The organism is Kytococcus schroeteri, assembly GCF_002847825.1.
Lineage (GTDB): Bacteria > Actinomycetota > Actinomycetes > Actinomycetales > Dermatophilaceae > Kytococcus > Kytococcus schroeteri.
The window spans coordinates 1-57,503 of record NZ_PKIZ01000012.1 but is presented as its reverse complement, the minus strand read 5'-3'; the positions used below and the strand labels follow the sequence as shown (position 1 = coordinate 57,503).

At 73.9% G+C, this 57,503-nt stretch carries 44 protein-coding genes and 1 riboswitch; of the genes, 16 read left to right on the top strand and 28 right to left on the bottom strand.

Annotation, left to right across the window (positions count from 1 at the left end; translation table 11 throughout):
• Positions 1-31: 31 nt before the first annotated feature.
• The 3 genes from CYJ76_RS07330 to CYJ76_RS07320 all read right to left on the bottom strand — a co-directional run bounded on the left by CYJ76_RS07330 (position 32) and on the right by CYJ76_RS07320 (position 2,611).
• Positions 32-883 carry a MetQ/NlpA family ABC transporter substrate-binding protein gene (locus CYJ76_RS07330; RefSeq protein WP_101849689.1) on the bottom strand — a complete coding sequence of 284 codons (852 nt, stop codon included), beginning with the start codon at positions 881-883 and terminating at the stop codon, positions 32-34.
• Positions 884-1,001: 118 nt separating this feature from the next.
• On the bottom strand, positions 1,002-1,655 hold the full coding sequence (locus CYJ76_RS07325; protein WP_070705358.1) for a methionine ABC transporter permease: 654 nt from the start codon (positions 1,653-1,655) through the stop codon (positions 1,002-1,004).
• Complete coding sequence (locus CYJ76_RS07320) at positions 1,652-2,611, bottom strand: methionine ABC transporter ATP-binding protein (protein WP_238138183.1); 960 nt, start codon at positions 2,609-2,611, stop codon at positions 1,652-1,654. Before CYJ76_RS07320 ends, CYJ76_RS07325 begins: the two co-directional genes overlap by 4 nt.
• Positions 2,612-2,829: 218 nt before the next feature.
• Positions 2,830-2,921: riboswitch (SAM riboswitch) on the bottom strand.
• Positions 2,922-3,092: 171 nt separating this feature from the next.
• Here CYJ76_RS07320 and CYJ76_RS07315 point away from each other — a divergent pair.
• Both CYJ76_RS07315 and CYJ76_RS07310 read left to right on the top strand, forming a co-directional pair.
• Positions 3,093-3,983, top strand: a complete 891-nt coding sequence (locus CYJ76_RS07315; protein ID WP_101849688.1) for a hypothetical protein — start codon at positions 3,093-3,095, stop codon at positions 3,981-3,983.
• Positions 3,984-4,123: 140 nt separating this feature from the next.
• Positions 4,124-4,705, top strand: a complete 582-nt coding sequence (locus CYJ76_RS07310; RefSeq protein WP_101849687.1) for a TetR/AcrR family transcriptional regulator — start codon at positions 4,124-4,126, stop codon at positions 4,703-4,705.
• 6 nt (positions 4,706-4,711) lie between these two features.
• Here CYJ76_RS07310 and betT read toward each other — a convergent pair whose 3' ends face one another.
• The 3 genes from betT to CYJ76_RS07295 form a co-directional block, all read right to left on the bottom strand.
• Positions 4,712-6,781 (bottom strand): choline BCCT transporter BetT, encoded by a 2,070-nt coding sequence (gene betT / locus CYJ76_RS07305; RefSeq protein WP_202820465.1) that lies wholly within the window; start codon positions 6,779-6,781, stop codon positions 4,712-4,714.
• Positions 6,778-8,526, bottom strand: a complete 1,749-nt coding sequence (gene betA / locus CYJ76_RS07300) for a choline dehydrogenase (protein WP_101849686.1) — start codon at positions 8,524-8,526, stop codon at positions 6,778-6,780. The genes betT and betA overlap by 4 nt, the downstream gene beginning before the upstream one ends.
• Positions 8,527-8,591: 65 nt before the next feature.
• On the bottom strand, positions 8,592-10,082 hold the full coding sequence (locus CYJ76_RS07295; protein ID WP_101849685.1) for an aldehyde dehydrogenase family protein: 1,491 nt from the start codon (positions 10,080-10,082) through the stop codon (positions 8,592-8,594).
• 103 nt (positions 10,083-10,185) lie between these two features.
• On the opposite strand from CYJ76_RS07295, the gene CYJ76_RS12475 reads away from it, so the two are divergent.
• From CYJ76_RS12475 to CYJ76_RS07275, 4 genes are all read left to right on the top strand, one after another.
• Positions 10,186-10,767 carry a TetR/AcrR family transcriptional regulator gene (locus CYJ76_RS12475; protein ID WP_101849684.1) on the top strand — a complete coding sequence of 194 codons (582 nt, stop codon included), beginning with the start codon at positions 10,186-10,188 and terminating at the stop codon, positions 10,765-10,767.
• Positions 10,768-10,872: 105 nt separating this feature from the next.
• The gene (locus tag CYJ76_RS07285) at positions 10,873-12,165 is read left to right on the top strand and encodes an Nramp family divalent metal transporter (RefSeq protein ID WP_101849683.1); all 1,293 of its coding nucleotides are present in this window, start codon (positions 10,873-10,875) and stop codon (positions 12,163-12,165) included.
• Between the two features lie 145 nt (positions 12,166-12,310).
• On the top strand, positions 12,311-12,922 hold the full coding sequence (locus CYJ76_RS07280) for a hypothetical protein (protein WP_101849682.1): 612 nt from the start codon (positions 12,311-12,313) through the stop codon (positions 12,920-12,922).
• A gap of 394 nt (positions 12,923-13,316) precedes the next feature.
• Entirely contained in the window at positions 13,317-13,943 is a 627-nt protein-coding gene (locus tag CYJ76_RS07275; RefSeq protein ID WP_144043054.1) for a hypothetical protein, read from the top strand.
• Between the two features lie 42 nt (positions 13,944-13,985).
• Here the strand turns inward: CYJ76_RS07275 and CYJ76_RS07270 are convergent, their stop codons facing one another.
• Positions 13,986-14,606: a hypothetical protein gene (locus tag CYJ76_RS07270; RefSeq protein WP_101849680.1), complete on the bottom strand. Its 621-nt coding sequence runs from the start codon at positions 14,604-14,606 to the stop codon at positions 13,986-13,988.
• 99 nt (positions 14,607-14,705) lie between these two features.
• Here CYJ76_RS07270 and CYJ76_RS07265 point away from each other — a divergent pair, with 99 nt between their 5' ends.
• The gene (locus CYJ76_RS07265; protein WP_101849679.1) at positions 14,706-17,801 is read left to right on the top strand and encodes a DUF3427 domain-containing protein; all 3,096 of its coding nucleotides are present in this window, start codon (positions 14,706-14,708) and stop codon (positions 17,799-17,801) included.
• 77 nt (positions 17,802-17,878) lie between these two features.
• Positions 17,879-18,886: an NADP-dependent oxidoreductase gene (locus tag CYJ76_RS07260; RefSeq protein WP_101849678.1), complete on the top strand. Its 1,008-nt coding sequence runs from the start codon at positions 17,879-17,881 to the stop codon at positions 18,884-18,886.
• 49 nt (positions 18,887-18,935) lie between these two features.
• Here the strand turns inward: CYJ76_RS07260 and CYJ76_RS07255 are convergent, their stop codons facing one another.
• Together CYJ76_RS07255 and CYJ76_RS07250 are read right to left on the bottom strand one after the other, a co-directional pair.
• The gene (locus CYJ76_RS07255; RefSeq protein WP_101849677.1) at positions 18,936-20,210 is read right to left on the bottom strand and encodes a sensor histidine kinase; all 1,275 of its coding nucleotides are present in this window, start codon (positions 20,208-20,210) and stop codon (positions 18,936-18,938) included.
• A gap of 53 nt (positions 20,211-20,263) precedes the next feature.
• Positions 20,264-20,644, bottom strand: coding sequence for a hypothetical protein (locus CYJ76_RS07250; protein WP_101849676.1), 381 nt, complete (start codon positions 20,642-20,644; stop codon positions 20,264-20,266).
• Between the two features lie 144 nt (positions 20,645-20,788).
• Here CYJ76_RS07250 and CYJ76_RS07245 point away from each other — a divergent pair, with 144 nt between their 5' ends.
• Positions 20,789-22,201: an HNH endonuclease signature motif containing protein gene (locus tag CYJ76_RS07245; protein ID WP_101849675.1), complete on the top strand. Its 1,413-nt coding sequence runs from the start codon at positions 20,789-20,791 to the stop codon at positions 22,199-22,201.
• Between the two features lie 77 nt (positions 22,202-22,278).
• Here the strand turns inward: CYJ76_RS07245 and CYJ76_RS07240 are convergent, their stop codons facing one another.
• The 4 genes from CYJ76_RS07240 to CYJ76_RS12470 form a co-directional block, all read right to left on the bottom strand.
• Entirely contained in the window at positions 22,279-25,251 is a 2,973-nt protein-coding gene (locus CYJ76_RS07240) for a vitamin B12-dependent ribonucleotide reductase (protein ID WP_070705963.1), read from the bottom strand.
• Positions 25,252-25,470: 219 nt separating this feature from the next.
• Positions 25,471-25,959, bottom strand: a complete 489-nt coding sequence (gene nrdR / locus CYJ76_RS07235; RefSeq protein WP_070705965.1) for a transcriptional regulator NrdR — start codon at positions 25,957-25,959, stop codon at positions 25,471-25,473.
• Between the two features lie 166 nt (positions 25,960-26,125).
• Positions 26,126-26,935, bottom strand: coding sequence for an LmeA family phospholipid-binding protein (locus CYJ76_RS07230; protein WP_144043053.1), 810 nt, complete (start codon positions 26,933-26,935; stop codon positions 26,126-26,128).
• On the bottom strand, positions 26,932-28,254 hold the full coding sequence (locus CYJ76_RS12470; protein ID WP_180802243.1) for a cutinase family protein: 1,323 nt from the start codon (positions 28,252-28,254) through the stop codon (positions 26,932-26,934). Before CYJ76_RS12470 ends, CYJ76_RS07230 begins: the two co-directional genes overlap by 4 nt.
• A 301-nt stretch (positions 28,255-28,555) precedes the next feature.
• On the opposite strand from CYJ76_RS12470, the gene CYJ76_RS12465 reads away from it, so the two are divergent.
• The gene (locus CYJ76_RS12465) at positions 28,556-28,987 is read left to right on the top strand and encodes a hypothetical protein (protein WP_070705971.1); all 432 of its coding nucleotides are present in this window, start codon (positions 28,556-28,558) and stop codon (positions 28,985-28,987) included.
• 219 nt (positions 28,988-29,206) lie between these two features.
• Here CYJ76_RS12465 and CYJ76_RS12215 read toward each other — a convergent pair whose 3' ends face one another.
• The gene (locus tag CYJ76_RS12215; protein WP_144043051.1) at positions 29,207-29,587 is read right to left on the bottom strand and encodes a LysM peptidoglycan-binding domain-containing protein; all 381 of its coding nucleotides are present in this window, start codon (positions 29,585-29,587) and stop codon (positions 29,207-29,209) included.
• A gap of 282 nt (positions 29,588-29,869) precedes the next feature.
• Between CYJ76_RS12215 and lexA the strand changes: the two genes are divergently transcribed.
• On the top strand, positions 29,870-30,568 hold the full coding sequence (gene lexA / locus CYJ76_RS07215) for a transcriptional repressor LexA (protein WP_070705975.1): 699 nt from the start codon (positions 29,870-29,872) through the stop codon (positions 30,566-30,568).
• A 58-nt stretch (positions 30,569-30,626) separates the two neighbouring features.
• Here the strand turns inward: lexA and CYJ76_RS07210 are convergent, their stop codons facing one another.
• The 3 genes from CYJ76_RS07210 to CYJ76_RS07200 all read right to left on the bottom strand — a co-directional run bounded on the left by CYJ76_RS07210 (position 30,627) and on the right by CYJ76_RS07200 (position 34,255).
• Positions 30,627-31,562 carry an NAD-dependent protein deacetylase gene (locus CYJ76_RS07210; protein WP_083323721.1) on the bottom strand — a complete coding sequence of 312 codons (936 nt, stop codon included), beginning with the start codon at positions 31,560-31,562 and terminating at the stop codon, positions 30,627-30,629.
• Positions 31,559-32,944, bottom strand: coding sequence for a patatin-like phospholipase family protein (locus tag CYJ76_RS07205; RefSeq protein WP_101849707.1), 1,386 nt, complete (start codon positions 32,942-32,944; stop codon positions 31,559-31,561). The genes CYJ76_RS07210 and CYJ76_RS07205 overlap by 4 nt, the downstream gene beginning before the upstream one ends.
• A 78-nt stretch (positions 32,945-33,022) precedes the next feature.
• Positions 33,023-34,255, bottom strand: a complete 1,233-nt coding sequence (locus CYJ76_RS07200; protein WP_238138182.1) for an aminotransferase class V-fold PLP-dependent enzyme — start codon at positions 34,253-34,255, stop codon at positions 33,023-33,025.
• 82 nt (positions 34,256-34,337) lie between these two features.
• On the opposite strand from CYJ76_RS07200, the gene CYJ76_RS07195 reads away from it, so the two are divergent.
• Positions 34,338-35,288: a LysR family transcriptional regulator gene (locus CYJ76_RS07195; RefSeq protein ID WP_101849672.1), complete on the top strand. Its 951-nt coding sequence runs from the start codon at positions 34,338-34,340 to the stop codon at positions 35,286-35,288.
• Between the two features lie 74 nt (positions 35,289-35,362).
• Here CYJ76_RS07195 and CYJ76_RS07190 read toward each other — a convergent pair whose 3' ends face one another.
• From CYJ76_RS07190 to CYJ76_RS07155, 8 genes are all read right to left on the bottom strand, one after another.
• A complete protein-coding gene (locus tag CYJ76_RS07190) occupies positions 35,363-37,867 on the bottom strand; it encodes a ComEC/Rec2 family competence protein (RefSeq protein WP_101849671.1) in 2,505 nt (834 codons plus the stop codon).
• A complete protein-coding gene (locus CYJ76_RS12865) occupies positions 37,864-38,880 on the bottom strand; it encodes a helix-hairpin-helix domain-containing protein (RefSeq protein WP_238138181.1) in 1,017 nt (338 codons plus the stop codon). The genes CYJ76_RS07190 and CYJ76_RS12865 overlap by 4 nt, the downstream gene beginning before the upstream one ends.
• 138 nt (positions 38,881-39,018) lie before the next feature.
• The gene (locus CYJ76_RS07180; RefSeq protein ID WP_101849670.1) at positions 39,019-39,966 is read right to left on the bottom strand and encodes a DegV family protein; all 948 of its coding nucleotides are present in this window, start codon (positions 39,964-39,966) and stop codon (positions 39,019-39,021) included.
• Entirely contained in the window at positions 39,966-42,920 is a 2,955-nt protein-coding gene (gene leuS / locus CYJ76_RS07175; protein ID WP_101849669.1) for a leucine--tRNA ligase, read from the bottom strand. Before leuS ends, CYJ76_RS07180 begins: the two co-directional genes overlap by 1 nt.
• Before the next feature lie 300 nt (positions 42,921-43,220).
• Entirely contained in the window at positions 43,221-44,234 is a 1,014-nt protein-coding gene (locus CYJ76_RS07170) for a PDDEXK family nuclease (RefSeq protein WP_101849668.1), read from the bottom strand.
• Between the two features lie 253 nt (positions 44,235-44,487).
• Positions 44,488-44,748: a 30S ribosomal protein S20 gene (rpsT, locus tag CYJ76_RS07165; RefSeq protein WP_070703212.1), complete on the bottom strand. Its 261-nt coding sequence runs from the start codon at positions 44,746-44,748 to the stop codon at positions 44,488-44,490.
• Positions 44,749-45,073: 325 nt separating this feature from the next.
• Positions 45,074-46,027 carry a DNA polymerase III subunit delta gene (gene holA, locus CYJ76_RS07160; RefSeq protein WP_070703213.1) on the bottom strand — a complete coding sequence of 318 codons (954 nt, stop codon included), beginning with the start codon at positions 46,025-46,027 and terminating at the stop codon, positions 45,074-45,076.
• The gene (locus CYJ76_RS07155) at positions 46,020-48,275 is read right to left on the bottom strand and encodes an ATP-dependent DNA helicase (protein WP_101849667.1); all 2,256 of its coding nucleotides are present in this window, start codon (positions 48,273-48,275) and stop codon (positions 46,020-46,022) included. The genes holA and CYJ76_RS07155 overlap by 8 nt, the downstream gene beginning before the upstream one ends.
• A 304-nt stretch (positions 48,276-48,579) precedes the next feature.
• On the opposite strand from CYJ76_RS07155, the gene CYJ76_RS07150 reads away from it, so the two are divergent.
• The 4 genes from CYJ76_RS07150 to CYJ76_RS07135 are packed head-to-tail and all read left to right on the top strand — an operon-like array spanning position 48,580 to position 53,148.
• A complete protein-coding gene (locus CYJ76_RS07150; protein WP_101849666.1) occupies positions 48,580-49,344 on the top strand; it encodes a hypothetical protein in 765 nt (254 codons plus the stop codon).
• Positions 49,275-50,600, top strand: a complete 1,326-nt coding sequence (locus tag CYJ76_RS07145; protein ID WP_331250398.1) for a CbiQ family ECF transporter T component — start codon at positions 49,275-49,277, stop codon at positions 50,598-50,600. Before CYJ76_RS07150 ends, CYJ76_RS07145 begins: the two co-directional genes overlap by 70 nt.
• On the top strand, positions 50,597-52,321 hold the full coding sequence (locus CYJ76_RS07140) for an ABC transporter ATP-binding protein (protein ID WP_101849664.1): 1,725 nt from the start codon (positions 50,597-50,599) through the stop codon (positions 52,319-52,321). The genes CYJ76_RS07145 and CYJ76_RS07140 overlap by 4 nt, the downstream gene beginning before the upstream one ends.
• On the top strand, positions 52,318-53,148 hold the full coding sequence (locus CYJ76_RS07135; RefSeq protein ID WP_238138179.1) for an ECF transporter S component: 831 nt from the start codon (positions 52,318-52,320) through the stop codon (positions 53,146-53,148). The genes CYJ76_RS07140 and CYJ76_RS07135 overlap by 4 nt, the downstream gene beginning before the upstream one ends.
• Positions 53,149-53,166: 18 nt before the next feature.
• Here the strand turns inward: CYJ76_RS07135 and hflX are convergent, their stop codons facing one another.
• The 3 genes from hflX to CYJ76_RS07120 all read right to left on the bottom strand — a co-directional run bounded on the left by hflX (position 53,167) and on the right by CYJ76_RS07120 (position 57,390).
• Positions 53,167-54,642 (bottom strand): GTPase HflX, encoded by a 1,476-nt coding sequence (hflX, locus tag CYJ76_RS07130; protein ID WP_101849663.1) that lies wholly within the window; start codon positions 54,640-54,642, stop codon positions 53,167-53,169.
• Positions 54,643-54,743: 101 nt separating this feature from the next.
• Positions 54,744-55,652, bottom strand: a complete 909-nt coding sequence (locus CYJ76_RS07125; protein WP_101849662.1) for a M15 family metallopeptidase — start codon at positions 55,650-55,652, stop codon at positions 54,744-54,746.
• Between the two features lie 88 nt (positions 55,653-55,740).
• Positions 55,741-57,390, bottom strand: coding sequence for an alkaline phosphatase D family protein (locus CYJ76_RS07120; RefSeq protein WP_070703356.1), 1,650 nt, complete (start codon positions 57,388-57,390; stop codon positions 55,741-55,743).
• Positions 57,391-57,503 lie beyond the last annotated feature (113 nt).

Here is a 57,503-nt window from a genome sequence, read left to right as displayed (position 1 = left end):
GTGGGGGGGGGGGGGGGGCGGCGGGGTGGGGTCAGTCGACCTGCACGACGGTGCCGTGCCAGGTGGACTCGATGTACTCCCCCACCGCGTCGCCGTGCAGCACGTCGGCCAGGGCGGCCAGCTGCGGGTCGTCGGCACGGTCGGCGGTGGTCACGAGGTTGATGACGAAGCGCTCGTCGCGCGGGTCCTCCAGGGCGAGGGCGTCGTCGGTGTCCAGACCGTCCTGCACGGCGTAGTTGCCCGGCACGGCGCTCAGGGTGGCGTCGCCGACGGAGCGGGAGGTCTGGGCGGCCTCGACGGGCAGGAACTCCAGGTCCCTGGGGTTGGAGGTCACGTCCTCGGGCGTCGGCGGGAGGTCACCGGTGTCCGCCAGCTCGATGAGTCCGGCCTCCTGCAGCAGCCACAGGCCGCGGGCCCCGTTGGTGGGGTCGTTGGGGATGGCCACGCGGGAACCCGGCGCCAGGTCCTCCAGGGAGTCGACCTCCTCGGAGTAGAGGCCGAGCGGCTGGTTGGAGATGGGCGCCACGACCGCGAGGTCGTACCCGGCGGCCTGCTCCTGGCTCTGCAGGAAGAGGCGGTGCTGGTAGTAGTTGGCGTCCACCGACCCCTCGTCGAGCGCCGCGTTGGGCTGCAGGTAGTCGGTGAACTCCACGACCTCCAGCTCGAAGCCGGCCTCGGCGTCCAGCTGCTCCTCGTCGACGTGGCGCAGGATGTCCGCGTGGGGCGTGGGGGTGGCCGCCACGCGCAGCACGGGGCGTCCGTCCTCCTCGGCCCGGGTCTCCTCGGCGCCGCAGCCGGTGAGCGCGGGGGCGGCGAGAGCGAGGGCGGCCAGGCCCAGCGCGGTGCGTCGCCGGGCGGGGGTGGTGTGCGAGGTGGTGTGCACGGGGTCCTCCGGTCAGGTGGGTAGGGGGTGCCCTCACCACGACGCGCTGCGGCGTGGCGGGCTGTGAGGGGGTGCCGCGCGGCGCGCGGCGGCAGGGCCCGGTGACCCGGGCGGGCGCTCAGTGGCGGGTGATGCGGGCGGCGGTGTCGCCGAGGAACTGCACCAGCACCACCAGGGCCATGAGCACGGCCACGCAGGCCAGGGTCACGGTCATGTCGAACCGCTGGTAGCCGTAGCGGATGGCCAGGTCGCCCAGGCCCCCGCCGCCCACGGCGCCGGCCATGGCCGAGTAGCCGATGAGGGCCACGACGGTCACGGTGAGTCCGGCGATGAGGCCGGGCAGGGCCTCGGGCAGCAGCACCGACCGGATCACCTGGCCGCGAGTGGCCCCCATCGCGGTGGCGGCCTCCACCTTGCCGGGGTCGACCTCGCGCAGGGAGGTCTCCACGAGGCGCGCCAGGAAGGGGATGGCCCCGAGGGTCAGCGGCACGGCGGCGGCCGTGGGGCCGATGGTGGTGCCGGCCAGGCTCTTGGTGAGCGGGGCGATGAGCACCAGCAGGATGATGAACGGGATGGACCGGCCGGCGTTGACGACCGCGCCCACCACGGAGTTGAGCGCCCGGTGCGGGAAGAGCCCGCCGGGCGCGGTGGCCACGAGCAGCACGCCCAGCGGGATGCCGAGCAGCAGGGCGATGGCCGAGGACAGGCCCACCATGTAGAGGGTGTCCCAGGTGCCGTCGATGAGTTCCTCGATGAGGCGGTCGCGGGTCATGCCGGGATCTCCTGTCGGTGGGTGGAGGGCTGGGTGACGAGCAGGTCGAGGATGCCGACGCGGGCGCCGTGCACGTTCTCCACGCGGGCGGCGGCCACCTGCACCTCGGCGCCGGTGGCGCGCAGCTCGGCGATGACGGCGTTCTCGTCCTGGGTGGCCAGGTCGACGGTCACGATGCGGGAGCCGGCCGGGAGGTCGGCGGCGTCCAGGGCGCGCACGGGGCGCGGCACGAGCTGGGAGGCCAGGGCGCTGCCGCGGGTGGCGGCCACCTCGGCCAGCGAGCCGGACTCCACCACGTGGCCGTCGGCCAGCAGGGTGACGCCGTCGGCCACGCGGGTGACCACGTCCATCTCGTGGGTGATGAGAACGGTGGTCAGCCCGAGGTCCGCGGTGAGCTCGCGCAGCAGGTCCAGGACGCTGCTGGTGGTCTCGGGGTCCAGGGCGCTGGTGGCCTCGTCGCAGAGCAGGACGCTGGGGTGGGTGACCAGGGCCCGCGCGATGGCCACGCGCTGCTTCTGGCCACCCGAGAGCTGGCGGGGGTGGGCCTTGGCCCGGCCGCCCAGGCCCACCCGCTCGAGCAGCTCGGCGGCACGGCGGGTGCGCTCGGCGCGGCCCACCCCGGCCAGTTCCAGCGGCAGCGCCACGTTCTGGGCGGCGGTGCGCGAGTCCAGCAGGTTGAAGTGCTGGAAGATCATGCCGATGTCGCGGCGTGCGGCGCGCACCTGTCCGCTGCTGAGGGCGGTGAGCTCCCGGCCGTCCACGGTGACGCGCCCGGAGGTGGGGCGCTCGAGCAGGTTGATGCATCGCACGAGGGTGGACTTGCCGGAGCCCGACGGCCCGACGATGCCGTGGACCTGGCCACGGCCGATGTGCAGGGAGACGTCCTCCAGGGCACGGACGGGCTCGCCCGCACCTCGCGGGAAATAGGTCTTGGACACATTGTCCAGGGTGATCATGAATGGTCCTTCCGGGCAGGACGAAATGGGCCCACGAATCACCGGGGAATGCAGTGGCAGACCCCTGGGTCCGTGGCGCGACGGCGTACAGGTGGTGGATGCGTGGGTTCTGAGGGCCCGACCGGTCCGACTCGCTCACCTCACTCCGCGCGAAGCGGGTACGGGAGCGCCGGCCGCAGGGTCAGGACCTCGACGTCATACAGGTGCAGCTCATGGTTCCTCCATCGCATCTGGCGTTAGCACCCTCGCCCGCGACGGGGGGTTGCTGCGGTTTCAAAGAGCCAGATCTCTCCACCGCTCTGGATACAGTGCGCACAACCTACGACCCCGGTCTGAGATTTTCCAAATCGCCGGGCCGAACGTGGTGCGCCTCACGCCGGACGCCCCGTCCCTCGGTAGCGTGGGGCCCGGCACGGGGCGTCGGCCCCGCACACACCCGCCCGGCACGCCCGGGCGCCGACACACGAGAGGGGTGACGCCGATGAAGACCTTCGGCAAGATCCTGTTCTTCCTGGGTGTCCTGTCCCTGGTCCTCGGCATCATCGGTGCCGTGCTAGCAGGCACGACCTTCAAGGAGGTCTCCGACTTCGTGGACCAGCAGCAGTCCATCGAGGGCTCCACCACCGTGAGCATGGACGAGGACGAGACCCGCATGCTCCTGGGCCCCGGCGCGGACAGCTCCGCGTGCACGGTCCAGGGCGCCACCTTGGGCGACCTTGCCCCGGGCACGAGCGCCGAGGTGAACAACGAGAACATCTTGGGCACCATCACCGCCGACACGGCCGGCGACGTCACCGTCACCTGCTCCGAGCCCGGCTACGCCCTGAGCGGCCCGGCCGACATGGGTGCATTCATGAAGCTCGGGCTGGGGTTGGCCGCCGCGATCTTCCTCATCCCGCTGGGCCTCCTGCTCATGCTGGTCGGCGGCCTGCTGTGGTTCTTCGGTCGCCGCAAGAACAAGCAGCAGCAGTACTCCAGCTACACCAACGGTGAGTACTCCGACCAGTACGCCCGGTCCACGCCGTACTCCCAGCGCAACGGCCAGGTTCCGCCCGCCCCGGCCTACGGCCAGGTGGGCACCAACGGCGCCCCGGGCTACCAGCCGGACGCCTACGGCCAGAACACCACCGGCCAGTCCGCTCCCCCGGCACCCGGATACGGCCTGAACCCGAGCTCCCAGCCCGAGTACGGCCAGTCTGCTCCCCCGGCGCCGGAGTACGGCCACCAGGCGCCCTCCACCGACGCCCCGGCGTCCGGTGGCGCCACGCCGGCCGGCCAGCAGGACTGGAACGGTTCCACCGGTTCCACGGGCCAGGACGACCAGTCCTGGAACCGCGGCGGCAGCACGCCGCCCCCGCCCCCCGGCGTCTGACCCGCGCCACGCCGCGAAGGCCCCCGGACCCCCTCGGTCCGGGGGCCTTCCTCGCGCCCGGGACATCCCTCCCGCACAGGCCGGCCCGCGCCGCCCCGGGCCCGGCTCGCACTCCCAACCCCACCCATTACGCTCTCGACATGACCGCCAAGACGCCTGTGCGTGAACGCCTGCTCGACGCGGCGACGCGCAAGCTGTTCGTCGACGGGGGCGCCACCACCCCCGTGACGGTGCTGCTCAAGGACGCCCACGCCTCGGCGGCCAGCCTCTACGTGCACTTCGGCAACAGGGACGGCCTGCTGGCCGCCGCCCTCGACCGCCGCCTGGAGATGTGGACCCAGGCGTGGGACGAGCACTGGGACGCCACCTCGGACCCGGCGGCGCGGCTGCTCTCGCCGTTCACCGCCGCACAGGAGCTCCGGGACCGGCTGCCGGAGGAACGGTGGTGCGCCTTCCGCGCCACCACCGTGTGCTTCCCCGAGGCGGCCCCGGAGGTCGCTGCCGTGCTCACCCGGGAGCGCGAGTTGCTGCGCTCGCGCCTCCAGCAGGCCGCGGGTTCCCTCCTGCCGGCCGACCCGGGGGCGGCCGCCTCCCTCGCCCGCTCGATCGAGGTGATCTACGAGGGGTCGCTGGCCCTGATGCTCGACGGCACCGCCGACGACGCCCTCCGGGCAGGGCTGGTGGCCGCCCGCTCCCTGGTGCGGGCAGCCTCCGCGACCTGACCTGCGTCAGAGGACCGCGACCTGGACCTCCGTCCGGGCCGCCGCCCAGCGCTCGTAGTGGTCGAGCACGTCGTGGCACAGCGCGTCGGGCTCCGAGGTGAGGACGTCGTAGACCTCCCCGGTGGGCAGGGCCACCTCGAGCCGGGTGGTGGTGTCGTCGGCCTCGATGACGCCCGCGCCGTAGCTCGGCCGCGGCACCACCCGCACCTGCACCGGGTAGCGGAAGGGGTCCGCCGGCGCCGAGGGGGCCCCGGCGTCGGCCGGGGGCACGATGAGCACCGCCCGCCGCTTCACCCGGCCGCGCTCCAGCGGCTCGCTGGCCTCCACGTGGGCGTCCACGCCGCGGCGGCGCAGCTCGGTGGCCACCGACTCCAGGGCCGGGAGCACCACCTCCTCGAGCCGTTCGGTGGCCCGGGCCACGCTCACCGCCCCGAGGGTGGTGCCCAGGCGGGTGCGCCAGGAGCGTCCGTGCCCCTCGCCGCGGGCCAGCTGGCCGGTGAGCGAGGCACGGTGGGCGTCCACCCGCGCCCGCTCGGCCTCCAGCGCACGGTGCAGCCCCACCATCACCAGCACCATGACCGCCGCGAACGGCAGGCCCATGACGATGGTGGCGCTCTGCAGCGCCGGGATGCCGCCCACCACGAGCATCGCGATGGTGAGCACGCCGGTGGCCACGGCCCACCCGATGCGCAGGGCGGGGTGGGCGTCGGTCTCCGGGTCGGGCAGGTCGGAGCTGAGGTTGGCCATGACCAGCGCGCCGGAGTCGGCCGAGGTCACGTAGAACAGCAGGCCCACGAAGGTGGCCACGCCCACCAGCAGCATCGGCAGCGGGTGGTCCTGCAGCAGGGTGAAGAAGCCCTGCTCCGGGGAGTCCACGGCGAGCTCGCCGAACGCGGTGTCGCCACCCCGGATGCGCTGCACCGCGGAGTTCCCGAAGATCGACACCCACATGACGATGTAGGTGAACGGGATGGTGAGCGTGCCGAGCACGAACTGCCCGATGGTGCGGCCGCGCGAGATGCGGGCCAGGAACATGCCCACGAAGCTCGCCCAGGCCACCCACCACGCCCAGAAGAAGAGCGTCCAGGCGCTCATCCACTCCTCGGGGTGGTCGAAGGCCATCGTGTCCAGGGTGGTGCCCGGGAAGAGCGCCACGTAGTCGCCCACGTTCATGGCGACGGCGTTGAGCACGAAGGCGGTGTCGCCGGTGACCAGCACCCACAACGCCAGGGCCACGGCCAGCACCACGTTGAGCTGCGAGAGCAGCCGGATGCCGCGGTCCACGCCGGTGGTGGCCGAGACCGTCGCCACGGCCACGGCCAGCACCACCAGGCCCACCTGCTGGGCGATGCCCTGCCCGGTGCCGAACAGGATGTCGATGCCCACGTTGAGCATCACCACGCCGATGCCGAGCGAGGTGGCCACGCCGAAGATCGTGCCGAGCACGGTGGCGGTGTCCACCGCGTGCCCCACCGGCCCGCGGACGCGCTGCCCGATGAGGGGGTACAACGCCGAGCGGACGGCCAGCGGCAGCCCGCGGCGGTGCGCGAAGTACCCGAGCGCGATACCCATGAGCGTGTACATGCCCCACCCGGTGACGCCGTAGTGGAAGAGCGTCCACACGGTGGCCTCGCGGGCGGCGTCGAGGGTCTCCCCCTTGCCCTGCGGCGGCGCGAGGTACTGGCTGGCCGGTTCGGCGACGGCGAAGAACATGACGTCGGTGCCGATGCCGGCGGCGAACAGCATCGCGGCCCAGGCGAAGGTGGAGAACTCGGGGCGGTCGGTGTCGGCGCCCAGCCGGGTGCGCGAGTGGCGCACGCCGAGCACCACCACGAAGACCAGCACGGCGGTGGCCAGGGCGATGTAGAACCACCCGAACCACGTGGCGATCCACGTGGTGAGGGCACCCAGCTGGGTGGCCGCCTGCTCGGGGGCCGCCAGGGCCCACCCGGCCACGAGCGCGGTGACCACGCCCGAGGCGACGAGCACGGGCCACACGACCCCGGCCCGGGCAGGGGCCTCGACCCCTGCCCGGTGGCCCTCCTGCCGCGGCCCGGCCGCGGTGGCCCCGCTCACCGGGTCTCCCCGGCCATGGCCTGCTCCGCGGTGGGCACCTCGTCCCGGGCGTCCCACGCGTCGTTGCGCGGGTCGCCCTGCGGGAAGAGCGGCATGCCGGCGTTGGCGCGGTAGACCGGCGGGTGCTCGGGGGCCAGCGGGGTGTTGCCGGCGATGAGGTCGGCGGCCTTCTCGGCCACCATCATCACCGGGGCGTAGATGTTGCCGTTGGTGATGGAGGGGAAGACCGAGGCGTCCACCACGCGCAGGCCCTCGGTGCCGTGCACCCGCATCGTGTCGGGGTCCACCACGCTCATGGCGTCGCGGCCCATCTTGGCCGTGCAGCTGGGGTGCAGGGCCGTCTCGGCGTCCTTGGCCACCCAGTCGAGGATCTCCTCGTCGGTCTCCACGGCCGGGCCGGGCGAGATCTCGCCACCGTCGAAGGGGGCGAAGGCCGGCTGCGCCAGGATGTGGCGGGCGGCACGAATGACCTCCACCCACTCGCGGCGGTCGTTCTCGGTGGAGAGGTAGTTGAACCGGATCGCGGGGTGCTCGAAGGGGTCGTTGCTGCGGATGCGCAGGTCGCCGCGCACGTCGGAGTTCATCGGGCCGATGTGCACCTGGTAGCCGTGGTCGCCGCCGGCAGCGGTGCCGTCGTAGCGCACCGCGATGGGCAGGAAGTGGAACATCAGGTTGGGGTAGTCCACGCGGTCGCTGGTCCGGATGAAGCCACCGGCCTCGAAGTGGTTGGTGGCGCCGGGGCCGCGGTTGCGGAAGAGCCACTCGGCACCGATGTAGGGCGCCTTCTTGAGGTCGAGCCAGGGCGCCATGGACACCGGCTGGGTGGCGGTGTGCTGCAGGTACACCTCGAGGTGGTCCTGCAGGTTCTCGCCCACGCCGGGCAGCTCCACGCGCGGGGTGACGCCGGCGGCCTGCAGGGTGGCGGGGTCACCCACGCCGGAGAGCTGCAGGGTCTGCGGGGAGTTGAACGCACCGCCGCAGAGGATGACCTCGCCGGCCTCCACCGAGTGCGGGGTGCGGCGCGGACCGCGGACGAGGTCCACACCGGTCACGCGGGTGCCCTCCCAGCGCAGCTGGGTGACGTGGCTCAGGGTGCGCACGTGCAGGTTCTTGCGCTTGCGGACGGGCCACAGGTAGGCACGGGAGGCCGAGAGGCGCGAGCCCTGGAAGACGTTGCGGTCGAACGGCGCGAAGCCCTCCTGGCGGTAGCCGTTCACGTCGTCGGTGGCCGGGTAGCCGGCCTGCTGGGTCGCCTCGAAGAAGGCCTGGAAGAGCGGGGAGCTGGCCGGGCCGCGCTCCAGCTTGAGCGGGCCGGCCCCACCGCGCCAGGCGTCGGCGCCGGCCAGGCAGGTCTCCATGCGCTTGAAGTACGGCAGGTTGTGCGCGTGGTCCCAGTGCTCCAGGCCCTCGTTCTGCGCCCACTTCTCGTAGTCGCCGGCGTTGCCGCGCTGGAAGATCATGCCGTTGATGGAGGACGAGCCGCCCAGCACCTTGCCGCGGGCGTGCTTGATGCGGCGGCCACCCATGTAGGGCTCGGGCTCGGACTCGTACGCCCAGTCGTAGAGCGGGTTGCCACTGGGGAAGACCAGGGCGGCAGGCATCTGGATCAGCGGGTCCCAGACGAAGTCGGCCCGTCCGGCCTCGAGCACCAGCACGGTGGTGGACGGGTCGGTGGACAGGCGGTTGGCCAGCACGGAGCCGGCCGAGCCGCCCCCGACGATGACGTAGTCGTAGCGCTTCCTCATGGTTCTCCTCACGGGTCGGTGTGGTCTGTGGTGTCGATGGGGGCCGGTGGGCCGGCCGGGGTGGCTCAGCCGCGGTCGGCGAACCAGTCGGCGCGGGCGGGGCGGGTGTTGTGCCACACGTGCTTGGTCTCCACGTACTCCCCCAGCCCCTCGACGCCGAGCTCGCGCCCGATGCCGGACTGCTTCATGCCGCCCCACTCGGCCTGCGGCACGTAGGGGTGGAAGTCGTTGACCCAGACGGTGCCGTGGCGCAGGCGGCGGGCCACACGGGCGGCGCGGCCGGCGTTCTCGGTCCACACGGCGCCGGCCAGGCCGTAGATGGTGTCGTTGGCCAGGGCCACGGCGGCGTCCTCGGCCTCCTGGGGGGTGTCGCCGCGGAAGGTCTCCACGGTGAGCACGGGGCCGAAGCTCTCGTCCTGCACGCAGTCCATGGAGGTGTGGCAGCCGTCCAGCACGGTGGGGCGGTAGAACCACCCGGAGGACAGCTCGCCGCCGGGTGCCTCGCCGCCGCAGCGGAGCTGCGCCCCCTCGGCCACGGCGGCCTGCACGTAGGCGTGCACCGTGTCGCGGTGCGCCTCGCTGATGAGGGGGCCGCTCTCTGCCTCCTCGTCGAAGGGCCCGCCGAGGCGGATCTGCTCGGCGCGGCGCACCACCTCGTCCACCACGCGGTCGTGCACGGACTCCTCCACCACGAGGCGGCTGCCGGCGGAGCAGACCTGCCCGGCGTCGAGGAAGATCGCGGTGACCACGTTGTCGATGGCGGCGTCCAGGTCCGCGTCGGCGAACAGCACGAAGGGGTTCTTGCCGCCCAGCTCCAGGGCGATGTTCTTCACCGTGGGCGCGGCGGCGGCCATGATGCGCCGCCCGGTCCGCAGGCCGCCGGTGAACGAGACGAGGTCCACGTCCGGGTGCTCCGTGATCACGGTGCCCACGGGGTCGCCGGGGCCGAGCACGAGGTTGCCCACGCCGGCGGGCAGGCCGAGGCGCTCCAGGGTGCGCAGCAGCCAGACGGCGGTGTGGGGCGTGTTCTCGCTGGGCTTGAGCACGAAGGTGTTGCCAGCCACCAGGGCGGGGGCCACCTTCCAGGAGGTCTGCAGCAGCGGGAAGTTCCACGGGGTGATGAGCGCGCAGACGCCCACCGGCTCGTGCACCACGCGCGACTCCACGTCGGGCATGCCGGTGTCCACCACGCGGCCGGCGTGCTGCTGGCCGAGCGCGGCGAAGTGGCGGAACACACCGATCACGTCGTCCATGTCGATGCGGGCCTCGACCATCCGCTTGCCCGTGTCGAGCGCCTCGAGGCGGGCCACCTCCTCCTTCTCGGCCTCCAGGGCGTCGGCCAGCCGGGAGACGAGGTCGGCCCGCTCGGGGGTGGGCAGGGTGGACCACTCGCCGGCGTCGAAGGCGCGGCGGGCGGCGGCCACGGCCTGCTCGGCATCGGTGGCGCCGGCCTCGGCCACGGTGCCCACGGCCTGGCCGTCGGCGGGGCAGGTGATGGTGCGGGTGGCGCCGTCGGCGGCGGGGGCCCAGCGGCCGTCGATGAAGAGTTCGGACACGTCGTGCCTCCTGGTGAGCGGGGAAGGTCTGCACCAAACGTAACGCACGTTCCTTCAGAACGCACGTTATGCAATTGCCCCTCCCAGGGCTACCCTCTGCGCCATGGCTGCCAAGACCCCCGTCCGCGAGCGCCTCCTCGAGGTCGCGACCCGCATGATGTTCGTCGACGGGTCGGTGAGCACCCCGGTGGACGCCCTCCTGCGCGAGGCCGGCGCCTCCCCCTCGAGCATGTACGCACACTTCGGGAGCAAGGACGGCCTACTGGCGGCAGCCCTGGAGCGCCGCCTGGAGGTGTGGACGGAGGTGTGGGACGCCCACTGGGAGGCGGCGCACACCCCCACCGAGCGGATGCTCTCGGTCTTCATGGCCATGCGCGAGTACCACCACGGCCGGCTCCGCGAGCGCTGGTGCTCCTTCCACGCCACGGCCTCGGCGCAGCCCGCCCCCGCCGCCCCCGTGGCCGCGGTGCTGGAGGAGGACCGCACCCGGCTGCGCGCCCGCCTCACCGCGGCCGCCGCCGAGCTGCTGCCCCACGACGACGCCGCAGCCGAGCGCCTGGCCGACCGGGTGGAGGTGGCCTACGAGGGCATGCTCGCCCTGATGCTGCGCGGCCCGGCCGACGACGCCATCGAGGCCGCCGAGGACACCGCCACCACCCTGGTCGAGGCCGCGACCACCGCCTGACCCTCCCGCCCGGCCGGTCCTCGTCCTCGCACCAGACCCATGTGACCCGGGACACGCTCCGTCGTAGGGTGCTGCCCTCCCCTCTCCCGTCGCGATGGAGTCCCCATGAGCCACGCCGCCCCTGACACCCCGCCCACCGCCGGCACCCCCGCCACCGACGCCTCCGGCCGCGTCGAGCAGCGCCGCGGGTTCTCCCTCATCGGCCCCGGCCTGGTGGTCGCGGCCACGGGAGTGGGCGCCGCCGACCTGGTGGCCACCGTCATCGCCGGCCAGAAGTACGGCTACGCCCTGCTGTGGGCGGTGGTCGTGGGCTGCGTGCTCAAGATCGCGCTCGTGGAGGGCGCCGGCCGCTACAGCCTGGCCACCGGGCACACCATCTACGAGGGGTGGCGCAGCCTGGGCCGGTGGACCAGCTGGTACTTCGCGCCGTACATCGTCATCTGGGGCTTCGTCTACGGCGCGGCGGCCATGGCCGGCACCGGCATCCCGCTGCACGCCCTCTTCCCGGGCCTGTCGGTGGCGTGGTGGGGCATCGTCTCGGGCCTGCTGGGCGCAGCCCTGGTGCTGCTGAGCCGCTACGACGTCTTCGAGAAGGTCTGCGCGGCCCTGGTGGGCGTCATGTTCGTGGTGATGGTGGCCGCGGCCGCGTTCACCCTGCCCAACCTGCCGGAGCTGCTGCGGGGGCTGGTGCCGCAGGTGCCCGCCGGTGGCCTGGTGAACCTGCTCTCGGTGGCCGGCGGCGTCGGCGGCACCATCACGCTGGCGGCCTACGGCTACTGGATCCGCGAGAAGGGCTGGACCACCCCGGCGCACATGCGGCTCATGCGCACGGACAACACGGTGGCCTACGTGGTCACCGGCATCTTCGTCATCTCCACGCTCATCGTGGGTGCCGAGCTGCTGTACTCCAGCACCCAGTCGGTGGGCTCGGGCGACAAGGGCCTGCTGCAGCTCTCGGACGTGCTCGCCGACCGCTACGGCCGCGCGGTGGGCACGCTCTTCCTGGTGGGCTTCTGGGCGGCGGCCATGAGCTCCCTCATCGGCGTGTGGAACGGCGTGTCGATGATGTTCGCGGACTTCGCCGGTGACGCCCTGGGCAAGCCCGAGGACCACCCGGACCGCCAAGCCGGCGGACGCTGGTACACGGCCTTCGTGCTGTGGCTGACCTTTCCGCCGATGGTCATGATGTTCCTCGGCAAGCCGGTCTGGCTGATCCTCGCCTACGGCGTGCTGGGCGCCTTCTTCATGCCCTTCCTGGCCATCACGCTGCTGTGGATCCTCAACACCGACCGCACGCCGGCGGCGTGGCGCAACCGGTGGCTGAGCAACGCGATGCTGGTGGTGTGCGCGGCGCTGTTCGCCTACCTGGCGGCCCAACAGCTGCTCGAGCTGCTCTGATCCTCCGACCGTGGGCGGTGCCCGCCGGGGCGGTGGCAGGGCCGGTTCCACCCACGGCACCGGCCGGCACGCCGGCGCCGGGTGCGACGCTCGCCCCGACGACTCGACGAGGGCCGGTGACGGCCGGTGACGAAGGAGGACGGCGATGAAGCGGGTGGGGCAGGTCTTCGTGGTGCTGGGGGTGCTCGGCGGCCTGGTGGCCGTGGCGCTGGGGGTCGTTTCGGTGGTCGGTGCGAGCCGCGCGGTCGGGACCATCGAGGCGGGCCAGGAGGTGGGCTCGGGCATCACCCGGGAGCTGCACGCCGGCGACGAGCACCTGCTCACCACCCGCCTCGGGCAGGGCAGCCCGGTCTCGTGCACCGTGGAGGGGCCCGACGGTCGGGAGGTGTCCACGCAGCCCACGGAGGACCAGGTGGCCATCGCCGAGGACCTGGTGGGCCTGGCCGGGGGCATCACCGTGACTGCCGACGGCCCCCACACGGTGCGCTGCACCGACCCGGACGTCCACTTCACCGACGCCGTCTCGCTGACCACCCTGGGGGTGTCCGGTATGGGCCTCCTGGCCGCAGTGCCGGTGGGCCTCGGCGCGGGGCTGGCCCTGGTGCTGGGGATCGTCCTGTGGGTGGTGGGGGCCGGGCGGGAGAACCGACCGCGCCACCCGGGCGGGTACGGCGGCGGGTACGGCCAGCCTGTCCAGCCCTCCCCCTACGGCCAGTCGGCCCCGCCTCCCCCGGCGCACCGCGCCCCCTGGGAGTGATGCGCGGGAACGCATGCAGATCGTGCAATGAGTTGGTCACGTCGCTCGGTGAGCGCGCTGGGACCCGCCTGCCTTCGACGGCACATACCCGCTCGTCCGCGCACACGACCGGCTTCACCCCGGGCATGTGAGCCGCATGCACGCCCAGTGGGCGGCCTACCGCGCCTGAGCGTGCACCGCGCCCTCTGGGCGGCGAGGCCCCGCACACCCTCGGGTGGGCGGGGCCTCCGCCGTGGGTGCGGGGCGCGGCGGGGAGCTGGTCCGCCCGGCGGTGCACCGGCGCGCGGGGCTGGAGGTGGGGCTTCCCCCATCGGGGTGAGGGGGTCTGTGCGACGCCGGTGACACCGTGGGAGGCACACGGAGCAGCGCACGGATCGACGCACGGGAGGGTCTGATGAGGGCTTGGGGAAGGGTTCTGACCACGTTGGGCGCCCTGGGGGTGCTGGGCGCGGTGGCGCTCATGGTGCTGGGGGCGGTGGGCATGTCGGGTGCCACGGCCGCGGCCGACGTGCACCGCCCGGTGGTGACCGGTGAGACCGTTCAGCTGCGGGCCGGCGACCGCCACCTGCTCGTGGCACCGCGGGAGGCGTCGCCGGACGCGCAGTGCCGCGTGGTGGGGCCCGACGACCGCTCGCTGCCGGTGGCTGCCGAGTCCTACGACCGCCGCGTGGTGGGTTCCGACGTGGCTCTGCGGGGAGCGTTCACCGTGGAGAGCTCGGGCGCGCACGAGGTGGACTGCGTCGGCGGCACGGTGTGGATGACCGATGCGGTGCCGCTCGGCGCGGTGCTGCTGGGCCTGGGTGGGACGGCCGTCGGCATCTTGGTGGGCATGGGCTCCGGGGTGATGCTGGTGGTGGGTGCCGTGCTGTGGCTGGCGGGGCACGACCGGGCAGTGGCGGGCTTCACGCGTACCCCGGGTGGGGCGCGGCCGGGGCGGCACCCTGCGCCGATGCCGCCCACGCAGACACCCTGGGGGCCGGTGGACACCTTCGCCGGACCCTCGCACCGGTCACGTCGTTGAGGTCCGGCCGGCGGGGCGTGCTCCCCGCCGGCCGGTGGTCGGTCACTCCCCCGCCGCGTCGTCCTCCTGGGACGGCGTGGCGGGGTTCTTGGGGGCGAAGGTGGAGCGCAGTGCGGCGAGGGCGGCGTGGGCCGCCACCACCCACGGCAGCCAGCTGCGGAGGGTGTCGGGCGTCTGCCCGGTGGCGTCGGCCAGCCAGGTGGAGGAGCCCACCCAGTCGGCCAGGTCGTCGTAGGCGAAGAACAGCAGGAACGCGGTGAACCACCGGCCGGTGAGGAGCTGGCCCACACCCGGCAGGGACCACGAGGCGGTGCCGGCCAGGGCGGCCCAGACCGCGCCCCAGAACCAGTGCCCCGGGGAGCCCAGGCGCTCGGCCACGGTCTGGGGCTGCTCGCCCTCGGTGGTGGTGGGGTTGAGCGTGGGCGTGGTGGCGGCCGGGCTCTCGATGCCGTGGCGGGCCTGGGGCATGGACGGCACCGTGGTGGCGCTGCCGGCGCCGTCGACGACCACGCCGGTGGTGGCCTCGGAGCTGGCGGGCTGCGCCGTGGCGGTGGCGCGGTCACCGAGCATGCGGGCGGCCTGCTCCTGCCGGCGGCGGGCGGACTCGGCGTTGAGGTACTCCAGGTACGCCTGCGGGGTCATCTGGTTGGGGTCCACGGCCATGGGGTGGATTGTCGCCCACGGCCTTACGGGGCAAGGTCCGACCGTGGGGTGGGGTCAGGGGCGGTGAAGTTGTCGCGGGGAGCTGGCAAGCTGCCCCGCATGACCGACGCCCTGCCCGACGGCCGCTACGACCAGCTCGTCACCCGTGCGCTGCACGGTCACCTCGCATCTGTCGAGGCGGACGTGCACCACGAGCCCGTCTCCGGTGACGACGAGGTGGAGTTCGCGGTCACCCACCTCACGGCGGCGCTGCGGCGCGCTCTGGCACAGCGAAAGGCTGGCGCCGACCGCGCCGCGCTGGTCGAGGCGGTGGCCGAGGTCATCGAGGCGGAAGACGAAGCACCCGCTGGCGACCGGCTCGAACGACTCGTCTCTGTCATCACGCCCCCGGCGATCGGCCTGGCGCCGCGTTATCGAACCGGCCCGAACACCCCACTCGGCGAGTCCACGCTGTTGACCAACGCCCACGGTGAGCCGTCGATGGGTATGGAAATCTCCCGGGAGCTCGACAGCGCCGACGAGGTCGACTTGTTGTGCGCCTTCATCAAGTTTGCGGGTCTACGCACCATGGAGCGCGAGCTGCGCCCCATCGCGCAGGCCGGAGTGCCTTTCCGCATCATCACCACCACCTACATGGGAGCCACGGAGCGTCGCGCGCTGGACTGGCTCGTCCAGGAATTCGGCGCCCAGGTCAAGGTGCACTACGAGTCTCGCTCAACGCGTCTGCACGCCAAGGCGTGGATGTTCCGCCGCAGGACCGGTTTCCACACGGCGTATGTCGGCTCGTCCAACCTGTCCCGATCCGCGCTGCTCGACGGTCTGGAATGGAACGTGCGCATCACGCAGGCCGGTACTCCCCACCTCTTGGAGAAGTTTCGCGCCACCTTTGACTCGTACTGGAATGACCCCAGTTTTGAGGACTACGACCCCGCTGAGGACGGCGAGCGCCTCGACGAGGCACTGCTCATGGCGGGCGGCAAGACCTCGAGCGAATTGGTCATGGACCTCTCGGGACTCCGCCACCGGCCGTATCCGTACCAGCAGGAGATGCTGGACGCCCTCGAGGCCGAACGCGTGGTCCACGACCGCCATCGGAACCTTCTGGTGGCGGCCACCGGGACAGGCAAGACGGTGGTGGCGGCCTTTGACTATCGCAACCTGTCCGAGGCCTCGACCAGGCCTCCGCGTCTGCTCTTCATCGCCCACCGCTTGGAGATCCTCGACCAGGCCCGGCGCACCTTCCGCGAGATTCTCGGGGACGGCACCTTTGGTGAGATCTACGGGTTTGGTCGGCAGCCCACGCGATGGGACCACGTCTTTGCCACGGTGCAGAGTCTGAGCGGCAACGTAGAGGACCTGCCCGCGGATCACTTTGACGTGGTGATCGTCGACGAGTTCCACCACGCCGAGGCCGCCACGTACCGACGGGTGCTGGACCATTTCACCCCGCGGGAGATGCTCGGCCTGACCGCAACGCCTGAACGTGCCGACGGCGTCCGCGTGCAGGATGCCTACTTCGACGGACGGACCGCGTTCGAGTTGCGGCTGTGGGATGCCCTCGCCGGCGATCTCCTCGCACCCTTCCACTATTTCGGCATCGCAGATTCGACCGACCTGACCCAGGTGCGATTTCAGCGAGGCTCCTACGACACCGACCAGCTGACGGCACTCTACACCGGCAACCAGGCCCGGGCGCGCATCATCCTCAAGGCGGTGCGAGACAAGGTCGCCGACCCGCGACAGATGCGCGCGATCGGATTCTGCGTGGGCGTCGACCACGCCCGCTTCATGGCCGCCGTGTTCACCGAGGCTGGCCTCCCCGCGCGAGCCCTCACCGGTGACTCCTCTGCGGAGCAGCGCGCCGAGACTCGTGCAGCCCTCATCAGCGGTGACATCTGCGCGATCTTCACGGCAGACCTCTTCAACGAGGGCGTGGACATCCCGCAGGTCGACACGGTCCTCTTCCTCCGCCCCACCGACAGCGCCACCATCTTTCTGCAGCAGCTGGGCCGCGGACTACGCCGACACCCCAGCAAGGCGGTGCTGACGGCACTGGACTTTGTAGGCCACCAGCATGAGGGCTTCCGTCTGGAGCGTCGCTTCATGGCCATGACCGGAGCCACTCGAGGCGAGCTCCAGAAGCATGCGGAACACGGCTTTCCGCTACTTCCGGCAGGCAGTCAGATCGTGCTCGACGACGTCACCTACGACGAGGTCATCAGCTCGCTCAAGGCCTCGCTGACACTCAACAAGCCACGTCTCGTCGCCTCCCTGAGGGCCTACAGCGACATCTCCTTGGCGGATTTCGCTGATGCGCTCGGAACCGAGGCAGAACGTCTGGTGAAGAATGCCTCGTGGACCGACCTGCGTCGGCAGGCGGGGCTCAGCGTGGACGATCGGACCACGCCAGATGAGGCAGAACTGCTGCGACGGCGGCACATGTTCTTCCGCGTTGACGACCGCGCGCGCCTCGACGCCTACCGTGCCTGGCTCTCTGCGGATGCGCCTGCCTACGGTGCTGCGTCGCCGGAGCTGCAGCGGTTCGGCCGCATGCTCCACGGCATCGTCTGGCCCAAGGGCGGCCGCACCACGTGGGCCGACGGCTTGGCGCACCTGGCCTCCTGCCGCCCTGCCTGCGACGAGTTCCTAGCTATTCTCGACATCGCTGAAGACCGCATCCGGCACGTTTCGCAACCCCTCCCCGGGCCGTTGAGCGCAACCGGTCTGGCCTCGCACGCCACCTATGCGCGCGAAGAGATCCTCGCGGCGTTGGATCAGACCGCCGAGGCGAGCCAGACCATCAGCCACCGTGAAGGGGTCTACTGGTCGCCCACCTGGCAGACCGACGCCCTGCTCGTCACGCTCAAGAAGTCGGACGCCCTGTTCTCACCCAGCACGATGTACCACGACTACGCCATGGGCCCCGAGGTCTTCCACTGGCAATCCCAGTCGCGGACCACGCCCATCAGCCCCACTGGTCAGCGGTACATCCACCACCAGGAGCAGGGCAGCCACGTCGTGCTCTTTGCACGCACCACCAGTACGCGCGACGAGTTCGGGCACACGCCCGGATTCATGTGCCTGGGAACGGCCCGCTACCGGTCCTCGGAGGGGTCGGCGCCCATGTCCGTCATCTGGGAGCTCGACCGCCCCTTGCCCGCCGACATGTATCAGGCAGCGAGCGCCGCCGCCTGAGCCCAACCACCCCGGAACACCCCGAGCCACCCACGCGTTCCCCACGCGCCCCTCCCCCGACCCCGGAAGGCACCGCTGTGAGCACCGACCGCACGTCCACCCGCATCGTCCTGGCCAGCCGGCCCACGGGCGCCCCCACGGCCGAGAACTTCCGCACCGAGACCGCCGAGCTGCCGTCCCTGGAGGACGGCCAGGTCCTGGTGCGCAACAGCGTGGTGAGCGTGGACCCGTACATGCGCGGCCGCATGGACGACCGGCCCAGCTACATCCCGCCCTTCCAGGTGGACGAGCCGCTCACCGGCCACGCCGTGGGTGAGGTCGTCGAGTCCCGCTCCGACGCCCTGCCCGTGGGCACGCAGGTCACGCACTTCGCCGGCTGGCGCGACCTCGCGGTGCTCAACGCCGCCGACGCCCGCGCCGTGGACACCACCTCGGTGCCCGACGCCGCCTACCTGGGCGTGCTCGGCATGCCCGGCCTCACCGCCTGGGGCGGCCTCACCCGCACCGCCGAGTTCCGCGAGGGCGACGCGGTCTTCGTCTCCGGCGCGGCCGGCGCCGTCGGCTCCATGGTCGGCCAGCTCGCGCGGCTCATGGGCGCCTCTCGCGTCATCGGCTCCGCCGGTGGCCCGGAGAAGGCCGCCCATCTGCGCGAGCTCGGGTTCGACGCCGCCATCGACTACCGCGCCGGCGACCTGCCCGGGCAGCTGGCCGAGGCCGCACCGGACGGCATCGACGTGTACTTCGACAACGTGGGCGGCGACCACCTGGAGGCCGCGATCGGCGCCCTCAACCCGCACGGCCGCGTGGCGATGTGCGGCGCCATCGCCCAGTACAACGCCACCGAGCCGCCCGCTGCCCCGCGCAACCTGGCGTGGGTCATCGGCAAGCGCCTCACCCTGCGGGGCCTGCTGGCGGCGGACTTCGAGGCCGAGAAGGACGCCTTCGTGGCCCAGGTGGCACCGTGGGTGGCCGACGGCTCGCTGCGCTGGGAGGTCACCGAGCGCCACGGCATCGAGAACGCGCCCCAGGCGTTCATGGACCTGCTGGCCGGCGCCAACACGGGGAAGATGGTGGTACGCGTCTGAGTCGCCCCGTCAGCGGGGTGGGTGGGTGCCCGGGCTGCCCGCGTCGGCCTCAGGCGGCCGGCCAGGGCAGCCAGGCGTCCACGACGAACTCACCCTCCTGCGCCTGGGCGGAGAAGCGCCCGCCGGCCAGGTGCACGCGCTCCTGCATGCCGGTCAGGCCCATGCCGCCGCTCACCACGTCGGCCGGCTCCTCGCCGGGGGCGGGTAGCCGGTTGACCACGCGCAGCGCGAGCCCCGCGCCTGCCTGCCCGCTGAGCGCGATGTGGACCGGCTGTCCGGGGGCGTGCTTGCACGCGTTGGTGAGCGACTCCTGCACCACGCGGTAGGCGTGGCGGCTCGCGGCCTGCGGCAGGCCCCCGGCCTCCTCGGTGAGGCGCTCGGGCACCTCGAGGCGCACGGTGCAGCCCGCCCCACGGGTCTCCCCCACCAGCTGCGGCAGGTGGCGCAGGTCCGGCATCGCCGAGGCGGTCTGGTCCTCCTGGCCGATGTCGGAGCGCAGCACGCCGAGGATCTCGCGCAGGTCGTTGAGGGCCGTGCGCGCCTGGGTGGCGATGGTGGTGGACGTCTCGCGCACCTCCTCCGGGGAGAGGTCCTGCCGGTAGGCCAGCCCGTTGGAGTGCATGGCCACCACGGACAGGCGGTGCCCCAGGGCGTCGTGCATCTCCCGCGCGATGCCGGTGCGCTCGGCCATCCGCGCGCTCACCAGGCGGGCGGCGTGCTCGCGCTCGGCACTGGCGGCACGCTCGGCGGCGTGGGCGGCCAGCTCGCGCCGGGCGCCGGTGTTCCAGCCGAGCAGCACGAAGATGAGGCCGATGACCAGGGAGTACACGGCATCGGCGGCGAACGTGGCCCCGAGCTCCTTGCCCACGACCTCGGGGTGGAGCCACCGCTGCAACGTGTAGGAGTACACGAGGGTGGCCAGGGGCATCATGAGCATGCCCAGCACGATGGGGCGCAGGCGCTGGTAGGTGGCCAGCGAGACCATCGCGAAGAGGTAGGGCATGGCCGCGAAGCTGGAGACCACCATCATCGCGCCCAGCAGCAGGGTGATGGCCACCGGATGGCGGTGGCGCACCACGAACAGCGCGAGTCCGATGTGGCCGACCAGCAGGTCGAGCGTGCGGGCCTGCTCCTGGCGCTCCACGAGCGCCGGGTCGGTGAGGCTGGGATCGGGCCAGAACATGAGCGCCACGTAGCCCAGCCCGAGGGCCCAGACGGCGACGACGAGGGCGATCTCCGCCCAGCGCGAGTCCAGCGCCTCGATGCGCCCCTGGCGCAGGGACGGACGGGGGCCCGACACGAGCGCAGGGGTGGAAGACGTCATTGCAACATGATATAGGCCGTTCGGGCCCTCCGGGGACGTGGGCGGGAGGCCCCTCAGGAGCCCGGCTCGTGACCGGAGGACTCCCTGACCCGGTGCGAGGCACGGCGATTCGCCAGCGCCAGCGGGCCGATGGCGAGCAACGCGGTGAGGCACAGCAGCGAGGCCGGGAGGCCGTTGCCCACGGCGTACCGGGTGGCCAGGGTCACGCTCGCCACGAGGCCGACGAGCACCACCCCCATCGAGGCGATGACCCACGGCCGGGCGCGCAGGCGCACCGCGCGGCGGCAGCCGTCGCAGTGGGAGGCCTGGCGGTTGTCCAGCTGAAGGACGCCGGTGAGCCCACGCACCGGGCGGCCGGTGGCCCGCAGGTCGAGCCCGAGCACGACGAGCAGGAGCACCAGCAGCGCGCTCAGGAAGAGGGAGGTCGAAGTCATCGCGGCACAGCGTACGGGGCGCGGGCGGGTGGTTGGGACCTATGCAGGTTGGTACGCCTGTTGCATTCTGTTCGGTTTGCGTGTACGGTGGAGGTGGGTGCAGGGGAAGCACCCATGGGACGAGGTCCACCGAGGGGGTGACACGTGCGACGCATCCAGGACGTGCTGGAGGACGCCGGAGTGGTGGCGGCCGAGCTGGCAGGGGCGCGCGACCGGCTGCGGCAGGCCGGTGAGGGCGACCTGGACGCGGCCGCCCGCGTGCTGGGTGAGGTGGCCCGGGCCGCCGAGGCCCTCCTCGTGGGGGTGGTGGCCGAGGCGCAGGAGCGCGGCACCATCGCCGACAGCCGGTGCGCCTCCGCGGCGGCGTGGGTGCGGGAGCGGGCCGGGGAACGCGAGCACGGCACGGCCGGGGCGGTGGCGATGCTGGCTGCGGCCACACAGGGCCCCGGCGGCGAGTCGCTGCGGCAGGCGCTGTGGGAGGACGGCATCGGGGTGCGTCTGGCCGCCAAGGCGGTGCGGGAGGCCGACCGGACACTGCCGCTGCTGCCGGGTGCCGACCGCTCCGAGGTGGTGGGGCACTACCTGGACCGTGCGGCTGCCACCGACGGGTCACGCCGGGCGCTGGACCAGCTGACCCGCGAGATCCTGGCCCGGTACGGCGACGACGTGCTCGACGAGCTGGACGAACGCGCACGAGCCGTGAACTCGCTGACCGTGGCGCGCCGCGTCGGGGGCCGGGTGCGCTACACCCTCGAGCTCTGCGTGCCCGACGCCGCCCGGCTGGACGCCGCCGTCAACGGGTTGGCCGCGCCGCGTCCCGCCGCGACGGCGGTGTGCGACGGGGACGGCCCGCCGGCGCTGGTGGCCGACACGCGCTCCGCGGCGCAACGCCGGGCGGACGCGCTGCTGGAGCTGGTGGCGCGCGCCCAGGCCGCCGACGCCGACCCGAGCGCCGGTGGGTGCGGGCTGTCGGGGTCCACGACCCTCGTGGTGACGGCAGACGTGGAGGCGGTGCGGGCGACGCTGGAGGGGCGGCCCGCACCCCACGGGTGGGCGCGGGGCCCGGCGCCGGTCACGGACCGGGGGCGTGCGGGGTACGGCACGACCTCCGGTGGCGAGGTGCTCTCCGCCGGCGAGGTGCGCCGGATGGCCTGCGACGCGGGCGTGCTGCCCCAGATGCTCGGTGGCCCCTCGACTCCCCTGGACACCGGACGGGTCGACCGGGCCGCGACCAACGCCATGCGCAGCGCCCTGCTCACCCGGGACGGCGGGTGCACGGCCCCGGGCTGTGACCGGCCCCCGGGCTGGTGCGAGGCGCACCACGTGACGCACTGGTCGGAGGGCGGGCCGACGAGTCTGGCGAACCTGGCGCTGCTCTGCCGACGGCACCACACCATCGTGCACCGGGACGGCCTGCGGGCCGCGGTGTATCCGGACCGCGTCGTCTGGTGGGACCCGGCGTGCGAGCCGCCCCCGGACCCCACGGGCCAGGTGGGTCCTCCGCCGGCGGTCACGACTGGGCGACCCGAGCCACCCCCGGGCACGCAGGTGGCCTGAGCACCCCTCCCCCACACGCGGGGACCCCGCCCGGACCGAGGTGGTCCGGACGGGGTCCCGGGGCGCCGGGTGGGCGATCAGCTGCAGCCGGAGGTGCTGCCGCAGCCCTCGCAGATGTGACACGAACCGGCAGGGCGCATCTTGATGCCGCAGGTCATGCACAGCGGGGCATCGGCGGCCTTGCCGAACTTGGCCTCCATGAGCTCCGCGGAGGAGTGCACCCCGGAGTCAACCGGCTGGGCGGCGTCGGCCGCGGTGGCCTGGGCCTGGGCCCCGGTCTCACCCTCGAGCGCGGTGTCGGCGGCCTCCACGCGGGAGGAGCCGTTCACGCCCTCGGGACGCTTGGCCGCGGCCGGCGCGATGGACTGGCTGTAGGACTCCAGCTGGCTCTCCATGTCGGAGTCGTCGCCCTCGTCCGATCCGCCGCCCTGCGGGGAGTACGACCCGGTCTCCAGGTGACGGGCGCGCTCGGCGGCCGTGTGGATGCCCATGAAGTCGCGGGTGTCGAAGTCCAGGTAGTCCAGCGCCAGACGGCGGAAGACGTAGTCCATGAGCGACTGCGCCATGCGGACGTCCGGGTCGTCGGTCATGCCGGCCGGCTCGAAGCGCAGGTTGCTGAACTTCTCCACGTAGGTCTCCAGCGGCACGCCGTACTGCAGGCCCACGGACACCGCGATGGAGAACGCGTCCATCACACCGGCCAGGGTCGAGCCCTGCTTGCCGAACTTCAGGAAGATCTCGCCCAGCGAGCCGTCCTCGTAGGTGCCGGCGGTCAGGTAGCCCTCGGCCCCACCCACGGCGAAACTCGTGGTCTGGGCCGTGCGGCGCTTGGGCAGGCGACGACGCACCGGGCGGTACTCGACGACCTTCTCCACCGGGGCGGCCACGGCCGGGGCGTCGGTGCCCTCGGCCTCGTCGGACGCCTCGGAGCCCTTGTTCTCGCCCTTGCCACTGGAGAGCGGCTGGCCCACCTTGCAGTTGTCGCGGTACACGGCCAGCGCCTTGAGGCCGAGCTTCCAACCCTCGAGGTAGACCTCCTCGATCTCCTCCACGGTGGCGCGCTCGGGCAGGTTCACCGTCTTGGAGATGGCACCGGACAGGAACGGCTGCACGGCCGCCATCATGCGCACGTGGCCCATCGGGGCGATGGCGCGCTCCCCCATCGCGGTGTCGAAGATCTCGTAGTGCTCCTCGGCCAGGCCCGGGGCGTCCACCACGTGGCCGTGCTCGGCGATGTAGTCGACGATGCCCTCGGTGGTGGCCTGGTCGTAGCCCAGCAGGCGCAGCGCACGCGGGATGGTCTGGTTGACGATCTGCATGGAGCCGCCACCCACGAGCTTCTTGAACTTGACCAGCGAGAAGTCCGGCTCGATGCCGGTGGTGTCGCAGTCCATCATGAAGCCGATGGTGCCGGTGGGGGCCAGCACGGAGGCCTGCGCGTTGCGGTAGCCGTGCTCGTCGCCCAGGGCCACCACGGCGTCCCAGGCCTCGGTGGCGGCGTCCTGGATGTGGGCGTCCATCTCGTGCATCGGGGCCAGCTGGGCGTTGGCGTCACGGTGCTGGCGCATCACGCGGTTGTGGGCCTCGGCGTTGCGGGCGTACCCGGCGTACGGGCCCACCACGGCAGCCAGCTCGGCGGAGCGCTTGTAGGACGCACCGGTGAGCAGCGAGGTGATGGCCGCGGCCAGCTGGCGCCCACCCTCGGAGTCGTAGCCGTGACCGGTGGCCATGAGCAGGGCGCCGAGGTTGGCGTAGCCGATGCCGAGCTGGCGGAAGTTGCGGGTGGTCTCACCGATGGGGTCGGTCGGGAAGTCGGCGAAGCAGATGGAGATGTCCATCGCGGTGATGACCAGCTCGGTGACGGCCTGGAAGCGCTCCACGTCGAAGGTGTCGTCGTCGTTGAGGAACTTCAGCAGGTTCAGGCTGGCCAGGTTGCACGACGAGTTGTCCAGCGACATGTACTCCGAGCACGGGTTCGAGGCGTTGATGCGGCCCGACTCGGGGTTGGTGTGCCAGTGGTTGATGGTGTCGTCGTACTGGATGCCCGGGTCGGCGCACTCCCACGCGGCCCTGGCCATGCGGCGGAACAGGTCGTGGGCGTCGACGGTCTCGATGACGTCGCCGGTGGTGCGCGAGCGCAGGCCGAACTCGCGGCCCTCCACGACGGCGTTCATGAACTCGTCGGAGACGCGCACCGAGTTGTTGGCGTTCTGGTACTGCACCGAGGTGATGTCGTCGCCACCCAGGTCCATGTCGAACCCGGCGTCGCGCAGCGCACGGATCTTGTCCTCCTCGCGCGCCTTGGTGTCGATGAACTCGGCGATGTCCGGGTGGTCCACGTCGAGCACGACCATCTTGGCCGCGCGGCGGGTGGCGCCACCGGACTTGATGGTGCCGGCCGAGGCGTCGGCGCCGCGCATGAAGGACACCGGGCCGGACGCGTTGCCACCGGAGCTCAGCAGCTCCTTGGAGGAGCGGATGCGCGAGAGGTTCAGGCCGGCACCGGAGCCGCCCTTGAAGATGAAGCCCTCCTCGCGGTACCAGTTCAGGATCGAGTCCATGGAGTCGTCCACGGCCAGGATGAAGCAGGCGCTCACCTGCTGGGGGCTCTTGGTGCCCACGTTGAACCACACCGGGGAGTTGAAGCTGAAGATCTGGTGCAGCAGCGCGTAGGTGAGCTCGTGCTCGAACACCAGCGCGTCGTCCTCGGTGGCGAAGTAGCCGTGCTTCTTGCCAGCGGCCACGTAGGTGAGCACCACGCGGTCGATGAGCTGCTTGAGGCCGGTCTCGCGGGCCGGGGTGCCCACCGCGCCGCGGAAGTACTTGGTGGTGACGATGGTGGAGGCGTTGGCCGACCAGAACGACGGGAACTCCACGTCCTCCTGGCGGAAGATCACCTCACCGGTCTTCCAGTTGGTCTGCTCGACAGTGCGCTTCTCCCAGGTCACCTCGTCGTAGGGGTGCACGCCCGGGGTGGTGTGGATGCGGTTGATGGTGAGTCCGCCGCCCGGCTGCTGGGTGGACGCGGGAGCCTGTGTGGTGTCGGTCATGACCTCTCCTTGGTGGGCGGTGGCGGGCTCTCGTCCGCCGGTCGTGCAGTGCGGTTCGGGGTGGTGTGTCTCTGGTCGGTCTGCGGTCGGTCGTGCAGGTGGTGCGGGGCGGGTGGTGCGTACGTCCGTGCCGGGGCACGGACGGTCGGCGTCGGGCGTGGCACGTCCGGGCCGCGGTGGCTGGGCGGCCCGACCCCCTCGCCGGGCTGCCCAGTGGTGTCAGCCGGCGCCGACGACCTCCGGTGCGCGGTCCCCGGCGGGCACGCGCTCCTGGCGGAGCTCGGTGATGGCCTGCTCGAAGTCCTCCAGGCTGTCGAACCCCCGGTAGACCGAGGCGAAGCGCAGGTAGGCCACGAGGTCGAGCTCCCGGAGCACCGGCAGCACGGCCATGCCCACGTCGTGGGCGTCGATCTCGGCCTGGCCGGTGCAGCGGATGCTCTCCTCCACGCGCTGGGCGAGCAGGCCGAGCTGGTCGTCGGTGACCGGGCGGCCCTGGCACGCCTTGCGCACCCCGGACATCACCTTGTCCCGCCGGAACGGCTCGCTGGCGCCGGAGCGCTTGACCACGCTGAGGGTGGCCGACTCCACCGTGCCGAAGCGCCGCTCGCAGGCGGTGCACTGGCGGCGCCGGCGGATGGCCGTACCGTCCTCCTGGACGCGCGAGTCCACCACCTTGGTGTCCTCGTGGCGGCAGAACGGACAGTGCACGGCGGAACTCCTCCCGGTGGCGCGTGATACGGCGAAAAGTGGATCATCTTGTGTGCTGATCTCCTCAGCACCACTAGATGTAGAGCCTACGGCCTCCCCGGCGCCGGTCGCAAACCTCCCGGCCCAGCGGCCCGGAACCCGACTCCGGGCCGCGCTTTCCACTCCCTCAGCCGGCGTGTCGCGGGAGGTCGACCCCCTCGCCGCGGAGCTCCAGCTCGACCCCCTCGGCCGTCGCCCGCACCCCCGTCCAGCGCAGCCCCTCGTAGGTGGGCAGGTTGGCGTAGGTGGCCACCCGCGGCAACAGCCCGTCCACCACGTCCTGGGGCACGTCCACCTCGTCCAGGGAGGCCTGCGCGTCCGCCAGCCCCAGCTGCCCCGTCGCGGGGTCCACCACCGGGCGACCGGTCACCCTCACCGGCAACCGCTCCCCCATCACCGGCACGTCGGTGGTGATGGACAGGCGCCCGTCCTCGTCACCCGAGAGGTCCGCCCCGGTCACGCGCGAGAGGTCCTCCCAGCTCGTGCGCACGCGCCCGGCCAGGTGCTCCACGTGCACCGCGTCCCCGCCCCCGGAGAGGTCGCGCACGTCCCGCGCGCGCACGTCGGCGTCCACGAGCACGGTGCGACCGCGAACCTCCACCACCGCGCCGGAGAGTGTCCCGTCGATCTCCGGGTACTCGTCGCGGGCCACGTGCCAGGCGGTCGGCCAGCCGTCCAGGTCGGCCCGCACCCGGCCGTGCGCGGTGGCCCCGACCTCCTGCTCGATGCGGCCGACCACGTACCGCCGCAGCGCCAGGTCGCCCACCAGAAGGGTGAGCAGCAGCACCAGCAGCGCCACCAGGGCTGCGACGGCCCTGCGGTCGCGGCGCCGCGCACCCCGATCGCCGGGGCGCTCGGGACGGCCACCCGCCTCGTGCACGCCCTTCCCCTCCGCCGCGGCGGGACGGGCACCCACCGTCTCCACGGGATCGGTCACCGCCGCCTCCACAACGCCAGGCCGAGGCCGCACGAGGTGAGGAAGAACACCCCTGCCGCCACCGACACCGTGGGCAGGACCCACGCGGGCGGACCGGTCTCCACCCACGGGGAGCCGCCCTCACGGCCCGTGCCCGCGGCGAGGTCGCCGGGCGTCGTGCCGCCCCCGGGGTCGGCCGGGTCGGCGGGATCAGCCGGGTCAGTGCCGCCGGCACCGTGCGGCGCGCCGTCCACGCCCCCGTGCGCACGCTCGTCCGCCCCTTCTCGCGCCCCCTGATGCGTCCCCTCGCCGCCGTCGCGCGGTCGCCCCGAGGCGTCACCCGACGCGTCACGCGGAGCGTCGTCCGGGGCGATCAGGTCCACCAGCGCCTCGATGCCGGGGCGCAGCACCTCCCCGGCATACCCGCCGTGGATGGGCCGCGCGGTCGCGAACTCGTCCTCCAGGCCCGTGGCCGAGGTCAGCACCCGGCTCATGGCCGGCGCGGCGTCACAGACCACGTCACCGGTGCTGCAGATGCTGAGCACGCGGGAGTAATCCCCCGGCGCGATGACGTCGCCACCGGCCTCGAGTGTGGCCGCGATGGAGCTGTTGGACACCTCGCCGCGGTGCAGCGCGAACACCTCCGAGACGAGGTTGTGCACGGCCTGGCGCCGCGTGGTGGTCTCCTGCGGGCGCGCCCGGGAGCGCAGGTAGGTCAGCGTGGCCGCCAGCCCGATGGCGGGGGTGTCCAGCTGTCCACCGACTTCCCGGACGTTCTGCCCCGGGTGGTGCGCGGGGTTCCCCAGCAGCAGCGCCGCGGCCAGCGTCGAGCTGTCGGCACCACCGGCCAGGGCGCGCGTGATCACCTGCGCACCCTGCGAGAAGCCGACCACCACCACCTGCTGCCCCGGGCACTCCCGGGCACTGGCACCCAGCACGCGCGTGAGCTCGGCGCTGCCGGCGTCCACCGAGGCGAAGTACCGGCTCGCGCGCGGCGTGGCCTCCAGGACGGCGCCCTCGAGGTCGGCGGTGCGCAGCGTGTGCGGGTCCACCGCCGGGTACTCCAGCCACACCTGGTTCACCGACCGGTCCAGGCGCTCGGCGAGACCCTCCCGGGCACGGTTCACCGTGTTGCCCCAGGGCACCTGCTCGGCGGACCCACGGACCCCCACGAAGAGCAGCTCCCGACAGGGCAGGTCCCCCAGGTCGCGCGAGGCGGTCGGGTGGTCGCCCCACGTGCCGGTGCGGCCCGGGCGCCGGCCGGTCGGGTCCTCGATGCGAGCGGCAGGCCCCGTGTCGACATCCGACCCGTCCCCGTCGCGCGCAGCAGCGTGCGCCATGGTGTGCGGGCGGGGCGCGCCTGACGCGGCGACGGAAGGCGCCGTCCCGGCTCCCGCGGAAGACAGGGGTGCGGCTCCCAGCACCAGGGCCCCCACCACCGTCGCCGCGGCCCCACCGCGACGCCACCCACCGGACCGACGCACGCTCACACCGGCCATGGTGCCAGCCCTCCGCGACGCCGCCAGGGGGTGTGCCACCTCTGCGCCACCCCGCTCCTGCACCACCCACGCACGACGAGTCCGAGCCCCGGCTGCGGCGCTGCGACCACCGGGCGGGCCCCGCGTGTGGTGGAGTGGGGCCATGGACCTCGCCATGCCCGCCCCCAACGAGACCGACCGCCTCCACGCCCTCACGCGCGACCGTGGCGACCAGGAGACCATCACCGCCCTGTGGAGGGCCGGTTTCGCCCTGCCGCGCTGGTGGTTCCTGCCCGCGGGGCCGGAGGGGTCCGTGGCTCCCGTCGCCGCGCAGATCGAGGGCGCCATGATGCTGCTCGGGTTCACCAGCAGCGAGCGGGCCCGCCACTTCGCGGTGGAGCAGGGCATGCTCGACGCGGAGGAGCCCGGCGACCTGCTGGCCCTGCAGCCCGTGGAGGTCGTGCGCGGCGCCAGCGACTTCCTCACCGCCGGCGTCAACGGGCTCGTCATGGACGTGCACATCTCCGGCTGGTTCGCGCCCTTCGAGGGCCTCGGCCCCATGTGGCGTCGCGCCACCGGTACCCCCCTCGACTGACCGGGCCACGGCACGCCCGGACAGGTCCCCCACGAGCGGAAGCCCTCCCCACCGCCACGAGGCGGTGGGGAGGGCTCTCTCCCTCACGGGGCGTCCCTGCCACGGATGTCTCACGTCCGCGGCGCACCCCATCACGCGTGGCCACACGTCCCTGAGGACCACGCAGTCCTTGACCCCCTCCTGGCCGGTCCCTCCTCCCCGGCCGGGCCGACTCCCTCGTCAACGACGCGGGATGACCAGCTCCTGACCGGCCTGCACCTGGCTGGTGCCCAGTCCGTTCGCCTCCTGCAGCATGAGCACCGCGCGGTCCACGGGCACCTCGGGCAGGTGCTCCACGGCCACGTGGCTCAGCGTCTGGTCCTGGGCCACCACCACGCGCTCGGCCACCCCCGCGTCCCGGCCGGCGCCGGTCGCCTGCCAGGCGACGAGCAGCACCATCACCACCGCCACGGCAATCACGAGCGCCTGTCGCGCCGCGCGCCCCCGGGCCGTCAGTCGCATGCGAGGTGCGGGGCGCACCGCCCCCCGGGCCGACGCGACCGGGCGCCCGCCACGGCGAACGGGTCGCACCTCCAGCGGCATCGCAGTCATCGCAGTCATGTCATCTCCTCCAGGTCCGGACGGATGTCCGTCGCATGTCTGTACTATGTGTAGCACAGGTGACCGACACTCACCAAGACACGCCCGAACGGATGTCCTTCTGGCGGGACGGTGACGTCGTATCCTGTGTGCACCGGTTGTCGGCCGTGCGTACGAGCGGGACCTCCCGCCGCACGCCCTGCCGACACCACGCAGTGAAGCGGTGACCACCGACAACCTCGGAGATCCGGCGTCATGACGCGCAGTTCTCCGCCGCGACGACCCGCGAAGGGGGACCCCGACATGACCGAGAAGAACGAGCCCGGCCTGCGCCGGAACGAGCCGCTGACCGACCGGCAGACCCGTGTGCTGGAGTGCATCCGCCGCTCCATCGACGAGCGCGGGTACCCGCCGAGCATGCGCGAGATCGCCGAGGAGGTGGAGCTCGCCTCGGCCAGTTCCGTGCAGCACCAGCTCAACGCACTGCAGCGCAAGGGCTACATCCGCCGCGACCCGAACCGCCCCCGCGCGCTGGAGATCCTCGACGCCCAGTGGCCGGGCGACCGCGGGTACCGCAAGCTCCCGGAGGACACCTGGGACCCCTCCGAGGCGGCCGACTCCCGCCCGCCGGCCTCCTACGTGCCGGTCGTGGGGCAGATCGCCGCCGGCGGGCCGATCCTCGCCGAGGAGCGCGTGGAGGACGTCTTCCCGCTCCCCCGCCAGATCGTGGGCGACGGCGAGCTCTTCCTGCTGCGCGTCAAGGGTGACTCGATGGTGGACGCCGCCATCTGCGACGGCGACTGGGTGGTGGTGCGCCGCCAGCAGGCCGCCATCAACGGCGACATCGTGGCCGCGCTGCTCGACGACGAGGCCACCGTGAAGACCTACAAGAAGGTCAAGAACCAGGTGTGGCTGCAGCCGCACAACCCGGCCTTCGACCCCATCGACGGCAACGACGCCACCATCCTGGGCAAGGTCACCGCGGTGCTGCGCAGGGTCTGAGCCCCCGCAGGGCACTCCCGGTCAGCGCGCACCCGGTCGCCACGCTCCCGCACCGGGGTCACGCCTCGGGGACGCCCACCCCGAGGCGGTCGGCCACCGCGGCAAGCGTCGTGTGCACCATCGCGTCCACCGTGAGCGTGGCCTCCCGGTCCGCGCGGTGCCAGCCGCGGGTCAGGACCACCACCGGTCCCCCGGCGCGGTGCACGTGCCGGGCGAAGCGGTACCCGCTCATCACCTTGAGGCTCGAGCCCAGCACGAGCAACCCGTCGGCGGCGTCCACCATCGCGTACGCCGCGTCCACCCGGGGGCGGGGCACGTTCTCCCCGAAGTACACGACGTCCGGCTTGAGCTCGTCGGACCCGCACGCCAGGCAGCGGGGCGCACGGAAGGCCGCCACGGCCTCCTCGTCCAGGGCCACGTCGCCGTCCGGACGCACCTGCCCGGCGTCCAGCGCCACCCGACGGTGGTCGGGGTTCGCCTCGGCCAGGCGCGCCTGCAGGTGCTCGCGCTCCTCGGTGGCCCCACAGGCCAGGCACACGATGCGCGAGAGCGTCCCGTGCAGCTCGAGCACGTCCGGCGACCCGGCCCGCTGGTGCAACCCGTCCACGTTCTGCGTGATCACCCCGGTGATGCCCGCGACCGCCCCGGTGTCCACCCCCTCGCACTGCAGGGCGGCCAGCGCACGGTGGCCGGTGTTGGGACGAGCGCCGGTGAACCGCTCCCAGCCCACGAAGGCCCGCGCCCAGTAGCGGAGCCGCGAGGCCGGGCCGGCACGGAAGTCCCCGATGGTCATGGGCTGCACGCGGCGCACCCCGTCCGGTCCGCGGTAGTCCGGGATGCCCGATGCCGTGGACATGCCGGCGCCGGTCACCACCGCCAGGCGGCGGGTCGCCAGCAGCTCGGCGAGCGCCTCCACCTCCTGCGGCGCGGCCTCGACCTCCGGCGGCAGGGTCACCGGCGTGGCCACCTCGGGCAGGGTGGCGCCGGCACTCACGCGCGCCCCCGCCGCGGCCGGCGCCCCACGAGCGACACCCGCCCCGACCCACGCAGCGCCCGCAGCGCCACCTCGGGGTCGGCCACCTCCGGGTGCGGGTAGCGCGCCGGCGCGTCGCGCAGGATGAGGTGCGGGGCGTACCGCCTGATGGCCGAGTCGGCCACCCCGTAGCCGTGCCGCTCGATGATCTTCTGCTCGGCCTCGCTGAAGGCGTCCATGTCCGTGCGGATGGCGTTGATGCGTGCCGCCACCTCGATGGGGTAACTCTGCGGGACCCGCGAGTCCATGGCCCACGAGGCCCCCTCGACCACGCCCCAGTTGTAGGCCGAGTGGAGCCAGCGTAGACGCGTCACCTCCCCGCCACCGGCAGCGATGCTGATGACGTGCAGGATGCGCCCCAGCGGCGTGCGCGCGCTGCGGGCCCGGAACACCGCGCCCCCGTCGCTCACGAGCACCCCGGCGTGGTCGCGCCACACCGGCTCCAGGGCGAGGTTGTCGTAGATGCCGCCGTCGAGCAGCTGCACGGTGCGCTCGATGCGGGGGCGGGCGGCCGCGTCGAGGTGCCCGGCGTGACCCCCGCTGAGCTCGAGCGTCGTGGCGTCCAGGTCGAACGGCGCGAAGTACGGCGGGTAGGCGCTCGAGGCCGCGACGACGTCGGCCAGGCGCAGCCCCGCCGGCGGGTCGCCGTAGCCGAGCCGGTAGTCCCCGACGCGGCCCCGCGGCGGGTGGGCGCGGGAGTCGGCGAAGGTCCAGTTGACCCCGTGGGCGAGCTCGGTGGCCTCCACCACCACGGCGGGGCCGGCGGTGCGGCGGGCCTCCCGCAGGTCGGCCGCCCACCAGTCGATGTGGTCCACCAGCTGGTCGGCGAGCACCCGGGAGCTGCGGTCGGCCGGGCGGCGCACCTTGGGCCCCCAGCCCGACACCAGCGCGCGGGTGCGCAGGTTGTGACGGGTCAGGCGACGCAGCGGCTCGGCCACGTACTGCTCGAACCCCTCCACCCGCGGGGCGGAGAACAGGCCACCGGGCACGGTGTCGCCGCGCGGCAGCGGCGGGGCGCTCGGGTCGGGCTCCACCAGGTCGGCCGAGTCGATGCTCTGGCTCAGGGCGTCCGGCGTCGGCCAGCCCAGGCGGGGGTCGGCCAGCAGCATCGCGGCGATGCTGCCGCCGCTCACCGCCGAGACGGTGCGCAGCTGCCCGAGCATGCCCAGCTCGTTGAGGCGGCGCAGGGCTCCCAGGTGGAACAGGGCGGCCCGGAACCCGCCACCGGAGAGGCACAGGGCCGTGCCACGGCGGGGTCCGCGCCAGCTGGGTCCGTGGTGCGCCTCGTCCCGGGCGGCGGCCATCTGGGCGCCGGCGGGGTCCGGGAGCAGGGAGTCGGGCACGCAGAGCATCACACCACACGTGCGTGCCCGGACCGGACGGCTCGTCGGCCACCCGCCCTGCCCCGGACCGGCCGGGCGTCAGCCGCGCTGCGCGAAGGGCGCCAGCACCTCCAGGGCGCGGTCCACGTCCTGCTCGGTGTTCCACACGTGGAAGCTCAGGCGCACCCCCCCGGCCCGCTGCGAGAGGGTCAGCCCGGCCCGCTCCGCGGCCTGCGCGGCCTCCGGCGGCATGGGCAGGCTGACGATGGCGGAGTCCGAGGGTGCCAGGCCCAGCCCGGCCCGGAGGCGGTTGGTGAGCGCCACGTCGTGGGCGTTGACCGCACCGGTGGGCACCTGGAGGAAGTCCTCCAGAGCGGCGACGGCACCGGGCCACAGCGGCCAGCCGGGCGAGACGTCGAAGCGGGAGGCACGCGAGGAGAGCTGCATGGCCGGGCCGTACATGGAGTCCCAGACCACCTCGCCGGCGTACCAGCCCGCGTTCACCGGCACGAGGGCGTCCATGGCCCGCTCGGAGACCGTCATGTACGCCACGCCGCGCGGGTGGCAGAGCCACTTGTAGGCCGAGCAGACCGTCACATCGGCCAGCGAGGCATCCACCGCCTGCCAGCCGGCGGACTGGGTGACGTCGCAGACCGTCAGGGCACCCACGGCCTCGGCTGCGCGGCGCACGGCATCGGGGGCGGTGAGGCTGCCGCACGCGCTCTGGCTGTGGCTGTAGACCACGGCCGCGGTCTCCTCGCGCAGGGAGGTGCACAGCTCCTGGCGCGGCACCGAGCGCACCGTGATGCGGCCGCCCTCGCGGGTGGGGTGGGGGCGCTCGGCCTGCACGAGGAAGGGGTAGACGAGGCTGGAGAAGTCGCCTTCTACCACCACCACCTCGGCGCCGTCGGGCAGCCCCGCGGCCACCATGCCGGTGAACACCGACGTCTGGGAGCCGGTCGCCACGCGGTCGGCCGGCACCCCTACGAGGCGGCCGTAGAGCGCACGGGCCCGTTCCACGTGCTCGTGGTACCCGACCGGCGAGACGTCCCCGGTGGTCCACCGCCGGGCGTCGCGGGCCATGGCCTCGGTGGTGCGCCGGGTGGGCAGGCCGCAGGTGGCGGCGTTGAGGTAGCCGCCGGTGGTGGCGAACTGGTCGCGCAGCCACGCGGCGTCCCGCGTGCCCGGGGCCGGTTCGTCCGCGGCCCCGGGCACGGGTGCGTCCTCGCCGCCGGCGAGGGCGCTGGCCGGCGTGGCGGGCTCGGCGGGCTCGACGTGGCGGGTGGCCACGGCGGGCTCACAGGACAGGGGACGGGCCGGCGTCATCGTCATGGACGGCATTGTGGGAGCGGACGTCCGATTACACAATGGCGCGATCCTTTGCCGAGGCCCAACAGCAAGTTACAGTGAGCCCATGATCGACACGGCCGGGCTGCGCATCATGCGCGCCATCGCGGAGCAGGGCTCCTTCACCGCCGCCGCCCACTCGCTGGGCTACACCCAGCCCGCCATCTCGCAGATGGTGCGCCGTCTCGAGGGACGCATCGGCACCCCCCTGGTCGAGCGGCAGGGGCGCACGGTGCGCCTCACGCAGGCCGGGCAGGTGCTGGCCCGCCACGCCGTCACCGTGCTCACCCTGCTGGAGACCGCCGAGCAGGAGCTCAGCTCCATCGCCGGGCTGGAGTCCGGGCGGGTGCGCGTGGCCGCCTTCCCCTCCTCCACCGCCGCCCTCGTGCCCCAGGCCCTGCGCGACCTGCGCAGCGAGCACCCCAGCATCGAGATCCAGCTCACCGAGGCCGAGCCGCCGGAGTCGCTCGCGGCCCTGCGCGACGGCCGGTGCGACCTCGCCGTCGCCTTCTCCCACAGCGGAACCACCGTGGGCCGCGAGGTGGACGACCTGGCCGGCCTGGAGATCCGCGACATCCTCACCGACGAGATGCTCGTCGCCCTGCCGGAGGACCACCCGCAGGCCGGCGGCGACACCGTGGACCTGGCCGCGCTCGCCGACGATCCGTGGATCGCCGGCTGCGCACGCTGCCGCGGCCACCTCATGCACCTGGCCCAGGAGGCCGGCTTCGTGCCGCGCGTGGAGTTCCAGACCGAGGACTACGTGGCGGTGCTGGGCCTCGTCTCGGCCGGGCTGGGGGCCGCGCTGGTGCCGCGGATGGTGCTGCGCCACGTGCGCCACGCCGGGGTGGTGGCCCTGCCCCTGAGCACCGGTTCGCGGCGCACCATCCACGCGGTGAGCACACCGGACCTCATGCGTGTGCCCGCCGTGGCCGCGATGATGGAGGCCCTCTGCGGCGCCGCGGCCACCATGGCCGCCGAGGTGCCCGAGGCCCTCGCGCCCGAGACCGCCGACTGAGCGCCACGGCGCTCCTCCGCGAGCGCCCACCCACCCGGCGACGCGCCACCTCGTCAGCCTCCCGCGCGCCCCGCTCACGGCCGGCCCCACCACAGGGTGCCGGCCGTGTCGCGCCCCACGGCCACCGTGCCCTCCTCGGCGGTGCTCACCACCGTGCTGCCGGCGGCGCGCAGGGCCTCGACCGTGCGGTCGGCGGGGTGCCCGTAGTCGTTCTGCGCCCCCACGCTGAGCAGGGACAGCGGGGCGCCTCGGTCCAGCAGCCCGCGTCCCTGGTGGGCCGATCCGTGGTGCGGGACCTTGAGCACATCCACCCGGTCCGATGCCGTGAGCTGCTGCACAGCGGCGCCCCCGGACTCCTCGAGGTCGCCGGTGAGCAGGACCGTGACCGCCGAGCCCGGGCCGGGGTCGGGGCCGTCGACGGTCGCGTGGACGACCAGGCTGCCGTCGTTGCGGCGGTCGTCGGCGGCCAGGTCGACCCCCGGACGCGGCCACACCGCCCGCAAGCGAGCGGTGCCCACCTGCTGCGACGTGCCGGCACCGAACGGTTCGACCGCCACACCCCTGGCCCGCGCCACCTCTCGCCACTCAGCGGGGTGCCCGGGCTGCATCGGCCGGGCGAGGTCCTCCGGGGAGGCCCACACGCGGTCCACGGACACGGCGTCGAGCACCGCACCGAGGTTGCCCGAGTGGTCGGCGTGGCTGTGCGTGACGACCACCGCGTCCAGCGCGTGCACCCCGGAGCGCCGAAGGCAGGCGGCCACCGGCGCCCCGGCCGGGCCGGTGTCCACCAGCACGGCGCGCTGGGGTCCGGTGCGCAGGAGCAGCGCGTCGCCCTGCCCCACGTCGCACATGACCACCCGCCAGTCCGCGGCCGCACCGTCCCGGCCGGTCAGGAGGGGCTGGGTGACGCCCGGTAGTCCCCACAGGGCCACCGCGGTGCCGGCCGCCAAACAGAGCGCACCGGTCTCGAGGCGGCCCTGCCCGATCCGTTGCCCGGTCCGCTGCCCCGTCCCCTCCCGCGGGCCGGGTAGCACGCAGGACCCCGGCCGGGGCAGGACCAGGCGCCGCAGCCGTGGCCCCGCCCACCGCCACAGGCCCGGCCCCAGCAGCACCGCGGCCGCGAGGAGCAGCGCCATCCCGAGCGCGGCAGGCCCCGAGGACGGCCACGGCACCGCGCCGTAGGGCACCGCGGCACCCCACCGCGCCGTCAGGCCGATCACCTGGGCCGGCACCGCAGCCACCCAGGCCGCCCACCCGGCCACCAGCGGCGACACGGGGTGCACGAGCACCACGACCACCCCACCGAGCGTGGCCGGCGCCACGAGCGGGGCGGCGAGCAGGTTGGTGAGCAGGCCGACGACGCTCACCTGCCCCTGCAGCATCGCCACGACCGGCGAGGTGGTGACCGCAGCCGCCACGGGGATGACCAGCCCCTGCGCCACCGGCTCGGGCAGGCGGGGCCACCGCCTGCGCAGCGCCGCGGCCCACGGCCTCACGAAGAGCACGAGCCCGAGGGTGGCCAGCACCGAGAGCGCGAAACCGTACGACCGCGCGAGCCAGGGGTCCCACAGGAGCAGCACCACCATGCTGGCCGCGAGCGCCGGGAAGGACGCCGCCCGACGGGAGGCGGTCATGGCGACCAGCCCGACCGCACCCATCACCCCTGCGCGCAGCACCGACGGCTCCGGGCGGGCCAGCACCACGAACGCCACGAGGCCCGCCGCGGCGGCCCACGGGCGGGCGCGCCGGGGCAGGCCCACGCCGGCGGCCACCCACAGCACGGCCCCCACCACGATGGCGACGTTGGACCCGCTGACCGCGCTGAGGTGGGTCATACCGGTCTCGGTCATGGCCTGGGTCAGGTCCTCGGGCGTGAGCGAGGTGTCGCCGAGCACCAGTCCGGGCACGAGTCCCCGGGCGTCGGCCCACACCGGGTCCACCGCCTGCCGCAATCCCTCCCGCAGCCCCTCGGCCACCCGCCACCCTCCCCCGGGCGCCGCCACGTCCTGCGGGGCACGGGCAGGGGTGAGCACCGCGACCACGTCGTCCCCCGGCTCCGAGGGCGCGAGGCGGCCGCTCACCGTGAGCCGCGTGCGCCAGGTGAGCCCGTCCCAGCCCCGACCCGGCTTCGCCAGGACGAGCAGCGGGGCGTCGGCCGTCGACTCCTGCCCCCGGTGCACGATGCGGTGGGCCCGGGCCCGCACGAGCACCAGCTCGCTGCGGCCGAAACGCCCCTCGCTCACCACCCGGCGGGCGTCGGCCTCCAGGGTCACCTCGGCGGTCACCACCGACTCGTCGGCCACCGCCCGGGAGACCAGGCCCTGCTCGTGCTGCGTCTGGGCCAGTGTGGAGGCCGCAACCACGAGCGCGGTCACCACCGCCGTGGCCGTGGCGACGGCGGTGGGCACCGGCCTCCTCGGCCCACCCCGGTGCAGGCGGACGAGGCCGAGCACCGCCACCAGGGCACAGCACCCCACGACCGCCCACCGCAGCGGGGCGCCCCAGGCCAGAGCGGCGGCCCCGGTGGCCCAGGCCACCAGGGCGGGGACGAGCAGGCGCAGGTCGGCGCGCGTGCTCATCTGACGCTCACGTGGGGACGCAGCGTCTCCAGGGTCTTCTCCCCGATGCCGCTGACCTCCATGAGCTCGTCCACCGAGGTGAACCGGCCGTGCTCGGTACGCCAGGCCAGGATGTGCTCGGCCGTCACCGGGCCCACGCCGGGCAGCTCCTCGAGGGCCGCCTGGTCGGCGGTGTTGAGGTCCAGCGCGCCGCCGGCTCCCGGCTCCTCCGCACCGCCGGGGGCCGCCCCGCCGGCGCCGCCCGGGGTGGTTCCGGCCCCGGCCGCACCCCCCGGACCCGTCGCACCACCTGGAACGGCCGCCGGGGTGGGTGGGTCCTGACCGGGGCGCAGCACCACCAGCTGTTCCCCGTCGGTCACCGGACGGGCCAGGTTGAGGACCGACACGTCGGCGCGGCGGGTCGGTCCCCCGGCCTCGCGCACCGCGTCGGCCACGCGGGCCCCCGACGGCAGCCGCACCACCCCCGGGGACCGCACCTCCCCCACGACGTGCACCACGACCTGCCCGGCGCCCTCTCCGGCCCCGGATACCCCCGCGGCACCGGGAGCCGGGTCCCCGGTGGCACCGGACGCCGCGGCTGAGGCCCCACCGGACGCCTCGCCACCCCCGGCACCACCCCCTCCTCCGGGAGCCCCACCCTCCTCGCGGCCCGCGCCAGTTGCCTCGGCCCCTCCCTCAGCACCCGCCGGTGCCGCGACCGGGTGGGGTGCCGCCTGCCGGCCCGTCCACCAGGTCCACGCCCCCAGGCCGAGCACCACCACGAGCACGAGCACCGCCATCACCCGCAGCGCGGTGTGCCCCGGTGCCATGCGTGCGCCCGCCACCGAGGACGGGACGTCCACCTGATCGGCCGCCGCCGTCAACGCAACCCGCGCCGCGTCACCGAACCGCGCGGAGGGCTCCACGCCGCGGCCTTCCCAGACCACGTGGTCGCCCCGCCCACCGGCACCCGGCCCGCCACCGGTGTCCTCGCCGCTCGCGTGCTGGCCGTACCCGTCCGGCCGTTCGTCCATGGACACCACCCCCGCGACCGCACGCTAGGGAGACCTGCCGGCCCGAGCGGGATGACCGCGGGCCGCGCTGTGGACGAGCAGGCCGCTCCTCGCCGCCGTCCACAGGGGCCGCCGCAGGACGCCCCCCACGGCGCCACCTCAGGGCGCTGGCGTCCACCGCCCGGGGTCGCCCTCGACCCGCGGGGCCACGACGATCGCCACCGTGCCCACCCCGGTGTGCGCGCCCACCACGGCCCCCAGCCGGGAGACCGTCACCGAAGCCGACTCGTCCAGCGCCGCCTCCAGTGCCGAGGCCATCTCCTGGGCCACCTCCGGGCGCCCCAGGTGCTGCACGGCCACGTCCACCGCCACGCCCTCGCCGTCGCTGAACTCGTCCTCGCCCAGGCTGTCCACCACCGCGTCGGCCTGCGAGGCCGCCGCCTCCTGGCCCCAGGCCAGGAGCGCCGCCCGGGCCGCCCGCAGCGTGCGCACCTTCTGCCAGCCGTCCACCGAGCCGTCGCGCGCCACCTGCAGCAGCGGCTTGACCGCGAGCGCCGTCCCGATGAACGCCTGCGCCGCTCCGATGCGCCCGCCCCGCCGCAAGCGGTCCAGGGACTCCACCACGAAGCGCGCCTGCGTGTGGTCCGCCGACCGCTCCACCACGGCCACGACCTCGTCCACCGACGCCCCGGCCGTGGCCGCCCGCGCCCCGGCCAGCACGGGCGCCGAGAGGCCTGCCGCCACGCTGCGGGAGTCCAGCACCGTCACCGGCAGCCCCGAGGACGCCGCCGTGGACCGCGCCACCTCCACCGTGGAGGACATGCGCCCCGAGAGGTGCACGCTCACCACGTGCTCGGCACCGCCGTCGAGCGCGCGCCGCCACACCTCCTCGAAGTCCGCCGGACCCGGGGAGGCCGTGCTCACCGCCACCCTGGACTCCAGCGCCTCCACGAGCTGCGCCGGGTCGAGGTCCACGCCCTCCCGGTGGCTGCGGCCGTCGACGACCACGTGCAGGGGCACCTGCGGCACCACCAGCCCGGTGTCGGGGCCGCTGGCCATCGGGAGGTCCGCGGTGGAGTCGGTCACCACGGCGACGCGCGGCGTCATCAGACGACGATGTTCACGAGGTTGGGGGCCCGGACGATCACCTTGCGCACCGGCGCGCCGTCGATGAACGCCTGGACCTTCTCGCTGGCCAGGGCGGTGGCCTCCAGCTCGTCGTCGGCGATGTCGGGCGCCACCTCGAGGCGGTCGCGCACCTTGCCCTTGACCTGCACCACGCAGGTGACGGTCTCGGCCACCAGCTGGCCCTCGTCGGCCTGCGGGAAGTCCACCGTGGCCAGCGACTCCGCGTGCCCCAGGCGGCTCCACAGCTCCTCGGCCAGGTGCGGGGCCAGCGGCGCCACCATCTGCACCAGCGGCTCGGCCACGGCGCGCGGCACCGCACCCAGCTTGGTGACCGCGTTGGTCAGCTCGATGAGCTTGGAGACCGCCGTGTTGAAGCGCAGGTTCTCGTAGTCGTCCGCCACCCCCGCGATCGTGCGGTGCAGGGCCCGGGTGGTGTCGGCGTCGGGGGCGTCCTCGGTGACGCGCAGTTCGCCGGTGGCCTCGTCGACCACCGCACGCCACAGCCGCTGCAGGAAGCGCTGCGACCCGACCACCGCGCGGGTGTCCCACGGGCGGGAGGCGTCCAGCGGCCCCATCGACATCTCGTACACACGGAAGACGTCGGCGCCGTAGGACTCGCACATCTCGTCGGGCGTCACCACGTTCTTCAGCGACTTGCCCATCTTCCCGTACTCGCGGGTGACCGGCTGGCCGTTCCACTCGTACACGATGCCGTCCTGCGCCCGCGGGTGGTCGGCGTCCTCGCGCTCGGTCACCTCGGCGGCCGGCACCGGCTGGCCGCGGTCGTCACGGTAGGCGAAGGCCTGCACCATGCCCTGGTTGAACAGGCGGCGGAAGGGCTCCTCGGAGGACACGTGGCCCAGGTCGAAGAGCACCTTGTGCCAGAAGCGGGCGTACAGCAGGTGCAGCACCGCGTGCTCCACACCGCCGACGTAGAGGTCCACGCCGCCCGGGTCGTCGGCCACGCCCTCGCCGAAGCCGCGCCCGGCGCCCAGCCAGTACTCCTCCAGCTCCGGGTCGATGAAGGCCTCGGAGTTGGTGGGGTCGGCGTAGCGCAGCTCGTACCAGCACGAGCCGGCCCAGTTGGGCATCGTGTTGGTCTCGCGGCGGTACTGCTTCGGGCCGTCGCCCAGGTCGAGGGTGACGTTGACCCAGTCGGTGTTGCGGCCCAGCGGGGACTCCGGCTGGGTGTCCCAGTCCTCCGGGTCGTAGGTCTTGGGGCTGTAGTCGGCCACCTCGGGCAGCTCCACCGGCAGCTGGTCGGCGGGCACGGCGTGGGCGCGGCCGTCGGCGTCCCAGACGATCGGGAACGGCTCGCCCCAGTAGCGCTGGCGGCTGAACAGCCAGTCCCGCAGCTTGTAGGTGATGGCCTCCTCGCCGGTGCCGGCGGACTGCAGGTGCTCCAGCATCCGGGCCTTGGCCTCGGCGACGCCCAGGCCGTCCAGGTCGACCTTCTCATTGCTGGAGTTGATGGCCGGGCCCTCACCGGTGAAGGCCTGGTCGTCGGGGTGGCCCTCGGTCGGCTGCACGGTGCGCACCACGTCGATGCCGTACTGCGTGGCGAAGTCGTGGTCCCGCTGGTCCTGCCCGGGGACGGCCATGATCGCGCCGGTGCCGTACCCCATCAGGACGTAGTCGGCCACGAACACCGGCACCTGCTGACCGGTCACCGGGTTGGTGGCCCAGATGCCGGTGAACACGCCGGTCTTGCTCTTGTCGTCGGCCTGCCGGTCCAGATCGGACTTGCGGGCGGTGGCCTCCCGGTAGGCGGCGACGGCCTCCCGCGGAGTCTCGTGCCCACCGGTCCAGGCGTCCTCGGTGCCCTCCGGCCAGGCGGCCGGCACCGCATCGGCCACCGGGTGCTCCGGGGCCACCACCATGAACGTGACGCCGAACAGCGTGTCCGGCCGGGTGGTGAAGACCTCCAGCCGCGGCTGGCCGTCCGGGCCGGTCGGCAGGGTGGCGGACTGGGGCACGGCGACGTCGAAGAAGACGCGGGCGCCGGTACTGCGGCCGATCCAGTTGCGCTGCATGGTGGCCACCGAGTCCGGCCACTGCAGCCGGTCCAGGTCGTCCACCAGCCGGTCGGCGTAGGCGGTGATGCGCATCATCCACTGCGGCAGATTGCGCTGGAAGACCGGGAAGTTGCCGCGCTCGGAGCGGCCCTCGGCGGTGACCTCCTCGTTGGCCACGACCGTGCCCAGGCCCGGCACCCAGTTCACCGGGGCGTCGCTCAGGTACGCCAGACGGCGGGCGTCGACCGCGTCGGCGCGCTCCCCCGCATCGAGCTGGTCCCACGGACGACCGTCCGGGGTGGGGACCTCACCGCTGGCGTAGGCGGCCTCCAGCTCCTCGATGGGGCGGGCGCGGCCGGTGGTGCCCGGGCGGCGGCCGGGGGCCTGCGGGTCGTACCAGGAGTTGTAGATCTGCAGGAAGATCCACTGGGTCCACTTGTAGTACGCCGGGTCGATGGTGGCGTACGTGCGCTGGTCGTCGTGGCTCAGACCCAGGCGCCGCAGCTGGCGTCGGTAGGTGGCGATATTGGCCTCGGTGGTGGTGCGCGGGTGCTGCCCGGTCTGCACGGCGTACTGCTCGGCGGGCAGGCCGAACGCGTCGAAGCCCATCGTGTAGAGCACGTTGCGGCCGGTGGTGCGCTGGTAGCGGGCGTAGACGTCGGTGGCGATGAAGCCCAGCGGGTGGCCCACGTGCAGGCCCGCGCCGCTGGGGTACGGGAACATGTCCTGGATCATCAGCTTGGGCTGGTCCGCCACGGCAGCCCGGGCAGCGGGGTCCTGCGGTGCCAGGTCGCCCACCGGGTTGGGGGCGCGGAAGGTGCCCTCGGCCTCCCACCGGTCCTGCCAGCGCTTCTCGATCTCCCCCGCGAGCCGCGCCGTGTAGCGGTAGGGGGTCTCGTCGCGGTGGTTCTCGCTCATCAGGTCTCCTGACGGTGGTGGGTGGCTGGATGGGTGGCCGGTCGTGGCGCGGCCCGGAGTGGCCGGAAGGCCCGCATGGCGGGGGCGTTCCGGCCCCTGACACGAAAAAGCCCCTCGCACAGGAGGGGTGGCCGCGATGCTCAGGGAGTCATCGCGGCTGTGGAAGGAGCAGGGTCGCGGCCAACATGCTGCGATGGTAGCGCAGGGCCGGGGCGTGCCCCGTGCGCGGGCGCCTGCGGGGTGGGTGGAGCAGACCTGCTCCCTGGCCTGGCCGTGTGCTCGTTCCTTCCCGGCATCCGGTCAACATCGAGCACACGGACGCCAGGTCGACCGCCATCCCCGCGCCGCGAGGGCCTGCGCCACGTCCCTCGCCACCGCGCACGGGTCACCCACCACGTCGTGCCACCCGAACCTGAGCGTGGCCCAGCCGGCCAGGGTGTTGGCGTTGTCGCGTCGCCGGTCCCGGAGAACGCCCTCCCCCACGTGGCCCAGCCGACCGTCGAGCTCCACCAGCACCCCGGGGCCGCGGTAGGCCACGTCCGCGAAGGCACCCCTCCCGGGGACCCCGGAGGCGACCGGCGCCTGCTGATGGGCCGGGGGCAGGCCGTGCCGGCGGTGCACGTCCGCCATGTACCGGCGCTCGAGGTGGGACGCGGTGCCTCGCGCGAGGTCCTCCAGCGCCTCCGTGAGCTCACGGCGGTGGCGCACCTGGCGGCGCCGCCGGAGCGTGTCCTGCAGCAGGTCGGGTCGCGTCACCCGGTGGCCCAGCGCCCGCGCCAACCAGGTGAACACCTCGCTGCGTGCCTCAGGTGGCATCCTGTCCACGACGTCCACCAAGGTGTCCTCGGGGCGGGTGCGGCGCAGGTCCGCCGGGCGCGACGGGGCCCGGACACCGGGGCGCTCCCGGCGCACGTCCACGCCGTGCGCCGCGTGGACGGCCCGGCCCGCTGGGGCGAGGAGCGAGACACCCGCCGGCTCCGGGCCCCAGCCATCGGCGTGCGCGGCGCTCGTCCCCGCCAGCCGGGCCGCGGGCCAGCGGAGGAGTGCGGCCCGCGCCCGGACCTCCCACGGAACCTCCGGCCAGGTGATGGCGTGGCCGGGACGGCGCCCACCACGGCAGAGGTCCAGCACCTCGGCGGAGGGCGTGCACCAGTACACCCCGGGCAGCAGGACCGCCCAGTCACGGGCAGCCCGGCCCACGGATGCACTGGAGCACCCGGCCTCGAGCAGCTGTGGGCGACTGACCACGCCCAGGTTCTCCAGACCGGGCACCTCCACACGCCCCCAGAGCCCGCCCACGAACCCAGTCCACATCGGATCGCTGCATCCACGGCTTGTGCCGCCCCGCCACCTGTGGACCCGCAGAGGTCCTGCGCCCCACCCAGGCCCCCTTTGGGGACGGTGCCACCGGCAAGCCGTCCCGTGTGCTTGGTCCTTCCCGCGGATCGAGAAGGACCAAGCACACGCACCTGACCCGACCGCCCGCCCACGCGCCCACCCGCCCCCGGACGCGCGAACGGGGCGGCCACCCGAAGGTGACCGCCCCGTCAGGCGTGGGTGCCGGCTCTCAGAGAGCGGCGGCGCGCTTGGCCATGGCCGACTTCTTGTTGGCGGCCTGGTTCTTGTGGATCACGCCCTTGCTCACGGCCTTGTCCAGCTTCTTGCTGGCCATACGCAGGGCGTCCTGCGCGGCGGCGGCGTCGCCGGACTCGGCGGCGGCACGGAACTTGCGGATCCAGGTGCGCAGCTCCGACTTGTACGCGCGGTTGCGCTCGGTGCGCTTGGCGTTCGTCAGAACGCGCTTCTTCTGCGACTTGATGTTCGCCACGTGGGTCTCTCCCGATGAGGTCGTTGATGTTTGTGTCTGCGCGGCCACCCGCGGTCCACGTCGGGCTCGACCCGATGGTGTGGCGTCACGAGGTGATCGCTCGAGGGCGAGAGCAGTCGCTCGGGACCGGACGTGGGGATGCCCGTGGTTGAGCGGTACTCGCAAATCTGTGCCGTGCGCACGACCCTCTGGCGCGTCGGCAGTGCGGGACAGGCTACCGCATGACGCGCCAGCGCGCCGCATCCCGCACCCGGCGACACACCGCGAGGACGCACCCCGCGCCCGGCCCGGCCGACGTCGCCGCCCGGACACCCCGCCCGGCCGCTCAGCCGTGCAGGCGGCAGACCTCGTCCACCAGTCGCTCCACCGCCGAGTGCGGGTCGCGCGCAGCGCCCTTCACCTCGTGGTCGCAGCGCGCCAGGGCCTGCACCACCAGCCCGAGGCGGTGCCCGTCCCAGCCCCGCATCATGCGCCGGGCCTTGTCCACCATGAACGGCGCCATGCCCAGCTCCTTGGCCACCTGCCCCGAGCTCCGGTTGCCGGCCGAGGCCACCAGCCCGATCTGCCGCGCCTGCCCGGCCATCACCGCCACGATCGGCACCGGGTCGAGCCCGCCCAGCATCGCGTGGCGCACCAGCCGCAGCGCCTCGGCCCGGTTCCCCGCGAAGGCCGCCTCGGCCACCTTGAAGCCCGTGGTCTCCACCTTGCCGCCGTGGTAGAGGTTCACCTCCTCGGTGGTGACCGTGCCCTCGGTGTCCTCGATGAGTTGCGAGCACGCCGCGGCCAGGGTGCGGGCGTCGGACCCCGCCGCGGCCACGAGCACCTGCACCGCGTCGGCGTCGATGCGGCGCCGCGCCGCCCGGAACTCCTTCTGCACGAACGTGGCCTTGTCGCCGTCCCGCTTGAGCGCCGGCGCCTCGAGGGTGTGCGCGTGGGCCTTGGCCATCGCGTCCAGCACCCGCTTGTGCTTGGTCCCCGACCGGTGCGAGACCACGAGCACGTTGCCCTCCCCGGGGTCGGTCACGCCAGCCATGACCTCCTGCGCCAGCTGCTCGGAGGCCAGCTCGAAGTGGCGCACCACCACCACGCTGCCACCGCCGAAGAGGCTGGGGCTGAGCGCCATCGCCACCTCGCCGGGGGTGTACGCGTCGCCCTGCACGCGCACCACCTCCACCTCGGGGTCGAGCGCCCGCGCGCTGGCCACCACCTGGTCCACGGCGCGGTCGACGAGCAGCTCCTCGGGGCCCTTGACGAGCACCAGCGGCGGAAGGTCAGGCATCACGGCTCCCCAGGGTCAGGTCCAACTGCTCCAGCCGGGCGGCCACCACGTCCGGCGCCCGGTCCACGGCGCGCGCCACGTCCTCGATGCGGGCCTGCCCCGTCTCGTCGCACGCGTCCTCCAGGGCCTCGCGCAGGGCGGCGTCGTCGGCGTCGGTCCACGCCTCGCCCCCGGTGACGGCGGTGCGGGCCGAGCGCGAGACCGGCGGTGCACCGGCCCGGCCGGTGCCCACCATCGAGCGGGCGACCACCTGCGCCACCGGCAGCGGCTCGGGGGCGGTGGCGTCCAGCCGCTGCAGGGCTCCGAGCACCAGCGCGCGGTCCGTGGTGGGCCAGAAGGGCGGCAGGCTCCGCTGCAGGAAGCCGGCGTAGCGGGCGGTCATGATCCGCGGGTCGAGGAAGGCCACCACGCCCCGGTCGTCCGCGCGGCGCACCAGGCGGCCGGTGCCCTGCGCGAGCCGCAGTGCCGCGTGCGTGGCCGAGACGGCCATGAACCCGTTGCCGCCGTTGCGCGCGATGGCCTGCGAGCGGGCCGCGCTCAGCGGGTCGTCGGGCCGCGGGAAGGGGATGCGGTCGATGAGCACCAGCTGGCAGGCCGAGCCGGGCACGTCCACGCCCTGCCACAGCGAGAGGGTGCCGAACAGGCAGGTCCGCGCGTCACCGGCGAACTGCCGCACCAGCGTGGGCAGCTGGTCCTCGCCCTGGCAGAGCACGGGCACGTCGTCCCCGAGCCGGGTACGCATCTCCTCGGCGGCGGCGCGGGCGGCCCGCATCGAGGAGAAGAGCCCCAGGGTGCGCCCGCCGGCGGCCCGGACGAGGGCCTCCATCTCGTCGAGCTGCTCCGGGGCGGCGCCGTCGCGCCCGGGGGCGGGCAGGTGGGCGGCCACGTAGGCCATGGCCTGCCGGGGGTAGTCGAAGGGGCTGCCCACGTCGAGGCCGCGCCAGGCTGGGGCGCCCGAGCCCACCAGGCCGAGGCTGCCGGCCACCGCGTCGAAGGACCCGCCCAGCTCGAGGGTGGCGCTGGTCATGACCACGGTGCGCTCGGTGAAGACCTTCTCGCGCAGCAGCATCGCCACGCTCATGGGGGCCACGCGCAGCACGTTGCGGGGCTGGTTGGTGCGGTGGTCGGGAGCCACCCACACCACGTCGAGCTCGCGCTCCTCGAGCAGGCGCTGGGCCACGTCGCCCACCTCGTCCACGGCGGCCCGGGCGGTCTGCTGGGGCCCGTCGGCCTTCTCGCCCTTCTCCGGCTTGAGGTCGGTGGACACCCCCCGGGCGGCGTCGCGCAGCACCACGAGGGCGTCGGCGAGGGCGTCCGGCATGCCGCGCAGCGTGCCCTCCGGCAGCGGGGCGAGCGCCTGGGCGAGCGCCTCCTCGGCCTCCTCGAGACGGTCGACGTCCGCGTGCTTGGCGGCGCGCTTGGCCGCGATGGCCACGGAGCCGGGGGTCAGCTCGTCGGTGGCCACGCCGGTGACGCGGTCCACCAGCTCGTGCGCCTCGTCGACCACGAGCAGGTCGTGCTCGGGCAGCATCGCGCGCCCCTCGATGGCGTCGATGGCCAGGAAGGCGTGGTTGGTGACGATGACGTCCACGTCCTTGGCGGCCTCACGGGAGAGCTCCACGAAGCACTCGGCCGCCGCCGGGCAGCGCGAGGCGCCGAAGCACTCGCGGGCGCTCACCGAGACCTGCCGCCAGGCGCGGTTCGAGACGCCCGGCACGAGCTCGTCGCGGTCGCCGGACTCGGTCACCTCGGCCCAGTCCCGCAGGCGGACGACCTCCTCCCCCAGGGCGGAGCGCTCGGCGTCCACCTGCCCCATCGAGACCAGGGCGTCGGCGTCGTCGTCGGGGAAGCCGCCGAGCAGCTTGTGCTGGCACAGGTAGTTGTTGCGGCCCTTGACCAGCGCGTAGGTGATGGGCCGCCCCATCGCGGAGCGGAGGGCCTCGGCCACGCGGGGCAGGTCGCGGTCCACGATCTGGGCCTGCAGCGCCAGGGTGGCGGTGGCCACCACCACGGGCCGCCCGGTGGCCACGGCGTGCGCCACTGCGGGCACCAGGTAGGCCAGCGACTTGCCCGTGCCGGTACCGGCCTGCACCAGCAGGTGCTCTGTGCGCTGCACCGCCTCGGCCACGGCGCGGGCCATCTGCTCCTGCCCCTCGCGCGGGGAACCTCCCACGGCGGCAACGGCATCGGCCAGCAGGCCCGCCACGGCAGCAGGGTCGCTGGCGGGGGGCGAGGAGGGCGACGGCATGGGAGAACCCTAGAGCGTCACCCCCACCGACCGGCCGGCGCGTGGCCCCCGGCTGGGGACGGTCGGCGGCTCGCGCGAGCACCCTGTGTGCGGGCGCCCCGGTGGTAGCCTCGCCGCGCGAGATCCAGTGGGGAAAGCCGGTGCGAGTCCGGCACTGACCCGCAACCGTGAGGCCGCAGCGCCGCAGTCGGAACGCCCGGTGGACCTCGGCTCACACGCCCGCCGTGGTCTGCGGGGAGCCAGCCGCCGCCGCGAGCCCGCCCGGCCTCTGGACCCCGAGGCCAGGACCGAAAGGCCGCCCGAGATGCGCCGCTCCCCCCTCCTGCTCGTCGCCGCCACCGGCATCGCGCTGACCGCTCCCGCCACTGGCGCCACCGCCACCGCCCTGACCGCCGATGCCGTGCCGGCTGCCCGCGTGGCCGCCTCCCGCACCGGCCACGACGGCGCCTGCTCGCCCGAGGAGGGCGTCACCGTGGTGGTGCGTACCCCCGAGGAGACCGTCACCCGCTGCGCCGTGGGCGACCCGGAGTCCGGCGAGGCCGCCCTCGAGGCCGCCGGCGTGAAGGTCACGCACGACAAGAACGGCATGATCTGCCAGCTGGCCGTGGCCGGTGAGCCCTTCCCCCGCGAGGAGAAGGGGTGGACCTGCGGCGACTTCGACGGCACCAACTTCTGGGCGTACTTCCAGGCCAAGCAGCCGGGCGGCACGTGGTCCTTCGCCACCAAGGCCGCCAACCAGACCGACCCGGAGCCGGGCCAGGTGGAGGGCTGGAGCTGGGGCGCCGGCGAGGCGGACCTGCCCGGCGCCACGGCCCCTGCCGCGGCGAAGGACGGCGCCCCATCGTCGCCCTCGCCCTCCGCCGGCGCCTCCGAGGGCCCGGCGGAGTCCCCCGCCCCGTCGGCCTCCGAGGACGCACCGTCCCCGAGCGCCTCGGCCTCCGAGTCCGCCTCCTCGGAGTCCTCGCAGGTGGCCCCGGAGGGCGGTTCGTCCGGTCTGCTGTGGACCCTCGGCCTGCTCGCCGCGGCCGCCCTCGCCGTCGGAGCCTGGATGCGCTTCGGCCGCCGGTGACGGCCACCTACCGGGCCCGCCCGTCGGGACCGCCGCACCCTGCGGCGGTCCCGACGGGCGCCGTCGTCCCTGCCCCACGTGTCGCCCGGGAGGGCACCCGGACCACCGGCCGGCGGCTGCACCCGTGGGCGTGGTGGGCGTGGGCGCTGCTCGTGGCCGCGGCGGTGTCGATGACGACCAACCCCTTGCTGGTGCTGCTGGTGGCCGCCGCCGTGGTGTCCGTGGCGCTGCTCAAGCGCACCGACGACCTGTGGGCCCGCAGCCTGCGCGTGTACCTCCTGCTGGCCGCGATGGTGGTCCTGGTGCGCGTGGTGCTCCAGGTGCTGCTGGGCTCCGACCGGCCCGGCACGGTGCTGTTCACGCTGCCCGAGCTGCCCCTGCCCGACTGGGCGGCCGGCATCCGCGTGGGCGGTCCGGTGCGGGCGGAGTTCCTCCTGGCCACGGTCTACGACGCGCTGCGCCTGGGCGCGATGCTGCTGTGCGTGGGCGCCGCCAACGCCCTGGCCAACCCGCGGCGGGCGCTGCGCTCGGTGCCCTCGGCACTCCACGAGGTGTCGGTGGCCGTGGTCATCGCCCTCACCGTGGCCCCGCAGCTCGTGGTCTCCGGGGTGCGGGCCCACCACGCCCGGCGCCTGCGCGGCGGACGCACACGTGGCCTGCGGATGGTGCGCACGCTGCTGGTGCCGGTGCTCGAGGACGCGGTGGAGCAGTCGATGGCGCTGGCCGCCGGCATGGAGGCCCGCGGCTTCGGGCGCACCCGCCCCGGCACGCCGCGGCGCCTCGTGGGGACGCTGCTGCTGGGCTCCGTGGTGGCCCTGACCTACGGCACCTTCGTGCTGCTCGGCGGGGCGGGCGCCCTGCACGGCACCGGGCTGCCGGTGTGGACCGGCCCGGTCGTGCTGGCCGCCGGCGTGGCCGCCGCGGCCGCGGGGCTGTGGCTCTCCGGCCGCGGGGCCGCCACCACCCGCTACCGCCCCGACCCCTGGCGCACCCCCGAGACGCTGGTGGCGCTCGCCGGGCTGGCCGCGCTGCTGGCGGTGCTCTGGCTCGGCGGCGAGCTGCCCGTGCCCTCCCCGCTGCGCCCCGCGTGGCTCAACCCGCCGGTGGAACCCCTGGCCACGCCGCAGCTGCACCCGCTGATGCTCGTCGTGCCCGCCCTGGCAGCCGTGCCCGTGGTCGCGGCCCCCGGGCCCACCCGCACCCACGCCGCCCGGCCCCACCCGACCCGACCCCACCGCATCGAGGAGCCCGCATGACCCCCGCTCTGGAGCTGCGCGGCGTCACCCTCACCCACGCCGACGCGCCCCGCCCCGTGCTGCGCGGGGTGGACCTCACCGTCCGCGAGGGCGACCTCGCCGTGGTGGCCGGGCGCACCGGCGCCGGCAAGTCCACACTGCTCGGCCTGCTCAACGGGCTGGTGCCCCACTTCTCCGGCGGCACCCTGGCCGGCGAGGTGCTCGTCCACGGCCGCTCCACCCGCACCCACGTCCCGCGCGACCTGGCCGACACCGTCGGCTGGGTGGGGCAGGACCCGCTGGCCGGCTTCGTCACCGACACGGTGGAGGACGAGGTGGCCTACGGCATGGAGCAGCTCGGCATCCACCCCGAGGCCATGCGCAAGCGCGTGGAGGAGACGCTCGACGTCATGGGCATCGCCGACCTGCGCCGCCGCGGGCTGGCCGAGCTCTCCGGCGGGCAGCAGCAGCGCGTGGCCATCGCCGCCGTGCTGGCCGCCCAGCCGCGGGTGCTCGTGCTCGACGAGCCCACCAGCGCGCTCGACCCCACGTCCGCGCAGGACGTGCTCTCGGCGGTCACCACGCTGGTGCACGAGGTGGGCCTCACCGTGGTGCTGGCCGAGCACCGGCTGGAGCGCGTGCTGCACGTGGCCGACCAGCTCGTCTGGCTGCCCTGCGACGGCAGCGTGCGCTCCGGCGACCCCCGCACCGTGCTCGCCGGGGCCGAGCTCGCCACGCCCCTGGCGCGCCTGGCCCGGGCGGCGGGGTGGGCCGACGTGCCGCTCTCGGTGCGCGAGGCGCGGCGCCGCGTGGCCGATGCCGGGGGCCCGGGCGTCTTCCTCGATGCGGGGCACGCGCCCGGTGGCGGGTCCGCCCCCGATGCCGGGGCGCTCGAGGCCCTGGACCGCGCCACCCCCGCCCGCGGCCTGCTCCGCCGGCGTCCGGCCGCCCGCCCCCTGGGGCGGCGCACCGCATCGGACCGGCTGGCCCTCACCGCCCGCGGCGTGCGGGTGGAGCACGGACGGCTCCTGGCCGTAGCCGGTGTGGACCTCGACCTGGCCGCCGGCGAGGTGGTGGCGCTCATGGGCCGCAACGGGTCGGGCAAGTCCTCCCTGCTCTGGGCGCTGCAGGGCACGGGGCGGCGCGCGGCGGGCACGGTGACCACGGCGGCGGGTGACGACCCGGCATCGCTGGCGCCCACCGAGGCGCGACGCCAGGTGACGCTCGTGCCGCAGGACGCCACCGCCCTGCTCTGGCTGGAGACCGTGGCCGACGAGCTCGCCCAGGCCGATGCCGAGTCCGGTGCCGCCCCCGGCACCGCCTGGGCCGTGCTCGAGCGGCTCGGGGTGAGGCTGCCGGCCGACGCCCACCCGCGCGACCTCTCCGAGGGACAGCGGCTGGCCCTGGTGCTCGCCATCCAGCTCACCGCCGCGCCCGGCGTGGTGCTGCTCGACGAGCCCACCCGCGGCCTGGACCACGCCACCAAGGACCACCTGGCCACGATGCTGCGCCGCCTGGCCGACGACGGGGCGGCCGTGGTAGTGGCCACGCACGACGTGGAGTTCGCCGCCGCGGCCACCGACCGCATGGTGCTCGTGGCCGACGGGGACCTCGTGGCCGACGGCCCCACCGCCCGCGTGGCCACCAGCTCGCCCACCTTCGCCCCGCAGGTGTCCAAGGTGTTCGCGCCGCACCCCGTGCTCACCGTCGATGCCGTGCACCCGCCGCAGGGGGCGCGGTGACCCGGAACCGCCCGACCCCGCGCGACCTGCCGCCCGCCGCCACCCTCCGCGGCCGCGCGCCCGCCCGTGCGGTGCGCCTCGACCTGCGCAGCGCCGTGCTCCTGGCCGTCGTGGCCGTGATGGGCCTGCTCGCGTTCACCTGGCCGCTGCTGGTGCGCCCGGAGTCCACACTGTCCGGCACCACGCAGGCACCGCTGGTGTTCGCGCTGCTGCTGCCGGTGGTCATCGCGGTGGCGCTCAGCCAGCTCACCGGCCAGGGCATGGACGTCAAGGCCCTGGCCGTGCTCGGTGTGCTCTCGGCGCTGGGCGCGGTGCTGCGCCCCCTCGGGGCGGGTGTGGCCGGGCTGGAGGGCGTGCTGTTCCTCGTGGTGCTCGGTGGCCGCGTGTTCGGGCCGGGGTTCGGCTTCGTGCTGGGCACCACCACGCTGTTCTCCTCGGCGCTGCTCACCGCGGGGGTGGGGCCGTGGCTGCCCTTCCAGATGCTGGCGGCGGGCTTCGTGGGCCTGGGCGCCGGCCTGCTGCCGGGCCTCCGTGGCCGGGCGGAGGTGGCGCTCCTGGCCGGGTACGCGGTGGTGTCCTCGTTCGCCTACGGCGCGCTCATGGACCTGTCCTTCTGGCCCTTCACCCTGGGCAACGAGACGGCCCTGTCCTACTCCCCCGGCGCCTCGGTGGGCGAGAACCTGCACCGCTTCTGGCTGTACAACCTCGCCACCGCGATGGGATGGAACGCCGGCCGGGCGCTCGCCAACGCGCTCCTGGTGCTCGTGGCCGGCCCGGCCGTGCTGGCGGTCCTGCGCCGCGCCGCCCGCCGGGCTCGCTTCACCTGAGCCCGGCGGGTCGCCCCCTCAGCCCGCCTGCTGACGCACCACCGGGGTGAGCGCCCCGGCGAGGTCCTCGTTGATGCGGGCGCGCAGGTGCGTGCCCTCCTCCAGATGGCGCTCGGCCAGCACCTCGCCCTCGGCGTGCACGCGGGCCACCAGGTCACCCCGGTCGTAGGGCACCACCAGGTCCACCTCGATGGAGGGGTGCGGCAGCTCGGCCTCCACCAGCGCGCGCAGCTCGTCGATGCCCTGTCCGGTCCGCGCGGAGACGGCGATGGACCGCTTCTCGGCCCGCAGCAGGCGGGTCAGCACCTCGGGGTCGGCGGCATCGGCCTTGTTCACCACGACGACCTCGTTCACCGACTCGGCGCCGTGCTCGTCCATCACCTCGGCCAGGACCTCGCGCACCGCGGAGATCTGGCTCTCGGGGTCCGGGTGGGAGCCGTCCACCACGTGCAGCACGAGGTCGGCCTCGGCCACCTCCTCGAGCGTGGAGCGGAAGGCCTCCACCAGCTGGTGCGGCAGTGAGCGCACGAACCCGACCGTGTCCGCGAGGGTGAACACGCGGCCGTCCGCGGTCTGGGTGCGGCGCACGGTGGGGTCCAGGGTGGCGAACAGCTGGTTCTCCACCAGCACCCCGGCGCGCGTGAGCCGGTTGAGCAGCGAGGACTTGCCGGCGTTGGTGTACCCGGCGATGACCACCGAGGGCACGTGGTGGTCGCGGCGGCTGGAGCGCTTGGTGTCGCGCACCGTCTTCATCTGCGCGATCTGCTTGCGCAGCTTGGCCATCTGGCTGTTGATGCGGCGGCGGTCCAGCTCGATCTTGGTCTCACCGGGGCCGCGCGAGCCGATGCCCTCACCGCCGGCCACGCGTCCACCGGCCTGGCGTGACATCGACTCACCCCAACCACGCAGGCGGGGCAGCAGGTACTGCAGCTGGGCGAGCTCCACCTGGGCGCGGCCCTCCCTGCTCTTGGCGTGCTGGGCGAAGATGTCGAGGATCAGCGCCGTGCGGTCGATGACCTTGACCTTCACCACGTCCTCCAGGGCGCGGCGCTGGCTGGGGGCCAGCTCGTCGTCGGCGATGACGGTGTCGGCGCCCTCGGCGGCCACGATGTCGGCCAGCTCGGCGGCCTTGCCCGAGCCCATCCACGTGGCGGGGTCGGGCTTCTGCCGGCGCTGGATGACGCCGGTGAGCACGGTGGACCCGGCCGTCTCGGCCAGGGCGGCCAACTCGGCCAGGGAGTTCTCGGCATCGGCGGTGGTGCCGTCGGTCTGCACGTGGGCCAGCACGACGCGCTCCAGGCGCACCCGGCGGTACTCGACCTCGCTGACGTCCTCGAGCTCGGTGCTCAGGGAGTCCACACGGCGCAGCGCGCGGCGCTCCTCGCGGTCGAACTGGTCGCCGTCGCGGTCGACGTCGTGCACCCAGCCGCCCTCGGTCTCGTCGGCCAGCGCGGCCGCACGCTCGATGGCGGGGGTCTGTCGGGGGTGGGTCATGGTCTCCTTTGGTGGTGCGTGGCTCCAGCCTCTCAGGAGGACAACGCCGTCGGCCACCGATTTCTGCCCACGTCAGCGCGCGCCGCCGATCCTGCCGCGCGTCATCGCACGAGCCCGGCCCACTGCTCCATCGTCGCGTGGTCGCGCTCCAGCTGCTGTGCCAGGTCCTTGCCCACCCAGCGCCAGTGCCACGCCTCGTAGCGGTACCCGGTCTCCTTCTCCCGACCCTTCGGGTAGCGCAGCACCCAGCCGTGCTCGGCCGCGTGCTCCAGCAGCCACCGTCCCCGGGCGTTGTCCCCCACCGGCTTCGGGTACTTCGGCATGTCCGCGATGTCGATGGCCAGCCCCATCTGGTGCTCGCTGCGCCCCGGGGCGGCGGTGTAGACCATCACGTGGTCGGGGTCCTGCGCCTCGTAGTGCTCCCAGACCGCCTCCTGCTCGGAGTAGGACCGGTAGGCGGCGTTGATCCGCAGGTCGATGCCGTCGGCCGCGGCAGCCGCCCGCAGCTCGCCCCACGCGGCGGCCGCCTCGGGCGCGAGCCGCATCGGCGTGCCCTCCTTCGCCGCCCCCTCCACGGCCACGAGCTCGGCGGGCTCCCAGTCCTCGGGCAGCGCGTTGGCCCGATTGACGATCGTGTGGGGCCCCACCTCGGTGACCTCGCGCGGCGTGATGCTGTCCGGGTGCAGGTAGGGGCCGGTGAACACCGCACCGCCCTCACCGGGCGTCGGGTTGGGCGCGGCGTCCTGGGCCGGCGTGACGGGGGCACTGGCGTCGTCGCTCGCCGGGCTGGACGACGGGGCACCGGAGGGGGGCGAGGGCGTCCCGGAGCCCGGGGCGGACGGCGTCACGGACGGCTCGGAGGTCCCCGCCGGACTGTCGACCACCGTCTCGCTCCCGGACGGCGACCCGGCACCGGACCCGGTGCCCCCTCCGCACCCGGCGAGCACCAGCCCCGCCACCAGCACGCCCGTCCCCCAGGCACCCCGTCGCATCCCCCTCTGCACAGTCATGCCGGCCACCCTACGGGCTGCACAGCCATGCCGGCCACCCTACGGCGGGGCCGCGGAATGGCCGGCACGACGTGACGGGCGACCGGGCTCAGCCGGCGAGGCCGCCGAGCAGGTCCTGCGCCCGGCCGAAGGTCGACCCGGCGTCCACACCGGTGTCGACGATGGGCCCGCCCTCGGGCTGCAGGGTGCGCGTGTAGAGCACCGCTCCCTGGGCGTCGCGCAGCGAGACGGTGAACTGCCCCGCCTCGTCGATGGCGACGTGCCCGAAGAACTGGTTGCCCACACGCGGCGACTCGTTGGGCTCCCCGGCGTGCTTCTGGAAGTCCACCCGCGGGCCGAAGGTGCCGTCCAGGTCGTTGGGCCCGAAGGTGCCGGCGTTCACCGGGCCGGCCACGAACTCCCAGAACGGCGCGAAGTCGGTGAAGGACGCCCGCGCCGGGTCGTAGTGGTGCGCGGCGCAGTAGTGCACGTCGGCGGTCAGCCACACCACGTTCTTGATGTCGTGGCGCGCGATGGCCTGCAGCACCTGGGCGATCTCCTGCTCGCGACCCAGCGGGCGCCCCGCGTCGGCGTTGCCCACGCCCTCCTGGGCGGTGTCGCCGTCGGGCACCACGAGGCCCAGCGGCAGGTCGTTGGCGATCACCTTCCATGTGGCCGTCGAGCGGCGCAGCTCGCGGATGAGCCAGGCCACCTGCTGCTGCCCGAGGATCGGGGTGGCACGGGCCTCGGTGTTGGCGGTGTTGTCGCCCTTCCACGTGCGCATGTCCAGGCTGAACACGTCCAGGTGACGACCGCGGTGGATGGTGCGGTGGATGCGGCCCCCGCCCTCGGGGGTCCACGGGCGGCGGCCGTGGCCGTCGGCGAGCGGCTGGTACTCGAAGAACGCACGACGGGCGAACCCGGCCAGCACGTCCACCCGGCGCTCGCGGTCGTACTTCGGGTCGTCCAGCACCTCGCCGGGGTACCAGTTGTTGGTGGTCTCGTGGTCGTCCCACTGGGCGATCACCGGCACGTGGGCGTACAGCTCGCGCACGTTGTGGTCCATGAGGTTGTAGCGGTGGCGGCCGCGGTACTGGCGCAGGTCCTGGGCCACCTCGGTCACCTCGTCGATGACGAGATTGCGCCACACCTGCCCGTCGGGCTCCACGACGGTGTCCTCGATGGGGCCGTCGGCGTAGATCGTGTCGCCGGAGTGCAGGAAGAAGTCCGGCTTCGTGGCCGCCATGGCGGCGTAGGTGCGCATGCCGCCCAGCTCGGGGTTGATGCCCCAGCCCTGGCCGGCGGTGTCACCCGTCCACACGAACGAGGTGGCGCCCGAGGCGGTGTCGGCGGTGGTGAACGTGCCGGTGGCGCGCTGGCCCTCGCGGCCGTCGGCGTCCTCGAAGCTGACCGCCACCTCGTGGTGGGTGCCGGGGCGCAGACCGTGCAGGGCCAGCTTGGCGGTGCAGTCGCGGCGCGGGTCGGTCCACGGGCCGCGCAGACGGCGGGTGCGACCGCGCTCGTCGGTGAGGGTCACGAGCATCCGCCCGGGCACGCTGGAGCGCGACCAGACGATGCCGGCGTCGTGGGTGACGTCGCCCAGCTGCAGGCCGGAGGTGATCTCCGGGCGGGCGACCACGAGGCCGGAGGCGGCCGGAGCGGCGAGCGCGGCACCGGCGGTACCGGCCAGGGCGCCGCCGAGGACGGCACGGCGGGTGGGGCGGGACGGGGAGGACATCTGCGAGGTGGGGGGCTGCATGGGGCCACCTTGGGCCGCCTAGGTGTGATGTCCAGGGACGTTGTTGCGTGACTCGCTGACAGGTGAAGGCCTCCTGTTGCGAGAGTGGAGCTGTCTAAGAACCGCTGCACGCA

Coding starts and splice junctions, on each gene's coding strand:
- CYJ76_RS12865 (WP_238138181.1), bottom strand. CDS start 38,880: ATGGACGAACGGCCGGACGGGTACGGCCAGCACGCGAGCGGCGAGGAC.
- CYJ76_RS12475 (WP_101849684.1), top strand. CDS start 10,186: ATGGCTGCCAAGACCCCCGTCCGCGAGCGCCTCCTCGAGGTCGCGACC.
- CYJ76_RS07270 (WP_101849680.1), bottom strand. CDS start 14,606: ATGGCCGTGGACCCCAACCAGATGACCCCGCAGGCGTACCTGGAGTAC.
- CYJ76_RS07180 (WP_101849670.1), bottom strand. CDS start 39,966: ATGACGCCGCGCGTCGCCGTGGTGACCGACTCCACCGCGGACCTCCCG.
- CYJ76_RS07275 (WP_144043054.1), top strand. CDS start 13,317: ATGAGGGCTTGGGGAAGGGTTCTGACCACGTTGGGCGCCCTGGGGGTG.
- CYJ76_RS07155 (WP_101849667.1), bottom strand. CDS start 48,275: ATGCCGTCGCCCTCCTCGCCCCCCGCCAGCGACCCTGCTGCCGTGGCG.
- holA (WP_070703213.1), bottom strand. CDS start 46,027: ATGCCTGACCTTCCGCCGCTGGTGCTCGTCAAGGGCCCCGAGGAGCTG.
- betA (WP_101849686.1), bottom strand. CDS start 8,526: ATGAGGAAGCGCTACGACTACGTCATCGTCGGGGGCGGCTCGGCCGGC.
- CYJ76_RS12470 (WP_180802243.1), bottom strand. CDS start 28,254: ATGGCGCACGCTGCTGCGCGCGACGGGGACGGGTCGGATGTCGACACG.
- CYJ76_RS07190 (WP_101849671.1), bottom strand. CDS start 37,867: ATGAGCACGCGCGCCGACCTGCGCCTGCTCGTCCCCGCCCTGGTGGCC.
- CYJ76_RS12215 (WP_144043051.1), bottom strand. CDS start 29,587: ATGACTGCGATGACTGCGATGCCGCTGGAGGTGCGACCCGTTCGCCGT.
- CYJ76_RS07285 (WP_101849683.1), top strand. CDS start 10,873: ATGAGCCACGCCGCCCCTGACACCCCGCCCACCGCCGGCACCCCCGCC.
- CYJ76_RS07120 (WP_070703356.1), bottom strand. CDS start 57,390: ATGCAGCCCCCCACCTCGCAGATGTCCTCCCCGTCCCGCCCCACCCGC.
- CYJ76_RS07195 (WP_101849672.1), top strand. CDS start 34,338: ATGATCGACACGGCCGGGCTGCGCATCATGCGCGCCATCGCGGAGCAG.
- CYJ76_RS07255 (WP_101849677.1), bottom strand. CDS start 20,210: ATGACGTCTTCCACCCCTGCGCTCGTGTCGGGCCCCCGTCCGTCCCTG.
- CYJ76_RS07280 (WP_101849682.1), top strand. CDS start 12,311: ATGAAGCGGGTGGGGCAGGTCTTCGTGGTGCTGGGGGTGCTCGGCGGC.
- hflX (WP_101849663.1), bottom strand. CDS start 54,642: ATGACCCACCCCCGACAGACCCCCGCCATCGAGCGTGCGGCCGCGCTG.
- CYJ76_RS07315 (WP_101849688.1), top strand. CDS start 3,093: ATGAAGACCTTCGGCAAGATCCTGTTCTTCCTGGGTGTCCTGTCCCTG.
- CYJ76_RS07265 (WP_101849679.1), top strand. CDS start 14,706: ATGACCGACGCCCTGCCCGACGGCCGCTACGACCAGCTCGTCACCCGT.
- CYJ76_RS12465 (WP_070705971.1), top strand. CDS start 28,556: ATGGACCTCGCCATGCCCGCCCCCAACGAGACCGACCGCCTCCACGCC.
- CYJ76_RS07200 (WP_238138182.1), bottom strand. CDS start 34,255: ATGACGATGACGCCGGCCCGTCCCCTGTCCTGTGAGCCCGCCGTGGCC.
- CYJ76_RS07150 (WP_101849666.1), top strand. CDS start 48,580: ATGCGCCGCTCCCCCCTCCTGCTCGTCGCCGCCACCGGCATCGCGCTG.
- CYJ76_RS07325 (WP_070705358.1), bottom strand. CDS start 1,655: ATGACCCGCGACCGCCTCATCGAGGAACTCATCGACGGCACCTGGGAC.
- CYJ76_RS07250 (WP_101849676.1), bottom strand. CDS start 20,644: ATGACTTCGACCTCCCTCTTCCTGAGCGCGCTGCTGGTGCTCCTGCTC.
- CYJ76_RS07240 (WP_070705963.1), bottom strand. CDS start 25,251: ATGACCGACACCACACAGGCTCCCGCGTCCACCCAGCAGCCGGGCGGC.
- CYJ76_RS07310 (WP_101849687.1), top strand. CDS start 4,124: ATGACCGCCAAGACGCCTGTGCGTGAACGCCTGCTCGACGCGGCGACG.
- leuS (WP_101849669.1), bottom strand. CDS start 42,920: ATGAGCGAGAACCACCGCGACGAGACCCCCTACCGCTACACGGCGCGG.
- CYJ76_RS07320 (WP_238138183.1), bottom strand. CDS start 2,611: ATGATCACCCTGGACAATGTGTCCAAGACCTATTTCCCGCGAGGTGCG.
- lexA (WP_070705975.1), top strand. CDS start 29,870: ATGACCGAGAAGAACGAGCCCGGCCTGCGCCGGAACGAGCCGCTGACC.
- CYJ76_RS07170 (WP_101849668.1), bottom strand. CDS start 44,234: ATGTGGACTGGGTTCGTGGGCGGGCTCTGGGGGCGTGTGGAGGTGCCC.
- CYJ76_RS07140 (WP_101849664.1), top strand. CDS start 50,597: ATGACCCCCGCTCTGGAGCTGCGCGGCGTCACCCTCACCCACGCCGAC.
- CYJ76_RS07125 (WP_101849662.1), bottom strand. CDS start 55,652: ATGACTGTGCAGAGGGGGATGCGACGGGGTGCCTGGGGGACGGGCGTG.